Source organism: Vibrio sp. A1-b2 (assembly GCF_021726015.1).
Taxonomy (GTDB): Bacteria; Pseudomonadota; Gammaproteobacteria; order Enterobacterales; family Vibrionaceae; genus Vibrio; species Vibrio diazotrophicus.
In genome coordinates this window covers 1-57671 of sequence record NZ_JAKKCI010000013.1, presented here as the reverse complement: position 1 = coordinate 57671, position 57671 = coordinate 1, and the positions used below count along the sequence as shown (strand labels likewise).

The window sequence follows — 57671 nt, the reverse complement described above, 5'->3', positions numbered from 1 at the left end:
ATGCCCAAAACAATTAAGTAAATGATTTTTATAAATAAGTTACTTTTTAGCCAGAAAATATCAGCATGCAAACGATTTCTTTGCGTTGCTGAATGCCTCCTAGTCGGTAATATTAACCCTGTCGGAAGGATGCTGACACGGAATGGATCGCTAAGGATAGTGAACTTCAGGATGAAGTTACGGTTGTTCAGGATGAATAATCGGCATGGAAAGCAAAATGGACATTGAACGGACTCATTCGTTACTAGGATGGTAGCGACAAGGGAATGGCAATGGACACCTCTGGATGAGGAAAGGACTTAACATCAGGATGATGTCAGGGACACCGCTCAGGGAACAAGTGATGTGAGCTAACGAGGATTGTTAGCAGATCAGGAAGATCATGGACACCGCTAGGATGGCGATGAAAGGATTGCGCTGAAGGAATACAGCACACTTATCAAGGAATAGATGCAGGGAGCACCTATTAGTAGCTGGATTGCTGCAAGTAAGACTATAACCCCGAAGGGCTCGCGCCCTCGGGGTTTTTCTTTTTCTGCTTACAACTGAATCGACGATATAAAAAAACCTAGCACTGAGGCTAGGTTCTTATCTCTATACATCCACAACAATTACATGCGTTCCAGCTTAGCGTATGCAGTGACCAGCCATTTGATACCTTCACCGTTAAACGCAACCTGAACGCGACTTTGCGGACCGCTACCCTCGAAGTTGATGATGGTACCTTCACCAAACTTAGGATGACGAACCCGAGAGCCGAGCGTAAAGCCAGTCTCGTTGAAGTTCTCTTTTACAACCGTCTGGCTGAAACGACCACTGCTTGCTGGACGACTCACCTGCGCTTTCATTCGTACTTCATCCAAACATTTCTCTGGCAGCTCACGAATAAAGCGCGAAGGTTTGTGATACTTGTCTTGTCCGTACAAACGGCGCATTTCCGCATACGTGATGTAAAGCTTCTGCATTGCACGGGTCATGCCCACATAACACAGGCGGCGCTCTTCTTCTAAACGCCCCGCTTCTTCTGCTGACATCTGGCTAGGGAACATGCCCTCTTCAACGCCAACCATAAATACCATAGGGAATTCCAGACCTTTAGCACTGTGCAGAGTCATCAGTTGGACAGCATCATCAAACTCATCCGCCTGACCTTCACCAGATTCCAGTGCCGCATGGGTTAAGAATGCCGTCAGCAACGTCATTTCTTCTGCTTCTTCAGGCTTTTCGAACTGACGGGTGGCCGTTACCAGCTCCTCCAAGTTCTCAATACGCGCCTTGGACTTTTCGCCTTTCTCTTGCTGGTACATTTCAAACAGACCGGAAGTTTTAATCACATGGTCAGTTTGCTCGTGCAAAGACATTTCAGCGCTGTCATCTTCAAGCGCATTAACCAATTCAACAAAACGCCCAAGGGCGGACGCTGCGCGACCTGTTAACACTTTCTCTTCTAACAGCAGAACACTGGCATCCCATAAGGTGCAACCACGGTCACGAGCGGCAAAACGAATGGTATCCAAGGTTTTATCGCCTAAGCCACGAGTGGGAGTATTCACCACACGTTCAAATGCGGAATCATCATTGCGGTTAGCCATTAAGCGCAGGTAACTCAGCGCATCTTTGATTTCCTGACGTTCGAAGAATCGCATACCACCGTAAATTCGGTATGCCAAACCCGCCTGAATTAATGCTTCTTCCAACACACGTGACTGAGCGTTGTTACGATACAAAATCGCGGTATCTTCCAGAGCACCACCATCTTCATGCCACGCTTTAATTTTACCGACCACAAATCGCGCTTCATCCAGCTCGTTATAGGCGGAATAAACTGAAATAGGCTCACCTTCGACACCATCTGTCCAAAGCTCTTTACCCATACGCTCGCTGTTATTGGCAATCAAGGTGTTTGATGCTTCAAGGATAGTTTTCGTCGAACGGTAGTTTTGTTCCAGACGAATGGTATTCACACTCGGAAATTCCTGCGTGAATTTTTCGATGTTCTCAACCTTCGCGCCACGCCAACCATAAATAGACTGGTCATCATCACCGACGATCATTACGTGAGTATCTTTGCCCGTCATCAGACGCAGCCAAGCGTATTGAATATTGTTGGTATCTTGAAATTCGTCGACCAAAATATGTTTAAAGCGAGCTTGATAATGTTCGCGAATATGCTTGTTATCACGCAATAACTCTAACGTTCGCAGCAAGATCTCAGCAAAGTCGACCAATCCAGCGCGATCACACGCATCTTGATAGGCCGTGTAAATCTGTACATAAGTCTGAGTGATAGGATCGCGGTACGAATCAATATGTGCAGGACGTAAGCCTTCGTCTTTTTTGCCGTTAATCCACCACGATACCTGACGCGCTTGCCACTGCTTCTCATCCAAGTTTTGCGCTTTTATCAAACGGCGCAACAAACGCATTTGGTCTTCAGAGTCAATGATTTGAAAATCTTCTTGTAGCTTCGCATCCAGATAGTGCGCCCGCAAAATACGATGGCAAATACCGTGAAATGTACCATTCCACATGCCAGACGAACTGCCCATCATCAGATCTTCAATTCGCCCACGCATCTCCGCAGCAGCTTTATTGGTAAAGGTCACCGACATAATTGAGAACGGTGACGCTTGCTCTACCGATAATAACCAAGCGATACGGTGTACGAGAACCCGCGTTTTACCACTGCCCGCACCTGCCAACACTAGTAGGTTTTCAAGTGGCGCAGCAACTGCTTCGCGTTGTTTGTCGTTTAAACCGTCGAGTAAAAGAGAAGGATCCATCATGGCTAGGCTACTGGTTATTTATACATAATGACGACGATTATAACCCTAAATTCGACCGAGATGCTCGTTAAACAAGCCATTTTCTTTGCAGAGATTTCTGACTCAAGTGAAAATAATTGAAGTTTTTTTGCTCATAGATTGCTAAAAAATTCATTCGCTTAGCGTGTTTTCACCCTTAATTAGTCGATTTTTTATTCCATTAATTGAAAGTTTTTCTTAATCCTGCCTCTCTTTTCTAATAAGCAAGCTCAACGATTAACAAGTTGTTAACTTGCGAAATCAGGTAAGAACAATTCATGAGGAAGTGATGATGAAAAAATCAAATTTGGCAGTAGCAGCGGCAGTAACAAGCTTACTTGCAGTAGGTGGTTCTCTATTAACGTCTACCTCAGCCATCGCAGCTGAAGAAGAAAAATGCTACGGCGTGGCGAAAGCGGGCCAAAACGACTGTGCGACGAAAATGAGTTCATGTGCTGGGACATCGAAAAAAGATGGACAGAAAGATGCCTTCGTTGTGGTACCTAAAGGCTTGTGCGGCAAACTTTCTGGCGGAAGCACTATGTCTTCTTAATCCATTAAAAATACAAATAAGTGGTGCTCTAAGCTCAACAAGCGCACCACTTTTCCTTTCACTGCTATAGCACACTCACAACAAGTCTAACGGAGGTTTCATGCTGCATAACCAAGTAGGTGTAGGCTTGCGGTCTCCCCATATCAACTATTTTGTAGAGCAAACACCACAAGTGAGTTGGTTAGAAATTCACAGCGAAAACTATTTTTCTCCCCACTCAATTGCCCGCAATCAGCTCCGTAGCATTCGTAAAAACCATCAAATTAGCTGTCATGGTATAGGTCTTTCATTAGGTTCAGTACAAGGCATCAACAGTACTCATTTACAGAAACTTAAAGCATTGATCGACGAAATTCAGCCGCTTTTCGTTTCCGATCATTTAAGCTGGAGTGAAAATGGCGGTCACTATTTCAATGACTTACTGCCTTTGCCTTACACCGAAGAAGCCTTAGAGGTGTTTTGTCGTAATGTGCTTACGGTGCAGGACGCCATAAAGCGCCCGATTCTGATTGAAAACCCTTCCAGTTATTTGCAGTTTAACCACTCCACCATTACAGAGTGGGAATTTCTGGTACAAGTACAACAGCGCACCGAATGCCGCTTGTTGCTCGATTTGAATAATGTACATGTTTCTGCTTTCAATCATGGTTTTAGCAGCCAAACCTATATTGATTCTATTCCTGCGTATGCCGTTGACGAAATTCACCTTGCCGGCTTTTCGATTAACACACTTGCCGAAGGGGAAATATGGATAGATACCCACAGCAAACCGGTATCTGCTGAAGTGTGGCAACTCTACCAACTCTGGTGTGAGAAACACGGCAGCCGAAGAACTTTGATTGAATGGGATTTAGACATTCCAGATGTTGAAGTTCTGCTAGCGGAAGCAAACAAAGCTAGCAAGATACTCACAAGGCTCGACTCGATGAAAAGGAAAGCATCATGAGCTTTGGATTAGCAGAGCTACAGGCAACCTTTGCTGAGGGCTTGCGTTATCAAGCACAGGGAGAAGCGTGCGATATCATCGGTGGACGATTTAGCGCTGAAGAGAGACTGCAAATCTACCGCAATAATTTTGTCATGAGTTTAACGGAAGTCATGCAAGCTACCTACCCAATGCTTAAAGAGGTATTAGGAGCGGAATGCTTTAACGCACTATCTCGTGAATACATTCTTCGCTCACCGCCCACAGAAGGTAATGTTAGTCATTATGGAAACCATTTTGATGATGTGATCAGCCAGTTTGAGCAAGTCACCGACGCCGCACCGTATGCAAGAGATTTAGCGCGTTTTGAATGGACGTTAGATAAAGCTCAACAAACGTTTGGGCAGAGTGAAAAGCATTCACTGCAACCACTGGAAGCCATCCATACTCTTTCTGAGCAACAGCACCCCAACGTAATTCTTCATCCTGATTCTTGGGTTTTCCCGTTTACGTCCGATTTCGCCTTATTCGATCTCCAAAGAGCATTTAGCCAACAAAATTTCGACGACCTGATTCTGAATAACGCTCAAGCAGGAGTCATAGCTTGTGATGAATATGGTCGACCTTGGGCGAAAGAGTTAAACAACCAAGAGTACCAATTGCTGTTGAATCTCAGCAGCGAAATACCACTAGGTAGAATCCAACCCGAAGCACTGACCGCATTGCCGTCACTGATCGCACTCAGTATCGTTGCCGGTTTCTCATTGGCAAACCCTCACTAGGAGTTTCTGTATGATATCCGTGATTGCTCGCCTCAACCAATCTATAGAATGGTTTACCGCACAGCTCGCACCTGTCGTATTGCTGATCTGCCGCTTCTGGGTAGGTTGGGTGTTTTTTAACTCAGGACTGACGAAAATAACCACGTGGAATAGCACTCTATTCCTGTTTGAGTTGGAGTACCAAGTTCCTTTAATCCCTTGGGAAATAGCCGCTTATCTCGCAACTGCGGCAGAATTGGTCATTCCGATTTTTCTTGTTTTAGGGCTGTTTGGTAGGTTCAGTGCTCTCGCACTTTTCGCCGTAAATGCCATCGCCGTCATCTCATACCCATTGCTATGGGAGAGAGGATTTTATGATCATCAACTATGGGGAATGATGATGTTAACCGTCATTGTGTGGGGACCCGGAGCTTTATCCATTGATCGATGGATACAACGGAAACACCTTATTGTGACAGCTCGTCATGAATACTGATTACGGCATCTCGTGACGCATGGCCAATCGCTTTGGTGGTATCTCTGGTTGCATGTCCAACCGCGGTTGTTGCATCTCGTGTCGCGTGACCAATTTCTTTACCCGCTTGCTTCATTTCAGCGCATCCCAAAAGGGAAGATGTGGCAATTAAAGAACAAATTAGTAAGTTACGACTCTTCATTATTCTCTCCTTATCAATACCAAAACCACTCTAACAAATAACCCTGCCTAATAAGGCAGGGTTATGTTAATTCTTGAACTGAATGATTTAAATAATATAGAACTTAAGCAGCAATACCTGAGTGGCGTAATAACGCATCGATTTGTGGCTCACGACCACGGAAGCGCTTGAACAACTCCATAGGTTCTTCACTGCCGCCCATTTCAAGGATGTTGTTTAAGAAACTTGAACCCGTTTCCGCATTGAAAATACCTTCCTCTTCAAAGCGAGAGAACGCATCTGCCGATAACACTTCTGCCCATAGGTAGCTGTAGTAACCCGCACTGTAGCCACCAGCAAAAATGTGGCTGAAGCTATGTGAGAAACGGTTCCACTCAAGGCTTGGCAATACTGCTACTTTCTTCTTCACTTCTGCTAATGTTTCCAGCACTTGAGGGCCCACTTCTGGGTCATAAGTGGTATGCAGAGTGAAATCGAACAGTCCGAATTCAAGCTGACGCAGAATAAACATACCTGACTGGAAGTTTTTCGCTGCCAACATGTTGTCGAGCATCTCTTTCGGTAAAGGTTCGCCTGTTTCGTAGTGACCAGAAATAAATGCAAGCGCTTCTTCTTCCCAGCACCAGTTTTCTAGGAACTGACTTGGTAGTTCAACCGCATCCCAAGGCACACCGTTAATACCTGAAACAGAGCTCACATCTACCTGAGTCAGCATATGGTGAATACCGTGACCCGTTTCGTGGAACAGAGTTACCACTTCATCATGGGTAAACAGTGCAGGCTTGTCACCAACTGGACGGTTGAAGTTACAGGTCAAATAGGCCACAGGCGTTTGTAGTTCGCCATTAGCATTGATACGACGAACGCGGCACTCATCCATCCACGCGCCACCGCGTTTATGCTCACGAGCGTAAAGGTCAAGATAGAAACTACCACGCAGCACATCATTGCTATCAAAGATATCGAAGAAACGCACCGACTCATGCCAAGTATCGACGCCTTCGCGCTCTTGTACTTTCATACCAAATACGCGATTCAGTACTTCAAACAAGCCTGAAACCACTTTGTTTTCTGGGAAGTAAGGACGCAGCTCTTCATCAGAAATCTTAAACAGTTTCTGTTTTTGCTTTTCGCTGTAGTAAGCGATATCCCACAGTTCAAACGAAGTCACACCAAACTCTTGCTCAGCAAATTCACGCAGTTCTTGAACTTCGCGTTCACCTTGTGGTTTCACTTTCGTGGCTAGGTTGTTCAAGAAGCTCAGAACCTGATCTGGCGTTTCTGCCATTTTGGTTGCCAGAGACTTTTCGCTGTAGGTGTTGAAACCCAGCATACGAGCCACTTCATAACGCAGTTTCAGCAACTCAGCGATGTTCTCTGTGTTATCCCATTTACCCGCATTCGGACCACGGTCAGACGCGCGCGTTACATAAGCTTCGTAAAGTTCTTTGCGTAGCGCTTGGTTATCACAGTAAGTCATTACCGGTAGGTAAGAAGGGATATCCAAAGTTAACAAGTAGCCTTCAAGACCCTTACCTTCTGCCGCGGCTTGAGCCGCAGCCAGTGCTGATTCCGGCATACCCGCCAGCTCGTTTTTGTCGGTAATGTGCTTAGTCCAACCCATGGTGGCATCAAGCACATTGTTCGAGAACTTAGAACCCAGCTCAGACATACGCTTGCTGATTTCGCCATAACGCTTTTGTTCTGCTTTAGGTAAACCGATACCAGACAATTCAAAGTCACGTAGTGCATCTTTAATGGTTTTCTTCTGCGCCTGACTCAGCGTTGCAAAAGCCTCACTGTTCTTGATTGCTTTATACGCTTCAAACAAACCTTTGTGCTGACCAACCCAAGTCCCGTATTCAGAGAGAATTGGCAGGCAGCTTTCATAAGCTTCACGCAATTCGTCACTGTTCATCACTGAGTTCATATGGCTCACTGGTGACCATAAACGACTCAAGCGGTCATCCACTTCTTCGATAGGTGCAATAACATTTTCCCAAGTTGGTTGTGTATTACCTTCAAGTACCTGTTCAATCTTTGCACGGCAATCTTCTATTGCCTGTTCAACCGCTGGCTTTACGTGCTCCGGCTTAATATCTGAAAACGGAGGTAAATCCGTAAAGCTAAGAAGTGGATTAGACATAAAACGTTCCTTTTTATGAAAAATAGTGAGGATGAAATATCCTCGTCTGTTAGGTTAATAAATATAGGTAGGAAGGTGAATTTTCAAGAGTAGCGTCAATTCAATACAATTCGAAATGTGTCTAGACCCACCTCAACATACAATTTTGGGTGTATAATTAGCCGCATTCGTTTTTCCATATTCAGCCATAAGTTAGAGAGCGACACTTGTTAAGTTATCGACACAGTTTCCACGCAGGAAACCACGCAGATGTAGTGAAACACATCGTACAAAGCTTAATCCTCAATGCACTACAGCAAAAAGATAAACCATTTGTTTATCACGATACTCACTCCGGTGTGGGCCGCTACGACTTAACTCATGAGTGGTCGGAAAAAACGGGTGAATACAAACAAGGTATTGCGCGTATTTGGCAACAAGATAATGTGCCAGAAGATATTCAAAGCTATCTTGATGCAATCAAAGTTCTTAACCAAGGCGATGAACTACGTTACTACCCAGGTTCGCCTCGCGTGGCACGTGCTCACCTGCGCCCGCAAGACCGCATGGTATTAACTGAGTTACACCCGAGTGATTACCCACTGCTGGAACAGGAATTCGATCGTGATCGCCAAGTGTCGATTTACAAAGAAGATGGTTTTCAACGCCTGAAAGCAAGCTTGCCACCGCAGGAGCGTCGTGGTCTGGTACTGATCGACCCACCTTACGAACTGGCTAAAGAGTACCGAGACGTGGTGAATGCCATTGCACAAAGCTACAAGCGCTGGGCAACGGGCATCTATGCGATTTGGTATCCAGTGGTTAACCGCTGTGATATTGAAGATATGATTGAAGGTCTCGAAAATTTAGGTATCACTAAAATTTTGCAAATCGAGCTGGGTGTCTCTCCTGATACCAACGAGCGCGGCATGACAGCATCGGGCATGATTGTTATCAACCCGCCATGGAAGCTTGAAAGCCAAATGAAAGAAATCCTGCCGTTTTTAAAGCAAGCAATTGCGCCAGCGACAGGTCACTGCAAAGTGGAATGGATTGTTCCGGAATAACTTGCTCAAGTTTTTCCAAGGGGTAACTTGTGATCTCACGGTTTACCCCAACTATTTAGCTATGCCCTAATAAATGAAATGGCTCCCTGCTTAATCTTACTGGCGAGCTATCAGAGAAAAATGGAGAAAGTAATGGCAACGCATTTTGATTACATCTGTATCGGTGGCGGTAGCGGCGGTATCGCTTCAGCAAACCGTGCAGCTATGTACGGCGCAAAAGTCGCGCTGATTGAAGCGAAAGATCTTGGCGGTACATGTGTCAACGTAGGTTGTGTGCCGAAGAAAGTCATGTGGCACGGTGCACAGGTTGCTGAAGCAATGAACTTATACGCGCCTGATTACGGCTTTGACGTCGACGTAAAAAGCTTCAACTGGGCGAAAATGGTTGAAAGCCGCCAAGCTTATATTGGCCGTATTCACCAATCTTATGACCGTGTTCTTGGTAACAACAAAGTAGAAGTGATTCGTGGCTTTGCTAAGTTCATCGATGCGAAAACCGTAGAAGTTAATGGTGAGCACTACACAGCAGACAATATTCTGATTGCTGTCGGTGGTCGCCCTACCATTCCTAACATTCCGGGTGCTGAGTACGGTATCGACTCCAATGGTTTCTTTGATCTGGCTGAACAACCAAAACGTGTTGCCGTGATTGGTGCTGGTTACATCGCTGTTGAAATTGCCGGTGTTCTCAACGCACTTGGCACAGAAACTCACCTATTCTGCCGTAAAGAATCTCCGCTACGTAGCTTTGACCCAATGATCATCGAAACATTGGTTGAAGTGATGAACACTGAAGGCCCAACGCTACATACGCACAGTGTGCCAAAAGAAGTGGTAAAAGAAGCCGACGGCAGCCTGACTCTTCACCTAGAAAATGGTGAAACCCAAAACGTTGATACTTTAATTTGGGCTATCGGTCGCCACCCAGCAACAGATGCGATCAACCTAGCAGCAACTGGCGTTGCAACCAACGAGCAAGGCTATATCAAAGTTGATGAGTACCAGAACACTAACGTGGCTGGCATCTACTGTGTCGGTGACATCATGGAAGGTGGTATTGAACTGACTCCAGTTGCGGTTAAAGCGGGTCGCCAACTGTCTGAGCGCTTATTCAACGGTAAAACCAACGCGAAAATGGACTACAACCTAGTCCCAACTGTGGTATTCAGCCATCCACCAATCGGCACTATCGGCCTAACTCAGCCAGAAGCGATTGCTAAATACGGCGAAGAGAACGTGAAAGTGTACACTTCAAGCTTTACCGCTATGTACACAGCCGTCACTGCGCACCGTCAACCATGTAAGATGAAGTTGGTTTGTGCAGGTGAAGAAGAAACGGTTGTTGGTCTACACGGCATTGGTTTCGCAGTCGATGAAATGATCCAAGGCTTCGGCGTCGCTATGAAGATGGGCGCAACCAAAGCAGACTTCGACTCAGTCGTTGCTATCCACCCAACGGGTTCAGAAGAATTCGTGACCATGCGTTAGTAATCACTTGCTAGAACGAAGCCCTGCAAAACTGCGGGGCTTTTTTATGTTGTAACTCAACGGCGATATGCTTCGACAGTTTTAAGGCGATTCATTGCTAGTAAACCTGCGCCGATTCAGAGATATCACTTCGATTTTGAGGCGCTGTTAAAAACAACGGGTACCGAGCCCACAACACTGGTTGCTGCCGTCTTCACCAATACGATCATCTCTTGTCGTATTTATTGTTCAAATACTCATCAAGCGCATAGTTCAACCTTTTTCATAAATTTTAATGATGAAATGCGTGTAAGGTCTTGTCCAACTGTGCAATAAATGACAAAGTCATTCTTAGAATGTGTAACAGACTGATGTCTTAACCGATTATTAACTGTTGGTTATTTACACTATCAATATTTATATAAGTAAATTCGAGTTCCAATTCACGTTCTGCCCATCAATTACCTTTAAAACATAAATAAGGAAGCGTGCAGGATGAGTTCTAGTGGTAAAGGAGAGATCAAAATGGGCCAAGGTAGATCCTTGTCAAAAACGTGGTTGACCACGATTGCCGCTGCAATTGTGCTTGCCGGTTGTCAACCAGACGCCAAACCAGCGGCGGTCAATAGCGGTGCTGCACCTGCTGTCGCGGTAGATGTCATCAAAGTCACAACCCAGCCAGTTGAGGTAACAAGTACTCTGCCTGGCCGTACTAATGCTTTCCGTATCGCAGAAGTACGCCCTCAGGTTCGTGGTATTGTTACAGCACGTAAGTTTGTTGAAGGTAGCTTAGTTGCAAAAGGCGATGTTCTGTTTGAACTTGACGCTTCAACTTACCAAGCTTCATTGGCAAGCATGCAAGCTAATTTAGCGAAAGCGGAAGCAACCCTTAGCCGTACAGAGCTTCAGGCAAAACGCTACAGCGAGCTGGTGAAAAAGAATGCTGTGAGCCAACAAGCTTATGAAGACGCACAAGCCACTTACAAAGAAGCTTTGGCATCTGTGAAAGCGGCGCAAGCGAATGTTAACTCTGCGCAGATTGACCTTGATTACACGCATATTAAAGCGCCGATTTCAGGTCGTATAGGTCGTTCACACGTTACTGAAGGTGCGTTAGTAACCGCTAACCAAACTGATGTAATGGCAACGATTCAACAACTTGACCCACTTTATGTTGACCTTTCTCAGCCAAGTAATGAGCTTTTGAAACTGCGCCAAAGCACTGGTAAAGAAAAAGACGAACTGAAAGGCATTAAGCTGTTCCTCGATGACGGTACGCCAATTGAGCAAAAAGCAACGCTACAGTTTGCTGAAGTTTCTGTGAATGAAAACACAGGCACAGTCAACGTTCGTGCAACACTGCCAAACCCAGATCAGTTCCTACTTCCGGGTCTTTATGTTCGTGCTCAACTGCCGGTTGAAGCTCGTTCTGAAGCTATTCTTGTTCCGCAAACAGCGCTAAGCCGTAATGCACGTGGTGAAGCTTCTGTATTGGTTGTAAATGCAGAAAATGTGGTTGAAAGCCGTCCAGTCGTAGCAAGTCATACTGTGAATTCACAATGGTTGATTGATTCAGGCTTAGAAGCTGGTGAAACCGTTATTGTGGCAGGCCTACAAAAAGTACGCCCTGGCAGCACGGTAAATCCGCAACTGATGGAATCATCTAAGGAACAATAAGATATGGCTCGATTTTTTATAGATCGCCCAATCTTTGCTTGGGTGATTGCAATAATCATCATGCTTGCTGGTGTGTTATCGATCATGACACTGCCGGTATCTCAGTATCCGGATATCGCACCACCAACGGTTATTGTGTCAGGTACCTATCCAGGTGCTTCGGCTGATACCGTTGAAAACAGTGTGACACAGACGATAGAACAGAATATGAACGGGATTGATAACCTGATTTATATGTCGTCTCAAAGTAGTTCATCCGGTGCATTCAGCATTACGCTTACTTTTGAAAGTGGTACTGATGCGGATATTGCTCAGGTACAGGTGCAGAACAAACTTGCACTTGCCGAAGCAACACTACCAAATGAAGTAACACAACAAGGTATCACCGTTTCAAAATCATCTAGTTCATTCTTGATGGTTGTCGGCTTTGTCTCAACAGACGGTAGCATGGACAACACTGACCTTTCTGACTACATGATTTCTAACATTAAAGACCCACTAAGCCGTGTTCAGGGTGTCGGTGAAGTTCAGGTGTTCGGTGCTCAGAACGCAATGCGTATCTGGTTAGATCCAAACAAACTGAATAAATACAGCCTGACTCCTGCTCAAGTGAAATCTGCGGTCAGCGCGCAGAACACTCAGGTTTCTGTTGGTCAGTTAGGTGCAACACCGTCAGTCAAAGGCCAACGTCTGAATGCTACGATTACGGCACAAAGCCGTATGAGAACGGTGTCTGAGTTTGAAAACATCCTTTTGCGAGTAGACACCGATGGTGCGCAAATTCGCTTGAAAGATGTGGCTCGTGTTGAATTAGGTGCCGAGAGTTACCAAGCAGTTGCTCTATATAACGGTAAATACGCTGCGGGTATTGCGATTAAGCTGGCTACTGGTGCCAATGCGCTGGATACCTCTAAGTTAGTGAAAGCTCGTATTAACGAGATGTCACCAACCTTCCCAGACAACATTGAAGTTATTTATCCATACGATACAACGCCATTTGTTCAGATCTCTATCGAAGAAGTAGTGCATACGCTGATTGAAGCGGTCGTACTGGTATTCCTCGTGATGTATCTGTTCTTGCAGAACTTCCGTGCAACGTTAATTCCAACCATCGCGGTTCCTGTCGTTCTGTTAGGTACTTTCGGTGTAATGGCGGCGTTTGGCTTCTCAATCAACACCCTGACTATGTTCGGTCTGGTGCTGGCGATAGGCTTGTTGGTTGACGATGCTATCGTTGTGGTCGAGAACGTTGAGCGGGTAATGGCGGAAGATGGTCTGCCTCCACGTGAAGCAACCCGAAAATCGATGGGGCAGATCACTGGCGCATTAGTCGGTATCGCGATGGTACTGAGTGCGGTATTTATCCCTATGGCGTTCTTTGGTGGTGCTGCGGGTGCGATTTATCGCCAGTTCTCTCTGACTATCGTATCGTCTATGGTGCTGTCGGTATTAGTGGCAATGGTTCTGACACCAGCGCTCTGTGCGACTTTGCTAAAACCAATGCATAAAGGTGAACACCATGTTCGCCGTGGTCCGCTCGCTTGGTTTAACAAAGCGTTTGACCGTGGTACGAACGGCTATAAGAACGTCGTTAGTAAAGGTGTGAACCAGCGTATTCGCTACCTTGCTATGTACGTCATTATCGTTGGTGTACTAGGTACGCTGTGGACTCGTCTACCAACCTCTTTCGTTCCTGAAGAAGACCAAGGCATTTTCCTATCTATCATTCAGTTACCAGCAGGTTCAACGCAAGAGCAAACGCTGAACGTGATGGATAAAGTTGAAAAACACTTTTTGGAAAACGAATCAGACTCCGTTCAGTCGGTGTTCACTGTTTCGGGCTTTAGCTTCGCAGGTCAAGGTCAGAACATGGGTATGGCGTTTGTTCGACTCAAAGATTGGGATGAACGTACAAATCCAGCGATGTCAGTCAACGCGATTATTGGCAGAGCTTGGGGAGCATTCTCTCAAGTAAAAGAAGCAAACATCTACACCTTTAACCTTCCTGCAATTATGGGCTTAGGTAACGCAACGGGGTTTGATGCTTACCTCACCGATAATGCGAACTTAGGTCACGATAAGTTAATTCAGGCTCGTAACCAGCTGTTGGGTATGGCTTCGCAAAACCCTAACCTGACAGGTGTTCGTCCAAACGGTATGGAAGATACGCCCCAGTTCCGTATTAACATCGACTACGAAAAAGCGATGGCAATGGGTCTGTCTGTTTCGGATATCAACAGCACGCTGTCAACGGCACTGGGTTCAAGCTACGTTAACGACTTTATCGATAACGGCCGCGTGAAAAAAGTATACGTACAAGCAGATGCTGAATACCGTATGAACCCTGAAGATCTGCGCCTATGGCATGTAAAAAATAACCTAGGTGAAATGGTTCCGTTTGATACCTTTGCGACAACTGACTGGACTTACGGTTCACCTCGTCTAGAGCGTTATAACGGTGTTCCTGCGGTTAACATTCAAGGTTCGGCAGCAGCGGGTAAGAGTACTGGTGATGCAATGCAGGCGATCACCAACATTGTGGCTCAACTGCCTCAAGGTATTGGCTTGCAGTGGACAGGTGCTTCTTACCAAGAAGTACAAACTGGTTCTCAAGCTCCGCTACTTTATGCGCTGTCTATTTTGATCGTATTCTTGAGCCTTGCAGCTCTATACGAAAGCTGGAGTGTGCCGTTCTCTGTCATCCTGATTGTTCCACTAGGGGTATTTGGTGCTATTGCAGCGGCAACAGTGAAGTCGCTCTCTAATGACATCTACTTCCAAGTGGGTCTGTTAACGACTATCGGTCTGTCAGCGAAGAACGCCATCTTGATTGTAGAATTTGCGAAAGCACTCTACGACGATGGAAAAGACCTTATCAGTGCGACGGTCGAAGCGTGTCGTATGCGTCTACGCCCAATTATGATGACGTCATTTGCCTTCATCTTGGGTGTACTTCCACTAGCACTGAGTACTGGTGCGGGTGCCGCTAGCCGTAACGCAATTGGTTGGGGTGTTGTGGGTGGTATGTTCGCCGCAACGGTACTGGCCATCTTCTTCGTTCCTGTGTTCTTTGTGATTGTGATGAAGCTGTTCCGCACACAACCGCATAAGATCCCAGAAGATGCATAATCTTATCTAGCAATGAAAAAACCCAGTGACATTCACTGGGTTTTTTATTCTCTTAAATAAGTAAACTTTGGATTACTTTACACAAAGCACATTGAGAAGAGAGGTGCCTTTTAAAGTATTGACCTTACCCGTGGTAAAGAAGCCTTTACTGCTCTCACCCCAATAAGGCAAATAAACTGGCCACTTATCTTTTTCCATCACTTTAGAATCAAGCAACTGCTTCCATTCGGCTTCTGTGGCTAAGCGCATTTTTTGTTGCTGGCAACGTTTCTCCGCATCAGCATAATTTAGGCGATTCCACGCCAAATCATGCTCCATATAGAACTGCTCCTTTTCATCCATCACGTAAGGAACTACGTAATGAAGGCCACTCAGCGTTGCTTCACGTCGAATGGTGATACTAGGCATGTCTTTAGTCGCCTTTGGCACGGCTTTAGTTGCGGATAGCGTTACTGCGGGTTTTGCTTTTGGTGCTGGTTTAACAACTGGCTTAGGTTTCGCGGCGACTTCTTTCTTAGCAGTACTTTGGGATTTGGATGCTGGTTTTTTCTCAGTAACAACCGGAGCATCTTGCTCGCCTTTGCGCACTTCGCGAATGAATGCTTCTTTGTAAAGTTTCTCGCTTCTAACCCCTGCGAGCTCTTTTTTGGCTGTCGCATAGTCATCGTAAGGGCCTATCAGGCAGCGTAACGCTTTCCCTTCTGGCTTCATCCATACATCTGTTGAGATGTGCTTATAAAGCACTTTAGCGCGGCTTAACGGCATTGATTCATTCAGCAAGCCACACTGAATCCAAAATAGAGAGTCTTTTCCTTTCGGTGCAGAATTCCCCCACAGTCCCTTACCAATTGGGCAGTTGCTGTTTAACTGAGGAAGCTCGTTGGTTGAAGCTTGAGTTCCACCACACAAAAACTGATCAGGCTCAGCGGCCAAAAGTGTTTGAGAAGCAAAACAAAAAGGCAATCCAATCAAAAGAAGGTGAGAAAGTTTCGGCATTGCGGCCCCTTTAATATCCATACGCTCTCCGTTCAGGTGACTATGGTTACTGTCAATACTCGACCTGAGCTTGTATCTATCTGACTATTTATGGTTGTGAGTAAAAATTTTCAGTTATTGCAAGAAAAGATAAGCAAAAAAAGAGCCGTAATCACTTACGGCTCTAGTTTAGGTAGATTATGTCAACAAAATCAATCGACGAGGATCACCCTTTATAGATTTTCGGGTTAAATACGTCACGCAGCCAGTCACCGAGCAGGTTAATCACCAATACTAATGTTACAAGCAGCACACCCGGGAAGGCTGTGATCCACCAAGAGCCTGAGAAAATATAGTTGAAACCGATACTGATCAGGGCACCCAATGATGGTTGGTCAACAGGCAAACCTAAGCCAAGGAATGAAAGTGCCGCTTCTGACATGATAGCGTTTGCCACCTGTACCGTTGAGATAACCAGAATTGGAGACAAACAGTTAGGCAGAATGTGACGGAACATGATACGAGGCGCTTTAAAGCCCATGACACGAGCCGCTTCCACATACTCTTTCTTCTTCTCAGCTAATACAGATGCACGAATAGTTCGCGCATACTGAGGCCATTCAGCCACACCGATAATCACCACCAGCATTAACACTGCGTATTCGCTATAGAACTCGCTACCGAAACTCGCTTTGAAGATTGCCGATACAATGATCGCCACCATCATGGTCGAGAACGACAACTGAACATCGGCAAAACGCATTAAGTAGCTATCAATACGACCACCAAAGTAACCAGAAGATAGACCAATGATAATGCCCAAGAACAGCTGTAGCGCTACCGCTAGGAAACCGATCGTCAGTGAAAGACGTGAGCCGTAAAGCATGGTCGATAAAATATCGCGCCCTTGCTCATCAGTACCCAGAAGGAAACGCTCATCACCGCCATCCATCCAAGATGGTGGAAGTTCTGCGTCCATAATATCAATCGATGACATATCGTATGGGTCTGTCGGTGCAATAAGCGGCGCAGCCACTGAAAGCACCAAGAAAATCATACAGATGGCAAAGCTGAACATTGCCACTTTGTCACGTAAGAAGTAGTACAGAAAATCTGACTGTTTAAAACGCTCCCAGCGTGAAGGAGCTGCTGCAAATTCGCTCATGATTATGCTCCTTTTCCTGTTAAGTCTACGGTTGGGTTAATCAATCCGTATAACAAATCAACCACTGTGTTGGTAACAACGAAGATTAAGCCAACGAAAATAACGTAAGCAGTAATCAAAGGTGTATCTACACGGTTAATAGCTTCAAGGAATAGGAAGCCTGTACCCGGCCACTGGAATACTGTCTCTGTCAAAATGGTATACGCCACCATAGTACCAATCTGAACACCACCCACCGTGAGCACTGGCAACATTGTGTTTTTCAGCGCATGTTGGTAGTAGATTTTCTTCAGCGGTAAACCTTTTGCCGTGGCAAACTTAATGTATTCAGAGCTCAGAACTTCGAGCATTTCAGAACGAACCAAGCGAATAAACAGTGGCAACATGATGGAAGCCAGTGAGATACAAGGCAGAATCAGGTGCAGTAAACCATCAACCGTAAAGTAGCCTGATTCCCAGCCCAACAGATTGTAGGTTTCACCACGTCCATAAGATGGTAACCAGCCCAATTCAATCGAGAAGATATACATCAGCATAATCGCTGTTAAGAACACCGGAATAGAGATACCGATGCTACTACCGGCCATCACGACTTTCGTAAACAGACTTTTTGGTTTTATTGCCGTATAAACACCAATTGGAATAGAGCAAACAATAATGATTAATGACGCGCCAAAGACGAGCTCAAGAGTCGCCACTAATTTATCAAGAATGACTTCAATAGCTGGGCGTTTAAAGAAATAAGATGTACCTAAGTCACCCTGCACCGCAGCAGTAACAAAGCGAGAATATTTGGTAATGAAGGGATCGTTCAGACCAAGTTCATCGCGCAGCGCTTGGCGCTCAGCTTCTGAAACAGATTGGCCGACAAGCTCACGTAGCGGGTCACCCAAGTTATCTTGGATGGCAAACGCCACTAAACTGATCACAAACATCACTATCAGTGCCTGAAACAGGCGCTTGACCAGAAACGTAAACATTCCTTGCCCCTTAACTTTCCATGCAAAATTCGGAATACACACGAGGTGCGAAAATACTCAGCCTAAAAAACGACACTTTATCCGACTGAAAAAATAAACTGTCTAAGTGTTAAAACACGCCTTCGATGTCAAACACCGAAGGCGTGGTGTTACTTGTTAATGCTCAATCTTACTTCTCGTCAACCACTAGGTCGCCGAAGTAAGGGAAGTCCATTGCGTTCACGATGTCTTTCGCATGTACGTTAGACTTGGCACCCCAAGCAAGGTTTTGCCAGTGTAGAGGAACGAACGCTGCATCGTTGTACAGAGTCGCTTCTATTTTCTGTAGCATTGCTGCACGTTTAGCTGGATCTGTTTCAAGGTTAGCGTCTTCTACTAACTTATCCACTTCTGGGTTAGAGTAGTGACCACAGTTGTATTGGCCTTTACCTGTCTCTTCGTTACGAGTCATAGTCAGAAACTCAGTGAAGTTCGCTGAATCCTCTGTATCTGCGTGCCAACCGATCATCAACATATCCGCTGAACATAGGTCGAACTCTGGCCAGTATTGCGCTTTAGGCATAGTCTTAAGATCAACTTTGATACCGATCTTAGACAGCATTGCTGAAACAGCTTGAGCTACTTTTGCATCGTTCACATAACGGTTGTTTGGAGCGATCATAGTAAGCGTGAAGCCTTTGTCGTAACCGGCTTCTTTCATTAGCTCTTTTGCTTTTTTCAGGTCAAAGCGTGGAACTAGCTCAGGGTTGTAACCTGCGTAGCCTTTAGGGCTTTGTTGACCAGCCGCTGTTGCGAAGCCTTTCATGATCTTATCAACGATACCTTCGTTGTTAATCGCATGAACGATAGCTTGACGAACACGAACATCTTTCAACGCTTCGTTGCTAGATTGGTTCATTTGGAACGTGATGATACGAGTACCAGGAAGAGTGATTAGGTCAACGCCTTTCGCTTCTTCAACACGTTTGTGATCGTTAGGCGCTACAGGAGCAATCATATCTACGTCGCCAGAAAGCAGCGCAGCAACACGAGTCGCATCTTCTTTGATTGGCACTAGAGTTAGTTTGTCTACGTTACCTTTAGACGCTTTGTCCCAGTAACCGTCAAAACGTTCAAACTCAACTTTTACGCCTTGTTCACGAGAAGTAACGATGAAAGGACCAGTACCTGATACGTGAGTAGAAGCAAAAGAGTTTCCGTGTTTCACGATTTCAGCTTTGTCTTTACCGTCTTCACCAGTACCAGAGTAGAACTTGCTGTCCATTGGGAAGATGTAAGTTGCGGTTTGAAGAACAAGCGGGTATGCACCTTTTGACACTAGGTCAAATGTGTAATCATCTACTTTAACGATTTTTTCAAACGGTTCGAAAATCGCTTTGAAATCTGGAGAAGCTTGTAGACGGTCGAATGTCCAAACTACATCGTCAGCCGTTAGTTCGTTACCAGAATGGAACTTCACACCCTTGCGTAGATGGAAACGTACTGTTTTGTCGTCAATACGCTCCCATTTTTCCGCTAGGCGAGCTTCAAAATCCAAATCTTGTGTGTAACGAACTAGTGGATCAAATACCATATGAGACATCTGAAGCGTACCACCTGAAAGTTGCTCATGTGGATCAAGAGACACTGGGTCTGCGTCGTACGCTACTTTGATGTCTGCTGCGCTAGCTGCAAAGCTTAAACCAGCGGCCATTAAAGCTAATGCTAATTTGCTTTTCATGGTTTTCATTGCATAACTCCTTATGCGGGAATCCAAATCCCTAGTTGTTGTATTTGCTTCTGCTTAAAATGCCAAACAAGAACGTTTGGTAATGGTTACGGCTTTAGGCCGTTTCTACTTCTTCTCTTAATCCTGTGAATTCAGGCATCAAAGAAATCAGTTGTTTACTGTACTCGTGCTGAGGAGAGTTGAAAAGCTGCTCCGTTGGCGCAACTTCCAGTAAGGTCCCCATTTTCATCACACCTACGCGATCACACATCTGGCGAATCACAGGTAAATCGTGACTGATAAACAGCATGGTTAGGTTCAGTTCATCTTGAAGATCTTTGAGAAGGTTCAAAATCTGAGCCTGTACAGACACATCCAGAGCGGATGTCGGTTCATCACAAATCAATAAGCGCGGGCGCGTTGCTAACGCACGAGCGATAGAAATACGTTGGCGTTGACCACCTGAAAACTCGTGCGGATATTTCACGCCAGCCATTTTTCCAAGGCCTACGTGCTCTAATAAATCGTTCACGATTTGACGCGTTTCAGCTTCACCGCTGGTTAGCTTATGGAAACGAATAGGCTCCGCAACGATATCGAAAATCTTCATACGTGGGTTCATCGACGTATAAGGGTTCTGGAATACCATCTGCATTTGACGACGCATTGGGCGACGCTCTTTTTCAGATTTCAGAGCCGTTAAATCAATACCTTCAAATGTCACGCGACCATCATTTGGCTGGTAAAGACCAGCGATAACACGCGCAATAGTCGATTTACCTGAACCCGATTCGCCAACCAGACCAAAGGTTTCACCTTCAAACACTTCAAAACTCACATCGTTTGAAGCTTGTACGTATTCACGGCGGCTTTCGAATAAAGAATCTTTAGTCACAAAACGCAAGTTAACGTTTTCTACTTTCAGTAGCGGACCTGTGTACGCTCTGTCGTCCTGACTCTTGCCTAACCAGTGGTTTTTAATATCAATCGATTTTGTCTCTTCCGCTTGTTCGATATAAGTCACTAGAGGGAAACGGTCGAGTTTCTTGTCAGAGCGAGGTACAGCTGAAATCAGGCTGCGCGTATATTTGTGGTCAGGGTCACCCAGCACTTTCGCTGTTGGCCCAAATTCAACCAGATCACCACGATACATAACCGCTACGCGGTCGGTAACGTTAGACACAACACCCATATCGTGCGTTACCAACATACAACCTACGTTGTTCTTGATACATAAATCACGAATAAGACTTAGGATTTGATCCTGAATAGAAACATCCAGCGCCGTTGTTGGTTCATCCGCAATAATCAGATCAGGCTCACCAGCAAGGGCGATAGCAATAACCACACGCTGACGCATACCACCAGAGAACTGGTGAGGATATTGCTTAAGACGGTTTTCAGGCTGAGGAATACCCACTTGTTTCATTAAAGAGAGCGCACGTCGATACGCTTCTTCATCGGAAACCTTCATATTGGCATGAATAGTTTCTGTTAGTTGATGTTCAACAGTAAATAGCGGGTTCAAAGACGTCATTGGGTCTTGGAAAATAAAGCCAATTTTAGAACCACGCACTTTGCGCATTTTCTCAGGTGATAAACCGGAAATTTTTTCACCATCTAGGAAAACTTCACCACCAGCAATCGTGCCTGGAGGGCTAAGCAAATCAATAACAGCATTACCAACGGTAGACTTACCCGCACCAGATTCGCCAACCACACCGACGATCTCACCACGCTCAATGTTGAACGAAAGTGATTTTACTGCCGCATGCACACCGTGACGCGAAGGATATTCAATACGAAGGTTTTTTACTTCTAAAAGTGACATTTACACCAGACCTCTACTGCTCGGCAGTTTTCTGCCCTGTCTGCGCCTCATACACCGATGAAAAATACGAGTAATATGAAGACAAGTGAATCCATTCTTGTCAGTACAAAATTCTGACAATTTACAAGCCCATCAATTTGGCAAATATTTCACAGAAAAGCAACAAAGATAGGATAAAAAGTCGATAAAAAACGAATTCAAAGCACTATTATCGAATTTGTATGCACCACAATTGCACATAACAATGGTTTGACCATTTATCTAGCACGTAAAATCACACTGACCAACTTAGCCTTAAACACTGTAAAGCAACAGAATAACCATACAATCTAAAATCAACACAGTGAATAATAAATCAAATTTAAGCAACGTTATTTTGTTAACAAAATAGAAACAAAATCAGAAATTACAGTGAAAGAAAAAACTAATGACCAAATTAAAATTAAACAGCAGTCATTAAATCGAAACATAGATCACAAGTGCAGATGTTTATTCCGGACGATTTCATTCACATAAATTGCAAATTTAGTCACTTTTAAATTCTAACACCCATTTTCGTACAAAATACACGCACTTATACTTTAGATGATTTTTACCCAGCGCAAAGAATGACCCTTTAGAATTTGAAACCCATCCCAGCGTTTAGCAAATAAAATTACAAAAACATCATTAAAACATCCATCTCGCCGTCATTCCGCTTCAAGACGACAAAAGCCCCAGTCTTTCAACTGAGGCTTCATTATAGTAGCCGGTGAAAAGCCAGATCCTGAACATCAGGCGAACCCCACCTTGTTCGAAAACCTAAACTCTGAATGTAAAAAGCCCCGTCATTTCTGACGAGACTTTATATTGTGGTCGGTGAAGAGCCAGATCCCGAACATCAGACGAACCTCACTCTGTTCGAAAACCTAAACCATGAATGCAAAAAACCCCGTCATTTCTGACGAGACTTTATGTAGTGGTCGGTGAAGAGCCAGATTCCGAACATCAGGCGAACCCCGCTCTGTTCGAAAACCCAAAATCTGGATGTAAAAAAGCCCCAGTCTTTCGACTGAGGCTTCGTTATAGTGGTCGGTGAAGAGGGATTCGAACCCCCGACCCTCTGGTCCCAAACCAGATGCGCTACCAAGCTGCGCTATTCACCGACGAGTGTTTTATCTCAAAATTCATCAAGAAAGGGAACCGAAGTTACCAGAATAATGGGGTGGCCAACGAGGCTTGAACTCGCGACAACCGGAATCACAATCCGGGACTCTACCAACTGAGCTATGGCCACCACTGTATTTGCCAATTCGCTTACAATCCCGTAAGCATCCGGATGGCGCGCCCGAAAGGATTCGAACCTTCGACCTTTGGCTCCGGAGGCCAACGCTCTATCCAGCTGAGCTACGGGCGCATGCCCTATCGGCGGAGTGGAATAATACGTAGTTCACACTATGTCGTCTAGTATTTTTTCAACTTTTTTTGCCGTTTGATGGCTTTTTCGTCACATCCTTGTAGCTATTACCACAATAAGGATGTGACTAAGACCTTGAAGATCGCAACTTGTTGTTTATTGCAACAACTTATCGGGATATAATCACTCACTGTTTACATTGATTTAACAGCAAAGTTAACTTAACACACAAACTATGTTGCTTAAAATCACCCCTACTCTAAATATAAATAGGTAAGCAGCACTTACCTTCGGAATGTAAAGTGAGTTTATAGGATATGTCTCGATCACTCTTTAGCGTATTGTTCGCTGCTCTAACTTTTTCTACTGCAGCCCTAGCAACTAGCCAAGCTGATTATGATGCTATTGCTGAACGTATTAAACCCGTTGGTGATGTTTACCTAGCTGGTAGTGAACCTGTTTCTGCAGAACCTGCAGGCCCTCGTGATGGTGCGAAAGTCTACGGTACTTTCTGTATCGCTTGTCACGCCTCTGGAGTAAGCGGTGCGCCAATTAAAGGTAACGCTGACCAATGGGCACCTCGTATTGCTCAAGGCATCGATGTATTGAAAACCCATGCGATTAACGGTTTAAACATGATGCCACCTAAAGGTACATGTATGGACTGTTCTGACGATGAAATCGTTGCAGCAATCGAGCACATGATTGAAGGTTTGTAATTTCTTTCTATATCAAACGCTTTCTATGTAAAAAGGGCTTGGATTAACCAAGCCCTTTTTATTATTTAACAAATCAGTTTTCCATCCTGCAATTGCCAATATTGACAACGTTGGCTCACCTCTTCAGCCTGATGAGCAATTTCCACCACCAACTTATTTTTCCAGTGGCTTTCAAGCCTGTGCCGTATCTCTTTCTCAGTCTGTTTATCCAGAGCGCTAAATGCCTCGTCCAATAAGTAAACAGAAGCATCTCTCAACCACGCTCTTGCTAGTGCGATGCGCTGAGCTTCACCACCACTGACTCTCGAACCATTTAAACCAAGCTCAGTATCCAGCCCCTGCTCCAATGCGAGGTACAAGGGGTCGAGGCAAACGAGCTGGAGCGCTTTTACCAACAGCTCATCACTGTACTCTTGGCCCAAACACAGGTTGTAGCGCAAACTCGCTGGAAAGATGATTGTCTGCTGAGGTATGTAACAGCAGTTCTGCCACATATCTAATCGATTCGAGTGATCAATTAACTCTCCATTGAAAGACAGAGAACCTTGGTCGGAGGTATAAATTGCAGCTAAGTAGCGCAACAGCGTGGTTTTACCACTGCCACTTTCTCCCTGAATAATGACATATTGATTCGCGTTCAATTCCAAAGATATATCCCTGAATAACCCATCGGAACGTTCTAAATATTGATGCCTAAGTTGGTCAACTTTTAGTAGAGTGTTGCTCGGTTCTGCTTTCTTAACTTTATTACACTCAGGTTTAGCAGAATCAAAGCTCTTTGTAAGCATCGACAAAACACGCACGCATGCGGGGAAAGTTTGTGGCAAATCTTCGAATGTCCGAGTCAAGGCAAGAACAGGCCCAAACGCTCCGGCATACAGACATAAAAGAGGCAGAGATACCTCTCCTTCTAGCCACCAAACTTGCAATACAAACCCCAAAAAACCTAAACCGATGACCAGATCAGTTAACGCATCTTTGAGGCCGTTACGTTTTGCCAATTGATTATGGTATTGCTCTAGCTGCTTCCCCTGATCAGACACTTGTTGTTGAAAGAACTTCATTGCGTGCCAGTTTTGGATTTCACTTACCCCAGCAACGATGTCCGTCAATCGAGAGTTAAGCTGACCAAACTCACGGCGAAGAGTACTTCCTAAAGTGTAACTCCGCATCAGGTGCCAACTAGGAATGAACAAGCCTACAACTAGTAGTAAACCGCATAAAATCAATGCCACGGATCCTGACAGTAGGTAGCCATAGTAGGTAACGAAGGCTGAAACAATCAGCGCCGATAACACAGGAATAATGGTGTGGGCATAAAAGACTTCTATACGCTCAATGTCCGAAACAACTCTAGCGGTCAGATCTCCTGTAGAAAGAAGATGAATATTGTCAGGAGCTTGAGATTCTAATTGCCAATAGACTTGATTTCGTAAATCTTCTTGAATACGAAATGCAGCATTGTGTCCCGATAATTGCTCTATATATCGACAGAAAGCTTTCCCTGCACCAATGACTAACAAAGGCCATATGAGTTGTTGCCAAAGGAACGTTTGTTCTCCATCAAACAATTGCTGTGCGTAGTGTCCTGCCACGACGAGAATCGCAATTGTGCCCAATTGGTTTAGTACTCGACACGCCAAAGATACGCTTAAAGGAAGCCAATGCGGTCTGGCAAAATTTAATAACCTAATAATCACAAAGCCACCTCACGACATTTAGCGTTAGAACTACAAGCACCTAAATCGATTAAACGGTCTGCGCTCTCAATTAGCTTTGGAGAATGACTAATAACGAGAAGCCCCGAGTTCCTTTTCATCTGATGCAAAGCATCAATGACTTTTAACTCTGCCAATTCATCCAGTTGACGCGTCGGCTCATCAATCAACAATAAAGGTTGAGAAGACAACAGCGCACGGCTCAAACCAACTCTTGCAGCTTGACCACCTGATATATACTTCCCGCCTTCCCCTAGTGGGTAGCGCAAACCATCGGAACACTCCCCCCACTCTTCAAGCCCCGAGCGCTTCAATGCGTCCTGAATATCATGTTGTGACGTGTCTACTGCGGCAAAGCGGCAGTTCTCTTCGACTGTACCATCAAAAATATAGGGAACTTGTTGTAGGTAACCCACTGATTGTTTGGCAATAACACCACTATCTGGTTCTAGTTGTCCTCGAATCAACTTGAATAACGTTGATTTACCGCAGCCACTCTGGCCGCAAACAACAACCAATTCGCCTTTCTGAACGGTTAAATTAAACTCACTAAACAATTGAGATGTTGAAGAATAACCAAAGCTAAGCGATTGGATATCAAGCACCACGTTTTCACCACTAGGCACCGGATAGTCTTCATTATTTTCTGGCATCGATAAAACGCTGAGAACATCAGATTGAACTTCACGCCCCAGAGCCCCTGCGAAGAAAAAAGCGCCCATCAACGACAGAGGACGAATCAACTCCACGCTAGCAAGAATAATAAATGCCGCAGTACTCGCTTCTATAATTCCGGCGTGATAACGAGTAATGGCCAATAAAGACGCGGCGATAATCGTGCCGAGAGAAAAAAGCAAATCAACAAGAAGAATAACCAGTTGGTTCGTTTTCAATAGAGACATAGTCGAGCGTCGTAGCTCCGCACCGTGTTGTTCAATTGTTCCTCCCCATGCCTGAGAATGCTGATACAACTTCAGCACAGGTAAGCCATGCAAGCTTTGAGTAAAGAGCTCTGTTAACAACGCAAGATTGTGTTTGTATGTTGCGCTAACACTGGCAAACCTCTTGAAAACCAACATTAAAATAGCGGGGATGACAGGAATCATGAACAGGAGAACGAAACCAGAAAATGGATCAATTAACGCAATAAATACACAAACAAGCAGAGGACCAAGCAGGCCAATGAAAAACTGGGGAACAAACAATCCCCAATATAAATCAAGCACCTCGATACCTTCGCCTAATAAGTAGTTGAGCTTTCCACGTAACTCCGGAGTGAGCTGTGAAGGTTGCAGCCGCGACAATTTATCTAGTAGACGAGTACGTATGCTTTGTTTGACCTCGGCTGAAGTTCCGGCGCCTAGAGAACGATGCCAAATAATGAGGAAAAATCGACTGGCCAATAAAACACTTATCGCCAAAGCAATCCAATGGGCTGTTTGCAAAAACTCATTAGCAAACACCTGACTGACTAACCAATACTGAGCAACCAACGCGAGAATAACGGTAATACCACTACCAACTGTTTTAATTAACCATGGTTTCGCAGATTGAGGAACAGCACCTATCATGATTGCCCCTCACTCGCTTCAAACCGTGTTTTGTACTTCACAATCACATAGGTCTCGATCAAAGCAATTGCGATCAACGTTACTTGTGCCGATGGTCTATCACTTAATAAACCAAATGCCGTAGCCAAAATTGAAACCCATACCAGAACCAAGACTCTGATCTTCTCTTGAATAGTTAATCCAAGGTTCTCTTTGATGTTACGTAGCGTTGGTCCTAATAGTCGATTGGCCAGTAACCAACGCTGAAAGCGAGGCGAACTAACGCTAAAACAGTAAAGTGCCAGTAAAACAAAAGGCACTGTTGGTAATAAAGGAAGAAAAACACCGACCATACCAAACACAGTCGCAATGAGACCAATACTTAAATAGGTATATCTTCTTATCATGTTAATTATCTTTTGAGGTTGCTATCGCAAATAGAAGCGCCGCCTTTCGATGGTGGCTCTATGTCTATCGCTCTATTTATTGGTAGTACGAAAGGAGGAAGTTTCCTTCACAGCTTCTCATTGAACTCAAGCTGGCGTTTCTTCCGTATGCCCTTCCGTTAAATGAATAGCTTGCTGCATATGATGATCGAGTCGGAACGCTTGCCCAAAACCTTTCACATAGTTGCCAGACTTAGGAACAAAGCGGTAGAAACTGAAATCTTTCATTCCACAAAGCTGCTCCACAATATCCCCAAAGGTAGCTTTCATCTGAAGTTTGAGAGGAGCGGCTTCCTGATGAGCCTTATCGATATGAACAACATCACAATCGATCACTAAACGCTCACGCGCAAAGAGATGGCGGGCTTTATCTTCTGGCTCCACCAGCATTAGCGAGGCTTTAGGATGACACTGTAGGTTACGTGCATGTTTTGACACTGTGCTAAGCAGCATGATGAAGTCATTTCCTTGTCGAACAAACGGTCCGTAGCTGGCTAAAGGTATCCCTTTATCATCAACAGTACTCAGTTGTGCGGTCGAGAACTGTTCTATAAACGCCTGTATACGAGCTGGTAGACGCTCTAATTGTTCTTCGCGATAAGACATATTTTTCCTTTCTAGATATAGGTTATTCCACCAGTTGAATCTTGTTCAGAGTGGTGGCAACTTGTTGTAATACTGTTCTAATGGTTCGGTTGTTAGCCTGATAATACTGACCATGGCTGGCACACGATTCCACGGCTGGAGAGCGGTTGTTAAAATCAACAGAGATAATCTCTATGCCTTTGCGTTTCATCTCTCGGCACAGCATTGCTTGTTTTCTGTCTCTGACTTCACGATCAATTAAGTGGTCACCGTCCGTAAATAACACCATGACTTTTTTATTCGTTTCCAAGCCATAATCTCGTGGTAGCTCTTTCTTGCTCTTATCCCATTGCCCGCGCCAGTTGGGCGACAACAAACGCCAGGCCCACATTACGCCTTCAGCATTATTGGTATTCATTTCTGGATACAGGCTATCGAGGCTCTCAACAAATTCCCGATGGTTAGATTTCCATGGCTGGATACGGCTTACACCACAATCAATCGAATCAAACAGAGCAAGAGCGTGTTTCCAATCAGGGTTATAGGATGGGTAATTAATACTTGGATAATGCGCATGCAATGGCATGCCGTTTTTATATTCAGCACTAGGTGGCTTTTTTTCCGTTTCTAAATAGAAGCGCAGATTTTGCTCTTTAGGACCTTTTTCAAGACTGCGGATCCAATCTGAATGAATAAGTCCTGCCTTAGTCATGCCATCCTGTTTTTCCGGCAACGCCATACACATCGCTTGTCGCCGACGTCCAGGCACCCCTAGACTGAGTAAGTTTTTCCATCCCTGCTCTTTTGCTAGTGGTCGTAGCCCTCTCGGTATGGCTATCGCACTTGTCTTCATAAAATGTGGTTGCCAACCAATATTGATTAAACCTGTAGCTGGAACGATGCTGATGGTTTTACTTAAATTACGCCTTTCTTCTTCATATAAAATGTCTGCAAAATCCTTTAGCCCTTTGATGGCTAAAGACATAGGTGCACCTTCCATTGAGCCTGATACATCAAGCATGATGACGATTTCTAACGTGGTTTGATGCAAACGAGCGCCAGCCTGATGGCTCAGTTGTAAATCCCCCGATACCAGTTCTTCATTAAGCGCGAACTGGCCAGCTTTTAATTTCCCAGAAACGGTGACTTGGGTATTTTCATCCTCGACTTTAAGCTGACTATCTGGCGAAGACAGTCCACTATTTTCTTCGCCAACGTTGGCATCCAACAACTGATTGGCATCCTGAATAGCACTGACACTGTCCGATGAAGAATACAGAATTGCATCAGCTAACATGGAAAGTCGGCTACTAGCTGTGCTGTTCACAACGACCAACAGGACGAAGCTGAAAAAGGTCAACATACCCGTAAGAAAAATCGCTGCAGATGCCGAAATAACACCGCTTTGCTTATTGAAGCCAAAAGATACGAGCGAAGCTCTCAACATCAGTTGATCTCCCTAATCATGTGCGAGTGGAAACGCCCAGTTGGCCAAAGTTTCCAAACAGCGTTGTTACTCACCTTTTCATCTGGTGTAAAACAGATAGCTACTTCAACTAAGTTACCCAGCTCAAAATCAGGCCAACCATGAGTCAGAGGACACTGAGGACTCACTATGATAGGCGTCGTTTCATTGGTCGCTGCATTGTGCATAGCAATGGATAAATGCGCCGTACCTTGAGCAATGTAAGAAAGCTCTGTCTCGGCAAACGTTTCAAAATAAGGCAGTTGAGCCACGTTGTTGTCTAAAGTTAACGTACGTCGGTTACCGACCATCTCGAGAATGTTGTAGTTAAGGTTAACCAACCGCTGTTCAACTCGAAAAATAGTGAGAACCTCCGAGGCAGCGACAATAATCGTCAGCAACATCGGTAATATAAGTGTTACTTCGAGGCTCACACTGCCGCGTATGCGTCGAGCCTTGGAGTTCAAATAAAGGTATCGTTTCATAGCTAATCAAACAGTAAGTCTTGGGAGGCAATAACTGTGCTACGAAACACCAGCGGCTCTGAGTACAAGGCGGCTAAAGGGCTGAACTCGAGCTGAGTCGTCAAGGTTGCGGAGACTCGAAATACTGGATCAGCAGGACGAAAAACTCGACTCGACTCTTCCTCTTCTTCATCAACGTTAAGCAGCTCAGACAAAGAGTTGTAACGCGTGATATCAACGTCAACCCTGTCAATAAAGCCATAGCTATTACGCACAATCATGTTTTGTACTATGCCAATATTGAGTGGCTGTTTACGCCAATCTTCAGCAATCAGAACACGCAAAGAATGGCGCATCGCATGCTCAAGCAGACTGTATTGCAAATGAATACGTGTTATATCGAAAAACGCGAGTAACACTGCCAGCACAGCAGGCAATAACAGTGCGGTTTCAATACTGATCACTCCACGTTGCGACTGACAATACGCTCTCATTTCTCATCTCGGATAACAGCAAGACGAGAAATCAAAATCTCGATATCTCTTTCTACTTCGCTCGCTGGAAGATGACGAGAAAGCAAAGCTCTGGCTTCGTTCTCATTTCCTTCGGCCAATAGCAACAACGCAAAATTCAGTTCCACCTGAAGAGGAAGTTGTTGATAAGCCAATAGCGGTGAAAACACTTCACGAGCTTTTTTCACTTGGTTGTTATGAAGATAGCTAACGGCCAGATTAGAGCGGAAATAGGGTTCATCAGGCGACAATAAGATTGCGTGCTCTAACTCTGAACGCGCTTGCTTTGGATGATTAGCCAATAACGCGACACCAAGACCATTATGTAACTGAGCCTTAACATGAGTGTCTTTGGCTTTTGATACTCCAAGCTGATACGCAGCCACCGCCTCTGACTCTCTGCCCTCAGTAAGTAAAAAACGCCCCAAATACACACAAGACTCAGCCGCGATAGCATCATCACTGGCACACACATAACGCAGTTTGGCGATAGCCGTTTGCTTCTTATCTTGATGATACTGGCTTCGACCCAGCATCATTTGATAGTGCAAATTCTCAGGTGATAGCTCAAGTAATGCTAAATATTGGGCCTCTGCTTTGTCATACTGAGCATAATTAAAGGCTGCTTCGGCTAATACCCGGTTATTCGATTCTGTCTGCTTTTTGACTTTGCCTGGTGTCGCACATCCGACAAGCAGCGAGCTTACAAAAATCAATGCCCACATACGTAAAACATGACCATTCATCATTTCAAACTCTCCAGTAATAAGTTCATGGTTGGTGCGACAATCAAGACCATCAAAGGCAACATAATGAGTGCCATTTGAATCAGAGTAATACGCCCCGGCAACTTGCCAGCCTGTTCCTGCAATGACATTTTTCTTGATTGCCGAGCATCATTGCTTATCGTGCGCATTGTCTCCGCCAAAGGTGAACCGTATCGTTCTGCCATCGCCAGAGTATTCGCCAAACGCTCAAGCTCTCTTAAACCCGTTCGCCATGCTAATTTTTTTAAGCACTGTGCTGGTTCGCCTCTAACCTGAATTTCAGCGTAAGTACGAAGCATCTGCCGAGCGAGCATGGGTTCGACATCAAGAAGGTACAACCCCACCTTTTCCAGAGCTCGCTCAAGTGATAGACCTGCTTCAACACTAATCACCATAAGGTCTATCGCATCAGGTACAGCTTGCTGCTGTTTTTGCTGAGCTTGTGTAGCCTGACGCCGCAACCAATACTCAGGTAAGTTGGAGCCGAGCACATAACCAATGAGAACCACCATAACTGTATATGCCCCCATTAACTCACCCTCAACGGCTTGCCAAATAAGACCTAAAACAGCACTGATTAAACCAAGGAATAGCTTGGTGCCTAATACCGTGAGCAAAACCGATGAACCAGATATACCCGCATGTTCCAGCATCTGTTTCAGACGTTCCGTTTCCTTTTCTGATACGGGATATAGGGAGCCAAGAGATGTAAAAAATGACGATCTATCAGACTGAACGACGCTATTCTTGCTTAGATGTGAATACCGCTGACACTGCAATTGCCAAGCGACTTCAGACTGGCGGAACAGCAGCAACCACATCAAAACCGCCATACACACAGCGCCAACAGTCAATAAACAGAGCAGTACGGGGCTAAGAATCATCCATCACCCCTTAAGCTGAGTCATACGTCGAATCAACAGCAGTCCACCAAGAATGCTGCCCACAACATAAGCCATCACTACCTGACCTCCAGATGACGTCATCAAAAAGTCAAAATGCTCTCGGCCTGTGGAAAATAGAACTAAACAGACAAGCACGGGCAAAGCCGCCAGTACCTTTGCTGAGTTTCTTGATTCAGAAGTAATACTTTGAATACTGGCATTTAATTCGGCTCTTGCTCTCAGGGTCTGCCCAAGTCTTTCTAGAACCCCAGTTAAACGCCCCCCTGTTTCCTGTTGCAGACTCAGCACTATGGTCAGGAAACGAAACTCAGCAATTGGCATACGCTGCGCTGCTGCCTTCATCACTTCATCAAGACTCTGACCGACTCTCAGTTCATCGTGCATCTTAGTAAACAAACGAGCCGTCACATCCTGATGCTGCTGAGCGATTTCAAGTAAAACATCTGCCATTGGCGCACCGACACGCAGAGCCCGAATCAATCCATCGATCACATCGGGTAATTCATCGCGAAACTTGTCTTTTGCTCTTTGCTGTAACTGTTGATAGCTAAACCACACCACTACGATGGCAGTAATGAATGACAAGGGTATCGCTGCATACCAGTCCATACCGTTAAAACAAAGCACTGACGGCGCAACGAAAATGGAAACAGATAAAAGCAGTTGGCTTTGCTTAAGTTTCTTCGGGCTAACGAACGTTTGCAGGTTTTGATACCACAGCCAACCATACCAAGGGAGTTGAGTTTCATTTGAACCGCACTCCAGCTCAAGCAAGGCATAACGTTTTAACTGATTACGCCAAACTTCCTGATGTTCAATGTAGCGCCAGACAACGGTACCTATCAGTAACCAACCTGCCGCCATATAAATCAACCAGATCATTCACAACGCTCCATACATTGAAGAAGAGCGTCTTCTTTGGCGAAATGCGCCGCTTTTTCTATAAGAGTTGGTGACACTGAATAAGAGTTAAATCGACCATGAATATTCTGCTGCTCAGCACGTATCAGCTCGAAGCGAAAAACAGGGTTGAGTACAATGTCCTCACCTTTAATTCCAGTCACTTCACTTATCGCTGTTATACGGCGATGACCATCACGCATTCGCTCTAACTGAACGACTAAGTCGATTGCACTGACAATTTGGCTACGAATAATGTGATCCGATAAACGCTCCCCGCCCATCTGGAGCATATTGGTCAGTCGTACAATCGCATCCTGCGGATTGTTCGCATGCAAAGTACATAAAGAACCGTCATGACCAGTGTTCATGGCCTGCAACATATCAAATGCTTCTGCACCACGAACTTCACCTAAAACAATCCTATCCGGACGCATACGCAAAGCGTTTTTCACCAAATCACGAACCGTCACTTCACCATTCCCTTCTGAGCTCGCATTACGAGTTTCAAGCGGAACCCAATGAGGTTGAGCCAGAGAAAGTTCTGCGGCATCTTCAATGGTTAGAATTCGTTCGTCTTCACTGATGTGACGGCTAAGTGCATTCAACAAGGTTGTTTTTCCTGAGCCAGTACCACCAGAAATTAAGATGTTGCAACGGCAATAAGTTGCAAGAGCCAGAAACTCTGCCATCTGGGCGGACAAACTATCGTTGTCCACCAAATGAGAGAGCATCAGCTTACTGGCTGGAAATTTACGAATAGAAATACAGGTGCCATGCAGCGCTAAAGGAGGCGCAATCACATTGACACGACTGCCATCTTTTAAACGGGCATCCACCATAGGATTAGATTCATCTACCCTACGTCCAATCGCATTCACAATACGCTGAGCAACATTAAGAACATGCTTTGAATCGCGAAAACGAATGTCCGTTTTCTCCAACTTGCCGCGTCGTTCGATATAGATGGTTTCAGGCCCGTTAACCAGAATGTCGGAAACTTCAGGATCATCGAGTAAAGGCTGTATAGGACCAATGCCTACCATTTCATCAACAAGCTGTAAGGCCAAAACTGACAACTCTTGACGGTTGTAAGGCAGCATTTTTCTGCCTGAAATAATGCTCAGGGCATCTTTCACTCTTGGCAACAGTTCATCACGCCCCAGAGTGGCAGCGACTGACGGATCGACTAACTCATAAAAAGCTGATTTAGCCTCATCAGACATAGATAGCAGTTGAGAGCTACGAGCCTGTTGGGACAACAGTTCTTGCTTAAACATTGGCTTACCCTTTGCGCTCTGTAGAAGAGCCCCCTAGCAACTGACCCAACTGAGTTATTTTCTTGCTCAATTTTGTACGCACAGTTAATAGAGGTACTCCCTCTCGCTCTGATTTTTCCATCGCTTTGGCATCAAAAGGTAGTTCAACACTAATATCCAAACCGAGTGTTTTTGACATCTCTTGCTTAGGCACTCGACCTTTTGCATTTCGGCATAAGTTACCGACTAAGATTTGGCGCTGAGTTTTCACCGGTGCGTTGACTGTTAGTTTGGTTAAATAGCGAAAGCTGTTCAGGCTGTAGTCTGTAACAAAAATGCAGTTGTCTGCCTGCGCCAAAATCGCCCTCATCGCTGGGTGATTCAAGTCGGGAACATCAACAATAACCGTCGCATAGTGCTCCGCTAACGCTTGTACCACTTGTACTGGTTGGTCAGCGTCATCATGGGGAAGCTGGCTGTCCTGAGCGTAGAATAGATGTAAACGATCCGTCAGTTGATGGCTGCTGTGTGCCAACAAGGTTTCATCAATACGCTCCGCATCCTCAATAATATTCTCTAGATGCGGGTCATAATCCGTACCTAGCAGTATTGGGTGCTGACTGTGGAACAAATCAAAATCAACCAGTGCAACAAACTGATTCTGAGTTTCGGCAAGAAAATACCCAAGGTTGGCCGCAATGGTGCTAGCACCACATCCGCCCGTACTGCCTAAAACACAAATAACCCTTCCCTGTCGCAAAGGTTTGGCAATCTGGTAGCCTTGCAAATGCAGCAAGCTCAACCGTATTGCATCAACATCGAGTGGCGTCGTGTGATAATCATTAACGCCAGCAAACATTAAACTGCGATAAAGAGAAACTTCCTGCTTCTTACCCAGCACAATCAATTTCATCTGCGGTGGACAGTACTCTGCAAGGTTTCTCAACGAACCTTCCAATCCAATACAGTCACCACCATCCACGATAAGTACATGAGGTACACCGTGCTTCACACACCACTGGCGAGCATCTTCAATACTGCCTTTATGTATTTCAATATTCTGGGTTGTTAGGTTTTTATCTAATTGTTCAAATACTTGCTGGCTGTGATCATCGAGAACAAAAGCAACAACATTAAATACACTTTCTGCCACCACTATTCTCCTGTCACTGGCTGTCTTTCTGCAGACTTCAACTGATTACCAAACAGACGCTGCACCGCCCCCGTGGTTAATGCACTGGTACCCTGCTGATATTGTTCTCCTTCATGCCACGCTTTTTTATTCACAACACTCAAATAGCGATTTCTCAACTGCTGACAGGCATAGGTCGAAACAACCAGATCTTGCTGGTTAAAACGGCAGGTATTTGGCTCCAGATCTACTGTTATTTCGGCATGAACCACACTCGCACCATTTGGTTGATGTCTAATGTCTACGGGCATAACAACGAGCTCCGTCAGGTGTGATTTCAAACGTTGTTGAGTTTTTGAATCCAGACGACCACCATCCAACAACACGGTGAGATAGCCTTCTTCTTCACGCAGGTTTAGAGGTGCTACAGCTGCTAGCAAATCTTGCTCTAGCCGACTCACTGTTGTTTCGAGCGTTTGCTGATCCTGAAAGCGGGTATGTGGCTTTGATTCGTACGGATGCTGGCACCCCATAAGTAAAAGAAGGCCCAACGCAGTTAAAACTAATCTCATATCATTTACCTGCTGTTAATAGTTATAGCCGTAGTTGCCAAATAAACGGGTGCGGTCATCATGGGTGTCCCCCATATCTCTCAGAAACAGTCGTTCAAATCGGTTAGCTGGACGGAAGCGATCAAGCGGCGTAGTCAACTCGCTCGGGTCACTGGTAGGTTCAACCAGCCGAGCAGTGGCAATGATGACCAACTCACTCTCTGAATTTTTGAAACTATTACTGCTAAAGAAAGGAGCAAGAATCGGGATTTCGCCCAGAAATGGTAAAGACTCAATCTTGTGATCCTGATAGGTACGCACTAACCCTGCCAGAGCGAAGCTTTGCCCGTCGGCCAGCTCAATCGTTGTGGTCGCTCTGCGGCTTTCAATACCGGGAACTTCAACACCGGCAATAGAAACACTGTGCTCCCGGCTGAGAGTAGACACTTCCGGAGCCACCGTTAAACTAATCTGATTATTACTTAGCACCGTCGGTGTCAGTTCTAGAGAAATACCAAATCGTTTAAATTCGATGCTCACGCCATCGTCACTGTTATCAACAGGGAAAGGGAATTCACCACCAGACATGAAAGTAGCGGCCTCACCAGATTTAGCCGTTAGGTTAGGTTCAGCCAACACATTAACTAAGCTATTTTCCACCAGCGCATCAATAATGACATTCAAGCCGTGTTGCCCATCAGTCGGCAAAGTGTTGGTTGGGAATTTATTTCCGGGAGTAACACCAAGTGCCGTTTGTAACGTGTCCCAAGTTCCCCATCGCATATTGCCAATTGAGCTCCAGCGTAAACCTAACTGCTCACTGGTCGAACGTTCCATTTCTACAATTCTGACGGAAATATTTACCTGAGCACTGCCCAATGTTTTAAGCTGATTAACCACTAGTGGATACATACCGATGCCACCACCAGGTTTAGCTACCCCTTCACTACGGCCACCGGCACTGCTCTGTTGAGGAGCAGCGGTTAAATCTTGCTGTTCTTTATTCTGTAGACCTTTGGCAAAGCCTGAAGCAAGGCTAAGAATATCGTGCGCTTGCAAAGCGTTCGCAACTTCCCCCATCACAATGATCGTCCCTTTGCTATAAGCAAAGTGCACATCCGCTTCTGGAAACGCATGCCTAACACTGCGCTGCAAATCCGATAGATCAGCAGAAACGGCGACTTGGTAATGCGCTAAAGTTTTCGCGCCTCCACCCAGCAACAGAACATCCGTCTCGCCCAGAGCTTTACCTGACAACATGACATGTCTACTTGAAGGCGCATGGACAACCAATACACTCGGGTCTGATACAAAAATGTCCTGAATATCCTCATTGACGGATATGATGCGATTTTGATTAATGTGTAAATCAAGTGAGTTCTGCGCAGAATTTGCCAATGTAGAGAAAGGCACAACCAAGGCGATTAAAAGAATAATATGTCTAAGCATCATGACTTATCTCGTTGTACTTCTTTCTTGAGTGCGAACTTCTGCGCCAGCAAAAATCCGAACAGAATGTTCAGGTTTACCTGAAGGGTGATGGTTGTCAGACAGTTGCTCATCCCATAACGTCTTCGGACTTTCAGACGGAGCAGCATCTTGCTCAAGGTGACCACGCAGTATCAAAGAAAGATTACCAAGCTGTTTTGCCAGTAACAGACGTTGCGCGCCTTCAGGAGTCACTTCAAATGTGACCGGAAGTGTCTCTCTCATCCCAGCAAGTTCTTCAGTTCCTTTCTGCTGCTTTGGTCCACCCAAAAGATGAGTTAGCGTGCCGTTTATCGCCAATAAACGCGTATTTTGTAATATCACGCTGGTTGCATGTTTATTGATCTCACCAAACCCCTGATTTGAAGCATGGGTGTTTTCGCTGGTCAAAATCACGTCGACGAAATTTCCGGGACGAAGCATGTCGTAGTTCATTCCTGCCAGTGTCATTTCAACCGTTACAGCTCGCATTCCGGGGGATAACATTGCAGACATATACTGGCTCTGATCAGGGCGAATAAGATCCGACATTATTAGGGGTTGATTAGCTTTTACGGTACGGGTTAACAAGCTTCCTTCGATATCAGCAGCCTGGATGAAACCTTCTAGAAAAACCTCGTTGAGATCTGCTCCTTTATCTGAAGTCAGAGATTCCCAACGAAGATCTTTCGCACGAATTAACGCTCCCGCTTGAATCGGATATTTGGCTACTAATACTTTAGGAATCACTGCTTCTTCCACAACCTCATCAATGGTTGTCTCTACTTTTTTCTTGGGTTCGGTATTGAACCAAAGCAATGCAAGCATCCCACTCAGAACGATTCCACTGAGTAAAATAAAAACTAATTTCTTCATGAATAAGAGCTACATGTAGTGGATGGTTGTCATGGCTGCCCCACTTATTGCTACTGCATAAGGCAATGTTTGGGATGGTGTTCCGATTATTACGCCATGCCTAACCATTCGATTGAAAACCACATAAATGACACTTAGGACTCCCCCCAACAAAGCGGTTGTAATCAACATCCAATACCACTGCTCTAACGAAGCATAAGCACATATGGCCAGTAACTTGGAATCCCCTGCACCAAGCCAACGATGGTGAAACGCGAAAATACCAAATGCAAAAATGGATAGAAAAACCAACAAAGAGGAGACAGAAAACGGAGTGTTTACACTAATTACAACCATCAATAACAGCAGTAGTACATTAGGTATCTCACGCTTAAACACGTCATTCACAGCAATAACAGCCAGCACACTCGCCGTTATAATTTGCAATGAAAAATAAGAATCACTCTCCACCACTACCCATGTTCATCCCATCAATAATAGTTTGGAATTTATCTTTCAAAGCGGTGATAAAAAGCCCATCTGAACCAAAAATCGCCAAAATACCAGCAGCCAAACCTGCGGCCAGAATTCCATACTCAATCGCTGTAGCCCCACTTTCATCATCAAAATAGCGCTTAATCAGTGTGATAAAGTCATTCACCGTTCAATTCCCCCAACATTTATACTGTTAAAACCAACTTATTTGAGAATTATTATCAATATCGTTGTAAAAATCAATCTCATTTATATAATAACTCCAAAATATATCGAAATATAAGATTTATAACCGAGATTTATCCTTTTATACGATATTTACATCTTTTACAGTACGAAATAATGAATGATTATTTTTGTGGCGAGTCGCATTTTTAGCATCGTCATCTCGTGTTAATTACATAATTGTGCAAAGGAACTAATAATGCTCTTTAAACAACTTATTGCCTTCAGTGCGATAGTTTTTGTGCTAGCAGGTTGTAGTGATCAACCCATGAAAGAGGATGGGAGAAATCCACCATCACGTGGAGATAATACTAATGGAGTAAACAGCTCTACACCTGATAACGGAGACAATGACTCTCCCTACTCAGGCTCTCAACCGCCGTCTTTAACTGACCCGACTTCAGACAATAATAATGGGACAATTCCCTCTCCCGCCTTATCACCGTTAGCTAGAAAGTCATTAACGATTTCCGGTATGGTTTCGGGTAGTCAGGCAGAAGATACCTACGCATTTAAAGTGTGTGTAGGCCAAGTATGCGACTCTTGGCAACAATTGATGTCTGAGGGAATGTATCAATACAAGTTCCAACTATCTCAATGGCCGACCAACATCCCTGTGACCATCGAAGGCAATAAGAGAGCTAACTCAGCGAGCCAACTCTCAGACGCGATTGATGCGCTGTCGTCCTCCTATTTCAAAACAGAGGTCGCCCCATTTGAACAACTGATAAAAAGAGACAGTAATGACGATGGAATGATTGATGAGAAAGAGGTAGCAACACTATCACTCAATACTGTAAACATGGCTTATCATGCTGTAGCGAAACACCTACTGAACACTAAATTAAGTAACTACAATCAGTTACCTTATGAGTCCAAAGCTCAAGCAGTACGTCAACATTTGTCCAATAACAGTAAAGCATCGCAACTCAAGCTTTCACAGAGTCAAATACAGGAAATAACCGCGCACATTAACAGCCAAGACAGGAAAATTTTTGGTGAATACTCTTTACAGTTAACACCAGAGCAATGGGCTGACCTCGATGGTCCATTAAACACCAATAATGATCAAAAAGTTGTAAACATCAATGCAGCACAACTTAAAGAGATCCATCACAATGCTTGGTATTCCAAAACCCAAGGTCCATTAGCCCTCAGTGTAATTCAAACGAATGCTATTCATAATGAGCAAATCTATACCCAACAACTCGTTCTAGAGTTAGCGGCTCTTTATCAAATGCTCCTGAAACCCAACACGACAGATCTTGTCTTCCGTCAGTTTGACGGAAGAGCACTCGTAGAGAAAATAGAATCTAAAACGGTTACACAAAACTATAACGTTCCAGTTAATAGCAAAATGCTACGAGAGATTGGAATGTTTGACATCCCAACCAGTCATGAAGCAAAGGTTGAGATTAGCCTAGATACAATGAACCGTGCTTATGACAAATACCAAAATGCAATAGACAAAAGCCCAAAGGGGGACTTCCCAGTCGCTATTAGGCATGCCTTGTGGCCTAAATCAAATAAAACCTTTGAACAACTTAGCGAACAACTATTAAAAGAGGCAGATTCAAACTCTTCATTAGAGTTATGGCAACACTACCAAAATGAGTTTGCAACTAGTCATCAGTCGACTCCTATTTATCTGGAGCTAAGCAAAGTCCTTACGCCGGATACACAGAAATCGTATCTATATCAAAGCCAAACACAAGATTTGATAAACTCTGGACATACTCACCCATTAAAGCCAGCAATCTTAGCTCTAGCGCCGGAGCGTTACTTAAAGATCAGCGGCCTTTTTCCCCAAGAACTCGAGCAAGCTTCAATGAGTATCGTATTAGGCAGTCGCCCTAAACCAGCATGGGAAGAAATAGGTACATCCCCAGAACGTCATCTACCTATTGACCTCATTGATAGTGAAAACCAACGACATAAAGAATTAAACCTAAGTGGTGAAAATCACTTTGTCACTACGATCGTCCTACGCGACATAGATAACTTATACACGCACTGCCAACCGGGATTATTGGGTAAAAATCAACATACCTTTGATGAAATGCAGGACACTTTAACCATTCATATTCGTGATGAAAAAACGGGGGTGGAACTACGATCTGTTCTCGGATCTTTTTGCGACATTGCTCAGATCGACCAACTTCAGGGCAATAAAAATGGCGTACTCAGCTATGAAGAGTTTGAAAGGCTTAATGTGGGGTATATCAGTACCGCTCAAGCAGCACTACTTTTTAAATCATCACTTTCTTCATGGGGGGGGCCTAGCAGTATTATCCCCTTAACGCACCAAAGCATTATCGATAGATACAACCAACTACCGCGTAAACAAGTGGAGCTATTAGCTGCATTTATAGCTTTACAGGCAAAAGGTTCACTATTTGACTCTACCGTCGACGTTGGTGAACTAGGATCATTATATGAAGATCTATTAACACTGATCGATATTACTTTGGGTGGTTACCGTCTCAGTCGAGACAATTCAATACCTTCAATAGAAGATCTGCAAAGTAAGTTCGCTAATCGTTACGCGATTAACCAAGTTCTAATAGCAAACCCTGACGTAAACATATCGCATATTATTCAAGCTATCACTCAGCGATTAGGTGATTCAGAAGTCGACCAGTATTACTTTCCGACTGGTATTCGGCCAGGAAGTTGGGTGACAGTTTATCCTGTCTCGGCAATAGATGTGACTTGCCAACAAACAATGCAAGACAATCAACTCGTTGGATTAAGAATCGAAGGTAAAGGACAGAACGAAACTGGTCATTGGGTTACCATCGGCTGGGATGAACAGGCAGGCGCCTCTAGCTATACATTAGGCTGGGGAGAAAACCGTTTCGAGCAACTTATTGAAGCGCAAAACGTATTGGCGATTAATGAATATGGAAGAATGCGTGCAACCGTATCTGGCTTAGATTCCACAAAAGAGTATTACATCCGAGTACAGAGCAATACCGGCAGCCCAAGTGCACTACTATCTTACTCCCCGAGTAATATTCACGTCGCAGATTCTAGAGTTCTTCAAGGCTTAGCTGGCGATGATAGTACTCGCGGAAGAGATAGCAACTCAACTTGTGACCCACTGACAGGCAAAGCTGAAAACAGCAATGATGATGGTATACTTGGTGCTCGCTATCTCAAGTTAGACAGTACTGGTAAACCAATACTTCGCCAGGATTTAAGTCATAGTATTTTGCCTTTTGCTTGTGTGTTAGATGCCCATACTGGTCTTGTATGGGAAACCAAACACCAACGCGGGGATGACGAAGATCCTACCATCTATGACAGTGACAATAGGTTTGTCATTCAACCTGCCAATGGTGTAACTCAGTTTGGTGGTACCTGTACTAAACATGAAACCAATGAAATTTCGACCGACCCTAACCAGTGTACTGTCACGAAACAAGTTCAGACATTTAATAGCGTAGAGCGCTGTGGATTAAATAACTGGCGAATGCCGACCTTACATGAGGCGATTGCCTTAGTGGATTTCAACTCTGAGTCTTCTGGTATCGACCATCATTATTTTCCATACATACAAGCGATGTGGCTAGACACGCCGAGTTTAGACGCTACAAGTTACCTTTCGTTGTCATTACAAAACCAAAATACAGTAAGTAACAATATCAACCATTATCGGCCGTTAATGTTAGTTAGCGATGGCTTTCATGTTGAACAACAATAAGGAGTAACACGTGAAATTTTTAACATTAAGCCTAGTAATCACAATCACTTCAGCTCATGCGGCTGAAAGTAACCAAGAATGCAGAACCGGGACAAATTTAAACCCGAACAATCGCTTCAGCCAACATATCATCGCCACTGATGCGGGTGATTACAAAGTCGTGAATGATACAGCCACCGGATTGCAATGGAGCTATTGCTTTGTAGGCCAACAACTTGATGGAAACCAATTAGAATGCACTGGGCAGCCAACTGTACCATACGGTTTTAAAACTAAAGGTTATGTTGATGTACGTCAGTTGACGATGGTACAAGTACAACAGGAGAATCAAAGCTTAGATGCACGAAATCAGTCTTGGCGGCTTCCCAACATCAAAGAACTCCTCAGTATCTATAACGAAAACTGTAATCCCGCTATCTATCCTATATTCAGTTACGCTATTAATGCTTATCCTGAAGAAATCACGAAATTGACAAGCGGAAGGCCCGCTGGTGACGGTAAAGATGTCATTGAAGCAGCTCTTGAACAAGCGCGAGCTATTGAAGATATTGATACAGTCGCTCGTATAGAAACAGCCACAAAATACAAAGGAGAGGCATATAAAAACTATACTGTGCTTTCCGATACTCCTTTAATACATAGAGATTATAAGACTTATTACAGCATTAACTTTAAAGGGTGGGGTAACACTTTCAACAATACTCCGTTCTTGCAGTCAACGGGGCTACTAAGGTTAGTTCGCGAGATCCCAAAGCCTTAAAACTATGCCCAAGCTACTGAAGTTGCAGTTAGGTGGCAAGTGAGTAAGTTCCCATGAGCATAGATAAATTATGTGATTGGGGTGAGGAAACGTAGCCAACACCGCTGTAGCTTCAAGTAGGGAGAGTATATAACGCCCAAAATCACTCTGGGCGTTAAACTATTTCTTAAACATTGCCCTTAAATTAGCAATGTGCGCCTGCCCTTTCGCCATACGCTCTTCTGCCGTTTGTGGTTTTTTCTGACTTTCCCATTCCACATCATCAAACGGAAGTTCATCCAAGAATCGGCTTTGTGTCGGCTTTATCAGTTCACCGAACTGGCGGCGCTCTTTACACATAATAAAAGTCAGTTCCCGCTGCGCACGTGTGATACCTACGTACATTAAGCGACGTTCTTCTTCTACATTGTCTTCATCAATGCTGGTTTGATGCGGCAGAATACCTTCTTCAGAACCGAGCAAGTAAACGTACGGAAATTCAAGACCTTTCGACGCATGCAAAGTCATCAGCTGCACAGCATCACTATCATCATTGTCTTCCCCACGTTCCATCATGTCACGTAGGGTCAATCGTTGAACCACTTCTTTCAGTGTTTTCTCTTCTTTATCTGGATTATCACCTTCTAAGTCGGCAACAATCCAAGAGTAAAGATCAGAGACGTTCTTCATTCGCATCTCTGCCGCTTTAGGGCTTGATGAGGTTTCATACAACCAGTCTTCGTAGTTGATATCGCGAACCAGTGAACGTACTGCTTCAACCGTATTACCACGTTCCGCATTATCAGCGATCGCGACCAACCACTGAGTAAAACGCTGTAAGTTCTCAAGACCTCTTCCCGATAAATGCTGTTCTAAACCCAGTTCAAAGCTCGCTTCAAACAAGCTTTTTCCTCGCATATTGGCATAGCTGCCCAGCTTTTCCAGTGTGACAGGGCCTATCTCTCTGCGAGGTGTATTGACGATGCGTAAGAACGCATTGTCATCATCTGGATTCACCAACACTCGCAGATAAGCCATGATGTCTTTGATTTCAGCACGAGCGAAAAACGACGTGCCACCGGAGATTTTGTACGGAACCCGGTTTTGCGTCAGATACTTTTCAATCAATCGGGACTGGTGGTTACCGCGATACAAAATTGAATAATCTCTGTATTCGGTTCTATTAAGAAACTTATGAGCAATGATTTCTGCGGTTACACGTTCAGCTTCATGTTCATCGTTTTTCGCTAAGATGACTTTGAGCTTTTCCCCATCAGGGATCTCTGAGAACAGCGATTTTTCATACACGTGCGGGTTGTTCGCAATCAGGATGTTAGCTGCACGAAGAATACGGCTGGTAGAGCGGTAATTCTGCTCCAACTTAATCAGTTTTAAATTGGGAAAATCTTGGCCAAGCAACACCAAGTTCTGTGGTTTCGCTCCACGCCATGAATAGATGGACTGATCATCATCGCCAACGACGGTGAGACGTGCTCGTTCACCCACCAGCAGTTTTACCAGTTCATACTGACTGGAGTTGGTATCTTGGTATTCATCGACCAATAGATATCGAATACGATTTTGCCAGCGTTGGCGAACTTCTTCATTGCCACGCAAAAGCATTACAGGCATGAGAATCAAATCATCAAAATCCAATGCGTTATAAGCGCGCATCTGGGTTTGATACATTTCAAAACAGAAAGCAAACAACTGCATTTGTTCACCTTGAGCAATCGCTTTGGCGTGCTCAGGCGTAATCATGTCATTTTTCCAATTGGATATGGTACTCATCAACTGGCGCAGCAAGTCTTTGTCGCCATCTAACTGCTTTTCCGTTAACTCTTTTAGCAACGCCAACTGATCTTGATCGTCAAACAGAGAGAAACCCGCTTTTAAACCAAGGTGCTTAAACTCACGACGAATGATATTCAAACCTAAGGTATGGAAGGTGGAAACCATCAAACCTCTGGATTCTTGGCGTCCTAAAGTCTGTCCAACACGCTCTTTCATTTCACGCGCCGCTTTATTGGTAAACGTTACCGCTGCAATATTGCGCGCTTTATAACCACACTGCTGAACTAAATAGGCTATTTTGTTAGTGATTACACGAGTTTTACCCGAACCAGCACCCGCTAAAACCAAGCATGGGCCAGATACATACTTTACGGCTTCGTCTTGTCTAGGGTTCAGCTTCATAGTGTTCTCGAGTCAATAAATAAAGGCCGCTTATGATAATCCGCATAAGCGATCAATTCCAACTAAGTTAAAAGTGTAACTATTTATCATTTTATTGCACAAGTGTATTGCAAAATAGATGCTTCGTTGCGCATAATACCGCCAACTTATGAAATTATCTTTTCCCGAGCAGAATCCTCTTCTCGGGTTTACTCGTTAGCAAACGTGTTTAATGGCTTGATTTAAAGTAACTAAATATCAATCCAACACGAACTTGGAGCTCTGAGCCAAATGAAAAAGTGGACCTTTTTTATGTTACTGATCGCTGTGCTACTTTTTGGCAGCGTGATTGGTTTCAATTTATTCAAGCAACAGAAAATCGCCGAGTATATGGCAAACCGTCCTGAACCAGAGTTTCCTGTTACTGTCACTGAAGTAACAGCCAATGACTGGACACCAGTGATTGAAGCTATTGGCTTTATTGAACCAAACCAAGGTGTCACGTTAACCTCTGAAACTAGTGGAGTGATTGACAAGATTACGTTTGAATCAGGTACTCAGGTATCTGCAGAGCAACCTTTGGTATTGTTGGATTCAAAAGTAGAAATTGCCAACCTAAAAAGTACTCAGGCTCGCCTACCTGCCGCTGAAGCAAAATACAAACGCTATAAAGGTCTTTACACCAAAGGCTCAATTTCAAAAGAGTCTTACGATGAAGCCGAAGCGAACTATTTGTCTCTGTCTGCGGATATCGAAAGCCTCAAAGCAGCGATTGAACGTCGTGAAATCAAAGCGCCATTTGCTGGCGTAGTGGGTATCCGTAATGTTTACCTAGGTCAATACCTTCAACCGGGCACAGACATTGTACGTTTGGAAGATACCAGCGTAATGCGTCTGCGTTTTACGATTTCACAAACCGATATTTCACGCATCTCGCTAGGTCAAGAGGTTAATATTTTCGTTGATTCTTACCCAGAAACTTCATTTACCGGTTCAATTACAGCCATTGAACCCGCTGTCAGTGTGCAGAGTGGCTTGATTCAAGTTCAAGCAGATATCCCAAACAACGATGGTCTTCTTCGTAGTGGTATGTTTGCTCGAGCGAATATCATCTTACCGAAGTTGGTTGACCAAGTAATTGTTCCGCAAACTGCGATTACCTTTACCCTGTATGGCGATAGTATCTATGTCATGAAAAAGGTGGATGGTGTTGATCGTGTAGAGCAGCGCGTCGTAAAAGTTGGCGAACGTAAAGGAGCGGATGCTCATGTCCTTAATGGTTTAGAGATTGGTGATGTTGTAATCACCTCAGGACAAGTTCGTCTAAGTAACAATTCGAAAGTTCGTGTAGTAGAAAGCAGTGCAACTACTCCACCAGCTCAAACACCGATGCTGTAATTGGAGGACTCATGCGCTTTACTGATGTTTTTATAAAACGTCCAGTTCTCGCGATATCAATCAGCGTTTTGATCGCTTTGCTTGGTTTACAAGCGGTGTTCAAAATGCAGGTGAGTGAATATCCGGAAATGACGAACACAGTAGTAACGGTTTCAACCAGTTACTACGGTGCCAGTGCCGACTTAATCCAAGGTTTTATTACTCAACCTTTGGAGCAAGCCATCGCTCAGGCTGACAACATTGACTATATGACATCATCATCCGTATTAGGTAAATCCACTATTACGGTGATGATGAAGCTTAATACTGACCCAAATGCTGCTCTATCGGACATATTGGCAAAAACCAACTCTGTTCGTTCGCAACTACCGAAGGAAGCAGAAGATCCGTCTGTAACCATGTCGACCGGTTCAACGACAGCTGTTTTATATATCGGTTTTACCAGTGACGAATTGGCATCTAGTCAGATCACTGACTATCTGGAACGTGTAATCAACCCGCAGCTATTTACCGTAAACGGTGTATCCAAAGTCGACTTATATGGTGGTATGAAATACGCGCTACGCGTTTGGCTTGACCCTGCCAAAATGGCGGCACTGAACCTGACTGCTAGCGATATTATGGGTGTATTGAATGCCAATAACTACCAATCAGCAACTGGTCAAGCAACGGGTGAGTTCGTCCTCTATAACGGTAGTGCGGATACACAAGTATCGAACGTGGATGAACTTAAGAACCTGGTTGTTAAAACGGGCGAAGGTTCTGTCATCCGTTTGAGCGATGTAGCTAAAGTCTCTTTGGAAAAAAGTCACGATGTTTATCGTGCAAGTGCTAATGGACGCGAAGCGGTCGTTGCTGCTATTAACGCAGCGCCAAGCGCGAACCCAATTAATATTGCCGCTGATGTGTTAGAACTTTTGCCTCAGCTACAGAGCAACTTACCTAGCACCATTGAAATGAATGTGATGTATGACTCTACCATCGCAATTAATGAGTCGATTCAAGAGGTAATTAAAACCATCTTAGAAGCGGCGTTAATTGTACTGATCGTCATTACATTATTCCTTGGCTCATTCCGTGCAGTACTGATTCCTATTGTAACGATCCCGCTGTCACTGATCGGTGTTGCGATGGTAATGCAATCAATGGGCTTCTCATGGAACCTGATGACCTTGCTGGCAATGGTACTGGCCATCGGTCTGGTTGTAGATGATGCGATTGTTGTGTTGGAAAACGTTGACCGTCACATCAAGCTTGGCGAGACACCATTCCGTGCTGCGATTATTGGAACACGAGAAATCGCAGTGCCTGTTATCGCGATGACGTTAACTCTAGGCGCGGTATACGCTCCTATCGCCATGATGGGTGGAATCACCGGTTCTTTGTTTAAAGAGTTTGCTTTGACGCTTGCGGGGGCGGTATTTGTTTCAGGTGTAGTCGCCTTAACACTGTCGCCAATGATGTGTTCAAAAATGCTGAAAGCAAATGCAGAGCCAAGCAAATTTGAGCAAAAGGTTCACCATATCCTAGACGGGATGACAGAGAGATACGCTCGAATGCTGGACGCTGTGATGCAACGTCGTCCAGTCATCATTGCATTTGCTTTCATCGTGTTTGCAAGCTTACCAATGCTGTTTAAGTTTATCCCAAGTGAACTTGCGCCATCAGAAGATAAAGGTGTTGTGGTACTGATGGGTACTGGCTCGTCAAATGCGAACTTGGACTATCTGCAAAATACAATGAATGACGTGAATAAGATTCTGTCAGAGCAGAAAGAAGTTCAGTTTGCTCAGGTGTTTACCGGTGTTCCAAACTCAAACCAAGCGTTTGGTATCGCATCTATGGTGCCTTGGAGCGAGCGAGAAGCAAGCCAAGCTGAAGTGACTAACCGAGTGGGTACGTTAATCCAAAACATTCCGGGTATGGCTGTGACTGCGTTCCAAATGCCTGAACTGCCGGGTGCAGGTTCTGGTCTGCCAATCCAGTTTGTTTTGACGACACCAAACAGTTTCGAAAGTCTGTTTACCATCGCCACTGAAATATTGACCGACGTTAAATTGAGCCCGTTGTTTGTTTATTCAGATTTGGATCTGAATTACGACTCCGCAACAATGAAAATCAATATTGATAAAGACAAAGCAGGTGCTTATGGCGTAACCATGCAAGACATTGGTACCACACTGGGTACCATGATGGCGGACGGCTATGTGAACCGAATTGACCTAGATGGACGCTCTTATGAAGTTATCCCACAAGTGGAGCGCAAATATCGTCTAAACCCTGAGTCGATGAAGAACTACTTCGTTCGCGCGACTGATGGTAAAGCGGTGCCGCTAGGTAGCTTGATCAGTATTGATGTTGTCGCAGAACCTCGTTCACTGCCACACTTCAACCAGTTAAACTCCGCCACCATTGGCGCAGTGCCATCGCCAGGTACCGCAATGGGTGATGCAATCAGCTGGTTTGAGAATGTTGCAAAAACGAAGCTTCCTAGCGGATATAACCATGACTACATGGGTGAAGCTCGTCAGTACGTTACCGAAGGTAATGCGCTTTACGCTACATTCGCTTTAGCTCTAGCTATCATCTTCTTGGTTCTCGCTATTCAGTTTGAATCATTGAAAGATCCACTGGTCATCATGGTATCGGTACCTCTGGCGATTTGTGGTGCGCTGATTACGCTGGCTTGGGGTGCATCAACCATGAACATCTACTCTCAGGTAGGTTTGATTACTCTGGTTGGCCTGATCACCAAACACGGTATTCTGATTTGTGAAGTTGCAAAAGAAGAACAGCTTCATAATAAGAAATCCCGTATTGAAGCTGTTACTGAAGCAGCGAAAGTTCGTCTTCGCCCGATTCTGATGACAACCGCAGCGATGATTGCAGGTTTGATCCCGCTGATGTACGCAACCGGTGCAGGTGCGGCTCAACGCTTCAGTATCGGTATTGTTATCGTCGCTGGTCTTTCTATTGGTACGCTGTTCACACTGTTCGTATTGCCCGTGATCTACAGCTACCTAGCAGAAAAACACAAACCACTACCAGTGTTTGTCGAAGCAAAAGAACTCGAAGCTCTGGCGCGTTTTGACAAAGAGCAACAAGCGAGTCATGAATAACTTCATGTTCTCATAATCACAAAAGGTCACATCTGTGGCCTTTTTTATTGCAGCAATTAACGACTTTCTGGTGCGAATTGAATAGAATGTTCACCAGAAAGATAGGAGAGAAACCCGATGTTTGACCCAAAGAAACTCGAGCAAATTGCTAAGCAAATTCACGAATCAATGCCTCAACCGGTCAAAGAGCTGGGTGCGGATGTGGAACAGAAAGTTCGCCAAGTAATTCAAGGCCAGCTTAACAAACTGGATGTAGTGAGCCGTGAAGAGTTTGATGTACAAACTCAAGTGCTGCTTCGCACTCGTCAGAAGCTGACTGAGATGGAACAAAAGCTAGCAGAGCTGGAAAGCAAACTGGCTGATAAATAATTCTATTCATCGATAATTTCAATGTTCGATAATTCGATAAATAGTAAAAGGGCTGAATCTCACGACTCAGCCCTTTTTGTTCTTGTTGTGTTTGCTTTTATATTTATTGCGGTAACGCTATGCCAGCCTTTGAAATTTTAGTGTTTGGCTGGCATTTATTTTCTATTAGTCACCAACCGCGATGCGCTTCATGTCTTTCATGTAGCCACGTAGCTCTTCACCGATGTATTCCACTGGGTGGTTACGGATGATGCTGTTCACTTCGATAAGTTTCGCGTTATCTACTTGGTTAGACGTTTCGCCTAAGCCTTTACCGATTACGTCAGTACCTACGTTTGGCATGAACTTCTCACGTAGTAGAGGCGTTGCAACGTTAGCGAATAGGTAGTTACCGTATTCCGCAGTATCAGAAATAACCACGTTCATTTCATACAGACGCTTACGAGCAACCGTGTTCGCAATCAGTGGAAGCTCATGTAGTGATTCGTAGTAAGCTGACTCGTCGATAATGCCTGATGCAGTCATTGCTTCGAATGCCAGTTCAACCCCAGCACGAACCATTGCAATCATTAGAATGCCGTTATCAAAGAACTCTTGCTCACTGATCTTAGCGTCTGATGTTGGGTAGTTTTCGAATGCAGTCTCTGCTGTCTCTGCACGCCAGCCTAGAAGGTTCGCATCGTCATTTGCCCAGTCAGCCATCATAGTGCTAGAGAAGTGACCAGAGATGATGTCATCCATGTGCTTGTTGTACAGTGGACGCATTAGCTCTTTTAGCTCTTCAGAAAGCTCGAATGCTTTGATTTTCGCTGGGTTAGACAGACGGTCCATCATGTGAGTGATGCCACCGAACTTCAATGCTTCTGTAATGGTTTCCCAACCGTATTGAAGTAGACGACCTGCGTAGCCTGCATCGATACCTTCAGCAACCATTTTCTCGTAACAAACGATAGAACCCGCTTGCAACATACCACATAGGATAGTTTGCTCACCCATTAGGTCAGATTTTACTTCTGCTACGAATGAAGACTCTAGACAGCCTGCACGGTGACCACCAGTTGCTGCAGCCCAAGCTTTAGCGATATCCCAACCTTCACCTTTAGGGTCATTTTCTGGGTGAACAGCGATAAGAGTAGGAACACCGAAACCACGTTTGTATTCTTCACGTACTTCAGTACCCGGACACTTAGGCGCAACCATTACAACAGTAATGTCTTTACGAATTTGCATACCTTCTTCAACGATGTTGAAGCCGTGTGAGTAACCTAGTGCAGCGCCTTCTTTCATTAGAGGCATTACTGTTTCAACAACGTTTGTGTGTTGTTTATCAGGAGTTAGGTTTACTACTAGGTCTGCTTGAGGAATAAGATCTTCGTAGCTGCCTACGTTGAAACCGTTGTCTTTTGCATTTTTGTAAGACTGACGTTTTTCGTCAATTGCTGCCTGGCGAAGTGCGTAAGAAACATCTAGACCTGAATCACGCATGTTCAGACCTTGGTTAAGACCTTGAGCACCACAACCTACGATGACAACTTTCTTACCTTTCAGGTAATCCGCTTCTGTCGCAAACTCTTCACGATCCATGAAACGACAGCGGCCTAGTTGGTCCAATTGTTCACGTAGATTTAGGGTATTGAAATAGTTAGCCATTGTGGTGCTCCTGTAATTATCTTTCCGTAGGGTCGGTGGCTCTGCACCGAATGAGTTCATACTAAAGCAGACATTTAATTGCTGAAAGTGATATATTCACAATTAGTTATTGCAATAAATGCAACGTGGAAAAGTTCATGAATATCAAAACCATCAAATTGTTTCTCAATATCTGCGACAGCAAGAATTTCAGCAAGTCGGCCACATCCATGCATGTCAGCCCTTCCGCTTTGAGCCGTCAAATACAGAAGTTGGAAGATGAGATTGGTCACCCGCTGTTTATTCGCGATAACCGTAGTGTAGAGCTGACTCCAGCGGGGGAAAAGTTATTACCAGTTGCTATAAAAATGGTTCACGACTGGACGCAATTTCAGTCTCAAATCAACGCACAAGATCATGAACTCAAAGGTGAAATTCGCCTCTTTTGTTCAGTAACCGCAAGCTACAGCCATCTTCCGCAGCTACTGAGTGCATTCAGACTTAAGCATCCATTCATCGAATTTAAGTTGCTTACCGGTGATCCTGCTCAGGCAATCGATAAGATTTTAAATGATGAGGCAGATATCGCAATTTCCGCCATGCCTGAGAGCTTACCGTCTAAAGTTGAGTTCACCACCATCAGTGAAATACCACTTTCAGTAATTGCGCCGATAGGAATTAGCAGTTGGGTTGAAGAGCTGCATAAAGAAAAACCTGACTGGAACCAGATTCCTTTTATTGTTCCCGAATCAGGAACCGCCCGCGATCGTGCCAATACTTGGTTCAAGAAAATGAAAATCAAACCGAGCATCTATGCACAGATTGCTGGTCATGAAGCGATCGTCAGTATGGTAGCACTCGGTTGTGGTGTCGGAATCGCACCCGATGTCGTAATTAACAACAGCCCTGTGCGAGACAGTATACAACGCCTGTCCTACTCCCCGATTAAACCCTTTCAACTCGGGGTTTGTTGCCGACGCTCACAGCTGGATAACCCATTGGTTAGAGCATTATGGGAACTGGCTGAAGGAACATTTATTTCTCAATAAAGACATGCACTAAACGTAGAGCTGCCAGTATTAAAACGGGTAAATTCGCACACCGAAGTTAACACGGTTTCATTAACTATCTTTAATCTTTCCAAAAGGCCTGCTCAATATAGGTTCACATACAATCTGCACGACAACCTATATACAAAGCTGCAATGTTTAACGATTTACCCCCTAAATCGTATTGGCTCGCATTAGTCACGCGAGCCTACTTTTTTCATTCCCTTCCTACTTGCTTTCACCAGTAAAGTACCAATCAAAAAGGACATCCTATGAAAATACTCATCATTGAAGATGACAGCACAACCCGAGAGTTTGTCAGTAAAGGGCTAACGGAACACGGCTATGTTGTTGACCAAGCAGAAGATGGTAAGAAAGGGCTGATGATGGCGCTAAGTTCTGAATACCAACTGATCATCCTAGACAGAATGTTGCCCTACCTTGATGGAATGAAAGTGCTGGCCGCGATTAAAGCCGCTGAAGAGCAGCTTCCTATACTGATATTAAGTGCAATGGATAGCGTCAATGACCGCGTCGATGGTTTGCAAGCGGGTAGCGACGACTACTTGATTAAACCGTTTGCATTGGCAGAGCTTATTGCAAGAGTCGACATCATTATCAACCGCACACATAGACCCCAAACTACTCAACACGTCCTTAATTACCACTGTTTACAAGTCGATCTCAAAGCACACAAAGTGACCTGCAATCAGCAGGAAATCATTCTTCAGCCGAAAGAGTTCCAACTTATTCAATACTTTGTAGAACATAGTGAGCAAGTGGTATCGCGCATGCGTCTGTTCGAAAATATCTGGAGCTATCATTTTGATCCTAGAACCAACGTCATTGATGTGCATGTAGCGAACCTACGCCGCAAGCTGGAAGATGCCGGATGTTCAGGGCTGTTACATACGGTGAGAGGTGTCGGGTATGTCCTTCGTCGATGACTATGCATTAACTCGTTCATCCGTATTTAAAACATTGGTAAGTCTGTTTTTACTCGTGACTCTCATCAACATCATAGTGATACACCAAGTCTACAGAGATTCAGATAATTTCCACCGCCAACAACTCGCCAGACAACTCAATGAAGAGATTTTGGAGTTCAACTTTGCAGCACAGCAGAGCACGGAAGATGTAAGACAACTTTTAGAAACCAAGCGATCCGCCACAACTCCTTTCTACTACAACCTGATTGAAACTGACGAAACCGACTTGCCACACTCTTACTACCCAATCGATTTGCAAAGAAACATGCATAACATTCTGGTCGGTAACAACCTCAAGCTGGAGATCGGTGTAAATAAAACCGCAGTTGAAGAATATCGAAAATCCCTCATTCCGATTGTCTTCTCTGGGATCATTCTTCCTGTTGCCGTCATGATTATATCTGCACTGTTTTTCACTGTACTTATTCTCAAGCGGTTGGAAAAAGTAAATCACGCTATGAATCGCGTTCTGTGCGGAGAGCATAACGTCAAAATAGCGGTTTCTCGGCAGGATGATGAATTTGATATTTTAGCCATTCATCTCAACTTCATGATTGAACAAATGGCCAAGAACGAATCTAGCCTTAAATCTCTGACCACAGGTTTAGCTCACGATATGAGAACACCGATGGCGAGGCTTAAACTGCGTCTCGAAGACATTCTAGATCAAGACAAGCTATCGCTCTCTCAAAGAGCGAGTATTTCCGCTTGCTATGATGAGTTGGAACTCATCCTGTCACTGTTCAATAGCATGCTTGAAATTGCCAAACTGAACAGCGGCCAAATCAATATCAGTAAAGAATCCATCGATTTAGGCAAAGTAACTCAAGACGCCATAGAGTTCATAGCCCCAGTAGCTGAAGCGAAACAACAACGCTTAACCTTCAGGAAAGACACCCTTTGCGAGGTTACCGGAGATCGCTCGCTGCTGTTTAGAGCCGTATTTAACCTGCTGGAAAATGCAGTGAAATACACTCCAAGCGGTGGATCGATTGATATCGTTGCTGACTGCTATGGTGTTGTCATCGCCGATACTGGAATTGGTATTTCCGACTACGACAAAATGTATGTTTGCCGCCCTATGTATCGGGCTGACCAAAGCCGTTCTGAAGCAGGCAATGGTCTAGGGTTATCTCTGGTTGATGCGGTCGTTAATCTGCATAACGCACACCTGTTCTTGCGTGACAACAATCCGGGTCTACGTGCACGGCTATATTTTGATAATTAATCCACATAAAAAAGGCTAAGTCACCGCTTAGCCTTTGTCTTAATTTGATATCCAGTTAAGCAGAGAAGTTAGGAACCACTACATCCGATAGATCTTGTGTCTCTGGAATAAGCTTCATCGAGTGAGCCACTTCTTCGGCTTCTGTTCCAATAATTACCTGCAAGTTATTCGCACCTATCTTCACTACGCCCATCGCCCCTATGGCTTTAAGCGTACGCTCATCAACAATGGAAATGTCTTTCAACGTTAAGCGAAGGCGCGTAATACATGAATCGATAGAAGTAAGATTACTATGACCTCCCAACGCTTTCAGATACTGAGCAGCTTTCTCATTGGTTGTCGTTTCGTTATCTTCAGCAACCTCTGCATCTTCGCGTCCCGGTGTTTTCAAATCAAACTTAACGATAGCGAATCGGAACACGCTGTAGTAGATAACCGCGAAGGCAAACCCTTGTAGGATCAACATGTATGGTTTGATTGCGAGAGGCAAATTGAAAGACAGAATGAAGTCGATTAAACCACCGCTGAAAGTGAAACCCGCAAACCACTGCATACTCGCGGCGATATAAAGGGATAGCGCGGCAAGCAAAGCATGAACAACATATAAAGCTGGCGCCACAAACATAAATGCAAACTCAATAGGTTCAGTAACGCCGGTTAATATTGCGGTCAGTGCTGACGCCCCAAGAATGCCGCCAACTCTTTTCTTGTTCTCAGGCTTAGCACAGTGATACATAGCCAAACATGCAGCAGGTAAACCATATCCCATAAATGGGAAGAAGCCCGCTTGGTACATACCTGTGACGCCTAATTCGCCAGTCCCAGACCAGAACTTAGAAATGTCGTTAATACCGACAAGGTCAAAGATGAACACCTGATTCAGTGCATGATGTAAACCAACGGGAATAAGAAGACGGTTGAAGAAACCGTATATGCCAGCACCAGCTGCGCCCATTTCAGAAATAGAAACGCCAAAGTTAACTAAGGAGCCATAAACTGCAGGCCATACGTAAACCATTACAACACTGATCAGAATAGAAGCCAGTGAAGTCACTATGGGCACGAAACGTTTACCACCAAAGAAACCTAATGCAGCAGGCAGTTTGATAGTGTGGAAACGGTTATAAAGAGTGGCAGCCACTATCCCCATCATGATACCGGTAAATGCACTAACAGCAGCCGCGGACGCAATCAGTTCCGAAGAACTCATATCAGCGACAGGCACTCCGGTGATCTGAGAAATCACGGCAGGATTTCCGACAATCATCTCGACAATTAGCAGACCAAGTAATCCAGATAGCGCGGCGGCACCGTTATTATCTTTCGCTAATCCATAAGCGACGCCAACCGCAAACAACCAAGCTTGGTTATCCATAATCCCTTTACCACCGTAAACCAGTACAGCAGCCAATGGGTTATTCGCCCCCCATCCTGATGGGTCTAAAGCGTAGCCAAGGCCAAGCATCAAACCACCGGCAGGCAGCACGGCAATAGGCACCATCAGTGCTTTACCGATTTTTTGTAAGTATCCTAAAATGTTCACGTTTTATCCTCTTGCGTTTAATTGTTAAGAGAGGATACGAGCAGGATGATTAAGCGGTGGTTGTGTGCAGATTAAGTTTTATTAATCTTTTCACGATGGTTTTAGAAAAGGTACAGACAGCAAAAAGCCCGCTATTTCTAGCGGGCTTTGCAATGTGGCGGAGAGATAGGGATTTGAACCCTAGGTACGCTATTAACGTACGCCGGTTTTCAAGACCGGTGCTTTCAACCACTCAGCCATCTCTCCACAAATTGTCATCGTCAGATTAGTACACTGATGATGTTTGTTACTCGTTACTACAAGTAACCTTACCTTTTTATCTTCACTTTTAAAAAAAGTGAAAGAAAATAAAAGCCTGGCGATGTCCTACTCTCACATGGGGAGACCCCACACTACCATCGGCGCTAATTCGTTTCACTTCTGAGTTCGGCATGGAATCAGGTGGGTCCAAATCGCTATGGTCGCCAAGCAA

The 57671-nt window shown here is 44.6% G+C and carries 45 protein-coding genes, 4 tRNA genes and 1 rRNA gene; 17 read left to right on the top strand and 33 right to left on the bottom strand.

Annotated elements, in window-relative coordinates; translation table 11 throughout:
• Window positions 1-611: 611 nt before the first annotated feature.
• Window positions 612-2786: a DNA helicase II gene (uvrD, locus tag L3V23_RS19325; RefSeq protein ID WP_102964147.1), complete on the bottom strand. Its 2175-nt coding sequence runs from the start codon at window positions 2784-2786 to the stop codon at window positions 612-614.
• A gap of 310 nt (window positions 2787-3096) precedes the next feature.
• On the opposite strand from uvrD, the gene L3V23_RS19320 reads away from it, so the two are divergent.
• The 4 genes from L3V23_RS19320 (at window position 3097) to L3V23_RS19305 (ending at window position 5539) form a co-directional block, all read left to right on the top strand.
• Window positions 3097-3357 (top strand): DUF2282 domain-containing protein, encoded by a 261-nt coding sequence (locus tag L3V23_RS19320; protein ID WP_102964146.1) that lies wholly within the window; start codon window positions 3097-3099, stop codon window positions 3355-3357.
• A gap of 100 nt (window positions 3358-3457) precedes the next feature.
• Complete coding sequence (locus L3V23_RS19315) at window positions 3458-4303, top strand: DUF692 domain-containing protein (RefSeq protein ID WP_102966933.1); 846 nt, start codon at window positions 3458-3460, stop codon at window positions 4301-4303.
• The gene (locus L3V23_RS19310; protein WP_102966932.1) at window positions 4300-5064 is read left to right on the top strand and encodes a DNA-binding domain-containing protein; all 765 of its coding nucleotides are present in this window, start codon (window positions 4300-4302) and stop codon (window positions 5062-5064) included. Before L3V23_RS19315 ends, L3V23_RS19310 begins: the two co-directional genes overlap by 4 nt.
• A gap of 10 nt (window positions 5065-5074) precedes the next feature.
• The gene (locus L3V23_RS19305) at window positions 5075-5539 is read left to right on the top strand and encodes a DoxX family protein (RefSeq protein ID WP_102966931.1); all 465 of its coding nucleotides are present in this window, start codon (window positions 5075-5077) and stop codon (window positions 5537-5539) included.
• Here L3V23_RS19305 and L3V23_RS19300 read toward each other — a convergent pair.
• Window positions 5511-5720, bottom strand: a complete 210-nt coding sequence (locus tag L3V23_RS19300; protein ID WP_102966930.1) for a hypothetical protein — start codon at window positions 5718-5720, stop codon at window positions 5511-5513. The genes L3V23_RS19305 and L3V23_RS19300 overlap by 29 nt on opposite strands.
• A 103-nt stretch (window positions 5721-5823) precedes the next feature.
• Complete coding sequence (gene prlC, locus L3V23_RS19295; RefSeq protein ID WP_102966929.1) at window positions 5824-7866, bottom strand: oligopeptidase A; 2043 nt, start codon at window positions 7864-7866, stop codon at window positions 5824-5826.
• A 206-nt stretch (window positions 7867-8072) separates the two neighbouring features.
• Between prlC and L3V23_RS19290 the strand changes: the two genes are divergently transcribed.
• The 4 genes from L3V23_RS19290 (at window position 8073) to L3V23_RS19275 (ending at window position 15185) form a co-directional block, all read left to right on the top strand.
• Complete coding sequence (locus L3V23_RS19290; protein ID WP_102966928.1) at window positions 8073-8912, top strand: 23S rRNA (adenine(2030)-N(6))-methyltransferase RlmJ; 840 nt, start codon at window positions 8073-8075, stop codon at window positions 8910-8912.
• Window positions 8913-9044: 132 nt separating this feature from the next.
• Complete coding sequence (gene gorA, locus L3V23_RS19285; protein WP_180980353.1) at window positions 9045-10400, top strand: glutathione-disulfide reductase; 1356 nt, start codon at window positions 9045-9047, stop codon at window positions 10398-10400.
• A 504-nt stretch (window positions 10401-10904) separates the two neighbouring features.
• Entirely contained in the window at window positions 10905-12056 is a 1152-nt protein-coding gene (locus L3V23_RS19280; protein WP_042489803.1) for an efflux RND transporter periplasmic adaptor subunit, read from the top strand.
• 3 nt (window positions 12057-12059) lie between these two features.
• Window positions 12060-15185 (top strand): efflux RND transporter permease subunit, encoded by a 3126-nt coding sequence (locus L3V23_RS19275; RefSeq protein ID WP_102966926.1) that lies wholly within the window; start codon window positions 12060-12062, stop codon window positions 15183-15185.
• 72 nt (window positions 15186-15257) lie between these two features.
• Here L3V23_RS19275 and L3V23_RS19270 read toward each other — a convergent pair whose 3' ends face one another.
• The 8 genes from L3V23_RS19270 to L3V23_RS19235 all read right to left on the bottom strand — a co-directional run bounded on the left by L3V23_RS19270 (window position 15258) and on the right by L3V23_RS19235 (window position 23240).
• Entirely contained in the window at window positions 15258-16202 is a 945-nt protein-coding gene (locus L3V23_RS19270) for an SPOR domain-containing protein (RefSeq protein WP_102966925.1), read from the bottom strand.
• A gap of 184 nt (window positions 16203-16386) precedes the next feature.
• Window positions 16387-17325 (bottom strand): ABC transporter permease, encoded by a 939-nt coding sequence (locus L3V23_RS19265; protein WP_042489789.1) that lies wholly within the window; start codon window positions 17323-17325, stop codon window positions 16387-16389.
• Between the two features lie 2 nt (window positions 17326-17327).
• Window positions 17328-18305 (bottom strand): ABC transporter permease, encoded by a 978-nt coding sequence (locus tag L3V23_RS19260; protein ID WP_042489791.1) that lies wholly within the window; start codon window positions 18303-18305, stop codon window positions 17328-17330.
• Window positions 18306-18474: 169 nt separating this feature from the next.
• A complete protein-coding gene (locus L3V23_RS19255) occupies window positions 18475-20034 on the bottom strand; it encodes an ABC transporter substrate-binding protein (protein WP_102964136.1) in 1560 nt (519 codons plus the stop codon).
• A gap of 94 nt (window positions 20035-20128) precedes the next feature.
• Window positions 20129-21844 carry an ABC transporter ATP-binding protein gene (locus L3V23_RS19250; RefSeq protein WP_042489794.1) on the bottom strand — a complete coding sequence of 572 codons (1716 nt, stop codon included), beginning with the start codon at window positions 21842-21844 and terminating at the stop codon, window positions 20129-20131.
• Between the two features lie 1068 nt (window positions 21845-22912).
• A tRNA-Pro gene (locus L3V23_RS19245) sits at window positions 22913-22989 on the bottom strand.
• A gap of 55 nt (window positions 22990-23044) precedes the next feature.
• Window positions 23045-23120, bottom strand: a tRNA-His gene (locus L3V23_RS19240).
• Between the two features lie 43 nt (window positions 23121-23163).
• Window positions 23164-23240: transfer RNA gene (locus tag L3V23_RS19235), tRNA-Arg, on the bottom strand.
• A 317-nt stretch (window positions 23241-23557) separates the two neighbouring features.
• On the opposite strand from L3V23_RS19235, the gene L3V23_RS19230 reads away from it, so the two are divergent.
• On the top strand, window positions 23558-23959 hold the full coding sequence (locus L3V23_RS19230; protein WP_042489810.1) for a cytochrome c5 family protein: 402 nt from the start codon (window positions 23558-23560) through the stop codon (window positions 23957-23959).
• 65 nt (window positions 23960-24024) lie between these two features.
• On the opposite strand, the gene L3V23_RS19225 is transcribed toward L3V23_RS19230, so the two are convergent.
• The 17 genes from L3V23_RS19225 to L3V23_RS19145 all read right to left on the bottom strand — a co-directional run bounded on the left by L3V23_RS19225 (window position 24025) and on the right by L3V23_RS19145 (window position 39196).
• Window positions 24025-25659 carry an ATP-binding cassette domain-containing protein gene (locus L3V23_RS19225; RefSeq protein ID WP_102966924.1) on the bottom strand — a complete coding sequence of 545 codons (1635 nt, stop codon included), beginning with the start codon at window positions 25657-25659 and terminating at the stop codon, window positions 24025-24027.
• Window positions 25656-27248, bottom strand: a complete 1593-nt coding sequence (locus L3V23_RS19220) for an ATP-binding cassette domain-containing protein (RefSeq protein WP_102966923.1) — start codon at window positions 27246-27248, stop codon at window positions 25656-25658. The genes L3V23_RS19225 and L3V23_RS19220 overlap by 4 nt, the downstream gene beginning before the upstream one ends.
• Window positions 27245-27634, bottom strand: coding sequence for a YbaN family protein (locus tag L3V23_RS19215; RefSeq protein ID WP_102964133.1), 390 nt, complete (start codon window positions 27632-27634; stop codon window positions 27245-27247). The genes L3V23_RS19220 and L3V23_RS19215 overlap by 4 nt, the downstream gene beginning before the upstream one ends.
• A gap of 126 nt (window positions 27635-27760) precedes the next feature.
• Complete coding sequence (locus L3V23_RS19210; protein ID WP_102966922.1) at window positions 27761-28279, bottom strand: pyridoxamine 5'-phosphate oxidase family protein; 519 nt, start codon at window positions 28277-28279, stop codon at window positions 27761-27763.
• A gap of 22 nt (window positions 28280-28301) precedes the next feature.
• Window positions 28302-29705, bottom strand: a complete 1404-nt coding sequence (locus L3V23_RS19205; RefSeq protein WP_102966921.1) for a VWA domain-containing protein — start codon at window positions 29703-29705, stop codon at window positions 28302-28304.
• Window positions 29705-30208 carry a hypothetical protein gene (locus L3V23_RS19200; protein WP_102954962.1) on the bottom strand — a complete coding sequence of 168 codons (504 nt, stop codon included), beginning with the start codon at window positions 30206-30208 and terminating at the stop codon, window positions 29705-29707. The genes L3V23_RS19205 and L3V23_RS19200 overlap by 1 nt, the downstream gene beginning before the upstream one ends.
• 2 nt (window positions 30209-30210) lie before the next feature.
• Window positions 30211-30681 (bottom strand): TadE/TadG family type IV pilus assembly protein, encoded by a 471-nt coding sequence (locus tag L3V23_RS19195; protein ID WP_102964129.1) that lies wholly within the window; start codon window positions 30679-30681, stop codon window positions 30211-30213.
• Window positions 30678-31448 carry a tetratricopeptide repeat protein gene (locus L3V23_RS19190; RefSeq protein ID WP_102954960.1) on the bottom strand — a complete coding sequence of 257 codons (771 nt, stop codon included), beginning with the start codon at window positions 31446-31448 and terminating at the stop codon, window positions 30678-30680. Before L3V23_RS19190 ends, L3V23_RS19195 begins: the two co-directional genes overlap by 4 nt.
• Complete coding sequence (locus tag L3V23_RS19185) at window positions 31445-32350, bottom strand: type II secretion system F family protein (RefSeq protein WP_102966920.1); 906 nt, start codon at window positions 32348-32350, stop codon at window positions 31445-31447. The genes L3V23_RS19190 and L3V23_RS19185 overlap by 4 nt, the downstream gene beginning before the upstream one ends.
• A gap of 3 nt (window positions 32351-32353) precedes the next feature.
• The gene (locus L3V23_RS19180; RefSeq protein WP_102966919.1) at window positions 32354-33253 is read right to left on the bottom strand and encodes a type II secretion system F family protein; all 900 of its coding nucleotides are present in this window, start codon (window positions 33251-33253) and stop codon (window positions 32354-32356) included.
• Window positions 33250-34551, bottom strand: a complete 1302-nt coding sequence (locus L3V23_RS19175) for a CpaF family protein (RefSeq protein ID WP_237292793.1) — start codon at window positions 34549-34551, stop codon at window positions 33250-33252. The genes L3V23_RS19180 and L3V23_RS19175 overlap by 4 nt, the downstream gene beginning before the upstream one ends.
• 4 nt (window positions 34552-34555) lie before the next feature.
• Window positions 34556-35683, bottom strand: a complete 1128-nt coding sequence (locus L3V23_RS19170) for an AAA family ATPase (RefSeq protein ID WP_102966917.1) — start codon at window positions 35681-35683, stop codon at window positions 34556-34558.
• Window positions 35684-35685: 2 nt separating this feature from the next.
• The gene (locus L3V23_RS19165; RefSeq protein WP_102966916.1) at window positions 35686-36234 is read right to left on the bottom strand and encodes a pilus assembly protein FlpD; all 549 of its coding nucleotides are present in this window, start codon (window positions 36232-36234) and stop codon (window positions 35686-35688) included.
• Window positions 36235-36249: 15 nt separating this feature from the next.
• On the bottom strand, window positions 36250-37665 hold the full coding sequence (locus L3V23_RS19160; protein WP_276573994.1) for a type II and III secretion system protein family protein: 1416 nt from the start codon (window positions 37663-37665) through the stop codon (window positions 36250-36252).
• A 3-nt stretch (window positions 37666-37668) separates the two neighbouring features.
• Window positions 37669-38556, bottom strand: a complete 888-nt coding sequence (gene cpaB / locus L3V23_RS19155) for a Flp pilus assembly protein CpaB (RefSeq protein WP_237292791.1) — start codon at window positions 38554-38556, stop codon at window positions 37669-37671.
• A gap of 9 nt (window positions 38557-38565) precedes the next feature.
• On the bottom strand, window positions 38566-38982 hold the full coding sequence (locus L3V23_RS19150; RefSeq protein ID WP_237292789.1) for a prepilin peptidase: 417 nt from the start codon (window positions 38980-38982) through the stop codon (window positions 38566-38568).
• Window positions 38983-38995: 13 nt separating this feature from the next.
• Window positions 38996-39196 carry a Flp family type IVb pilin gene (locus tag L3V23_RS19145; protein WP_237292787.1) on the bottom strand — a complete coding sequence of 67 codons (201 nt, stop codon included), beginning with the start codon at window positions 39194-39196 and terminating at the stop codon, window positions 38996-38998.
• Window positions 39197-39454: 258 nt separating this feature from the next.
• Between L3V23_RS19145 and L3V23_RS19140 the strand changes: the two genes are divergently transcribed.
• Together L3V23_RS19140 and L3V23_RS21445 are read left to right on the top strand one after the other, a co-directional pair.
• A complete protein-coding gene (locus tag L3V23_RS19140) occupies window positions 39455-42961 on the top strand; it encodes a DUF1566 domain-containing protein (protein WP_237292785.1) in 3507 nt (1168 codons plus the stop codon).
• 10 nt (window positions 42962-42971) lie between these two features.
• Complete coding sequence (locus tag L3V23_RS21445) at window positions 42972-43721, top strand: DUF1566 domain-containing protein (protein ID WP_237292784.1); 750 nt, start codon at window positions 42972-42974, stop codon at window positions 43719-43721.
• Window positions 43722-43880: 159 nt separating this feature from the next.
• Here the strand turns inward: L3V23_RS21445 and rep are convergent, their stop codons facing one another.
• Window positions 43881-45896, bottom strand: coding sequence for a DNA helicase Rep (gene rep, locus L3V23_RS19130; protein WP_102954951.1), 2016 nt, complete (start codon window positions 45894-45896; stop codon window positions 43881-43883).
• A 270-nt stretch (window positions 45897-46166) separates the two neighbouring features.
• Between rep and L3V23_RS19125 the strand changes: the two genes are divergently transcribed.
• The 3 genes from L3V23_RS19125 to L3V23_RS19115 all read left to right on the top strand — a co-directional run bounded on the left by L3V23_RS19125 (window position 46167) and on the right by L3V23_RS19115 (window position 50761).
• Window positions 46167-47273: an efflux RND transporter periplasmic adaptor subunit gene (locus L3V23_RS19125; RefSeq protein ID WP_102964119.1), complete on the top strand. Its 1107-nt coding sequence runs from the start codon at window positions 46167-46169 to the stop codon at window positions 47271-47273.
• Between the two features lie 11 nt (window positions 47274-47284).
• A complete protein-coding gene (locus L3V23_RS19120; protein WP_237292783.1) occupies window positions 47285-50392 on the top strand; it encodes a multidrug efflux RND transporter permease subunit in 3108 nt (1035 codons plus the stop codon).
• 117 nt (window positions 50393-50509) lie between these two features.
• Window positions 50510-50761, top strand: coding sequence for an accessory factor UbiK family protein (locus L3V23_RS19115; protein ID WP_042489818.1), 252 nt, complete (start codon window positions 50510-50512; stop codon window positions 50759-50761).
• 165 nt (window positions 50762-50926) lie between these two features.
• Here the strand turns inward: L3V23_RS19115 and ilvC are convergent, their stop codons facing one another.
• The gene (gene ilvC, locus L3V23_RS19110; RefSeq protein WP_102954948.1) at window positions 50927-52411 is read right to left on the bottom strand and encodes a ketol-acid reductoisomerase; all 1485 of its coding nucleotides are present in this window, start codon (window positions 52409-52411) and stop codon (window positions 50927-50929) included.
• 137 nt (window positions 52412-52548) lie between these two features.
• Here ilvC and ilvY point away from each other — a divergent pair, with 137 nt between their 5' ends.
• The 3 genes from ilvY to L3V23_RS19095 all read left to right on the top strand — a co-directional run bounded on the left by ilvY (window position 52549) and on the right by L3V23_RS19095 (window position 55656).
• The gene (gene ilvY, locus L3V23_RS19105) at window positions 52549-53439 is read left to right on the top strand and encodes an HTH-type transcriptional activator IlvY (RefSeq protein ID WP_102954947.1); all 891 of its coding nucleotides are present in this window, start codon (window positions 52549-52551) and stop codon (window positions 53437-53439) included.
• Window positions 53440-53711: 272 nt separating this feature from the next.
• The gene (locus tag L3V23_RS19100) at window positions 53712-54386 is read left to right on the top strand and encodes a response regulator transcription factor (protein WP_042489826.1); all 675 of its coding nucleotides are present in this window, start codon (window positions 53712-53714) and stop codon (window positions 54384-54386) included.
• Window positions 54370-55656 carry a HAMP domain-containing sensor histidine kinase gene (locus L3V23_RS19095; RefSeq protein ID WP_102966912.1) on the top strand — a complete coding sequence of 429 codons (1287 nt, stop codon included), beginning with the start codon at window positions 54370-54372 and terminating at the stop codon, window positions 55654-55656. Before L3V23_RS19100 ends, L3V23_RS19095 begins: the two co-directional genes overlap by 17 nt.
• A 55-nt stretch (window positions 55657-55711) precedes the next feature.
• On the opposite strand, the gene nagE is transcribed toward L3V23_RS19095, so the two are convergent.
• From nagE to rrf, 3 genes are all read right to left on the bottom strand, one after another.
• Window positions 55712-57199, bottom strand: coding sequence for an N-acetylglucosamine-specific PTS transporter subunit IIBC (nagE, locus tag L3V23_RS19090; protein ID WP_237292782.1), 1488 nt, complete (start codon window positions 57197-57199; stop codon window positions 55712-55714).
• A gap of 155 nt (window positions 57200-57354) precedes the next feature.
• Window positions 57355-57445, bottom strand: a tRNA-Ser gene (locus L3V23_RS19085).
• Between the two features lie 107 nt (window positions 57446-57552).
• A 5S ribosomal RNA gene (rrf, locus tag L3V23_RS19080) occupies window positions 57553-57668 on the bottom strand.
• Window positions 57669-57671: the final 3 nt, after the last annotated feature.

What these genes read in the sequence shown, in the direction of transcription:
- L3V23_RS19125 (WP_102964119.1), top strand. Translation starts at nt 46,167, where the DNA reads ATGAAAAAGTGGACCTTTTTTATGTTACTGATCGCTGTGCTACTTTTT.
- L3V23_RS19310 (WP_102966932.1), top strand. Translation starts at nt 4,300, where the DNA reads ATGAGCTTTGGATTAGCAGAGCTACAGGCAACCTTTGCTGAGGGCTTG.
- L3V23_RS19100 (WP_042489826.1), top strand. Translation starts at nt 53,712, where the DNA reads ATGAAAATACTCATCATTGAAGATGACAGCACAACCCGAGAGTTTGTC.
- L3V23_RS19220 (WP_102966923.1), bottom strand. Translation starts at nt 27,248, where the DNA reads ATGATAGGTGCTGTTCCTCAATCTGCGAAACCATGGTTAATTAAAACA.
- L3V23_RS19120 (WP_237292783.1), top strand. Translation starts at nt 47,285, where the DNA reads ATGCGCTTTACTGATGTTTTTATAAAACGTCCAGTTCTCGCGATATCA.
- L3V23_RS19265 (WP_042489789.1), bottom strand. Translation starts at nt 17,325, where the DNA reads ATGAGCGAATTTGCAGCAGCTCCTTCACGCTGGGAGCGTTTTAAACAG.
- L3V23_RS19215 (WP_102964133.1), bottom strand. Translation starts at nt 27,634, where the DNA reads ATGATAAGAAGATATACCTATTTAAGTATTGGTCTCATTGCGACTGTG.
- rep (WP_102954951.1), bottom strand. Translation starts at nt 45,896, where the DNA reads ATGAAGCTGAACCCTAGACAAGACGAAGCCGTAAAGTATGTATCTGGC.
- L3V23_RS19175 (WP_237292793.1), bottom strand. Translation starts at nt 34,551, where the DNA reads ATGTTTAAGCAAGAACTGTTGTCCCAACAGGCTCGTAGCTCTCAACTG.
- L3V23_RS19200 (WP_102954962.1), bottom strand. Translation starts at nt 30,208, where the DNA reads ATGAAACGATACCTTTATTTGAACTCCAAGGCTCGACGCATACGCGGC.
- L3V23_RS19185 (WP_102966920.1), bottom strand. Translation starts at nt 32,350, where the DNA reads ATGATTCTTAGCCCCGTACTGCTCTGTTTATTGACTGTTGGCGCTGTG.
- L3V23_RS19190 (WP_102954960.1), bottom strand. Translation starts at nt 31,448, where the DNA reads ATGATGAATGGTCATGTTTTACGTATGTGGGCATTGATTTTTGTAAGC.
- L3V23_RS19230 (WP_042489810.1), top strand. Translation starts at nt 23,558, where the DNA reads ATGTCTCGATCACTCTTTAGCGTATTGTTCGCTGCTCTAACTTTTTCT.
- prlC (WP_102966929.1), bottom strand. Translation starts at nt 7,866, where the DNA reads ATGTCTAATCCACTTCTTAGCTTTACGGATTTACCTCCGTTTTCAGAT.
- L3V23_RS19115 (WP_042489818.1), top strand. Translation starts at nt 50,510, where the DNA reads ATGTTTGACCCAAAGAAACTCGAGCAAATTGCTAAGCAAATTCACGAA.
- L3V23_RS19315 (WP_102966933.1), top strand. Translation starts at nt 3,458, where the DNA reads ATGCTGCATAACCAAGTAGGTGTAGGCTTGCGGTCTCCCCATATCAAC.
- L3V23_RS19280 (WP_042489803.1), top strand. Translation starts at nt 10,905, where the DNA reads ATGGGCCAAGGTAGATCCTTGTCAAAAACGTGGTTGACCACGATTGCC.
- L3V23_RS19320 (WP_102964146.1), top strand. Translation starts at nt 3,097, where the DNA reads ATGAAAAAATCAAATTTGGCAGTAGCAGCGGCAGTAACAAGCTTACTT.
- L3V23_RS19160 (WP_276573994.1), bottom strand. Translation starts at nt 37,665, where the DNA reads ATGATGCTTAGACATATTATTCTTTTAATCGCCTTGGTTGTGCCTTTC.
- cpaB (WP_237292791.1), bottom strand. Translation starts at nt 38,556, where the DNA reads ATGAAGAAATTAGTTTTTATTTTACTCAGTGGAATCGTTCTGAGTGGG.
- L3V23_RS19140 (WP_237292785.1), top strand. Translation starts at nt 39,455, where the DNA reads ATGCTCTTTAAACAACTTATTGCCTTCAGTGCGATAGTTTTTGTGCTA.
- L3V23_RS19300 (WP_102966930.1), bottom strand. Translation starts at nt 5,720, where the DNA reads ATGAAGAGTCGTAACTTACTAATTTGTTCTTTAATTGCCACATCTTCC.
- L3V23_RS19095 (WP_102966912.1), top strand. Translation starts at nt 54,370, where the DNA reads ATGTCCTTCGTCGATGACTATGCATTAACTCGTTCATCCGTATTTAAA.
- L3V23_RS19210 (WP_102966922.1), bottom strand. Translation starts at nt 28,279, where the DNA reads ATGTCTTATCGCGAAGAACAATTAGAGCGTCTACCAGCTCGTATACAG.
- ilvC (WP_102954948.1), bottom strand. Translation starts at nt 52,411, where the DNA reads ATGGCTAACTATTTCAATACCCTAAATCTACGTGAACAATTGGACCAA.
- L3V23_RS19305 (WP_102966931.1), top strand. Translation starts at nt 5,075, where the DNA reads ATGATATCCGTGATTGCTCGCCTCAACCAATCTATAGAATGGTTTACC.
- L3V23_RS19180 (WP_102966919.1), bottom strand. Translation starts at nt 33,253, where the DNA reads ATGATCTGGTTGATTTATATGGCGGCAGGTTGGTTACTGATAGGTACC.
- L3V23_RS19165 (WP_102966916.1), bottom strand. Translation starts at nt 36,234, where the DNA reads ATGAGATTAGTTTTAACTGCGTTGGGCCTTCTTTTACTTATGGGGTGC.
- L3V23_RS19250 (WP_042489794.1), bottom strand. Translation starts at nt 21,844, where the DNA reads ATGTCACTTTTAGAAGTAAAAAACCTTCGTATTGAATATCCTTCGCGT.
- L3V23_RS19205 (WP_102966921.1), bottom strand. Translation starts at nt 29,705, where the DNA reads ATGTTGAGAGCTTCGCTCGTATCTTTTGGCTTCAATAAGCAAAGCGGT.
- L3V23_RS19260 (WP_042489791.1), bottom strand. Translation starts at nt 18,305, where the DNA reads ATGTTTACGTTTCTGGTCAAGCGCCTGTTTCAGGCACTGATAGTGATG.
- L3V23_RS19275 (WP_102966926.1), top strand. Translation starts at nt 12,060, where the DNA reads ATGGCTCGATTTTTTATAGATCGCCCAATCTTTGCTTGGGTGATTGCA.
- L3V23_RS19255 (WP_102964136.1), bottom strand. Translation starts at nt 20,034, where the DNA reads ATGAAAACCATGAAAAGCAAATTAGCATTAGCTTTAATGGCCGCTGGT.
- uvrD (WP_102964147.1), bottom strand. Translation starts at nt 2,786, where the DNA reads ATGATGGATCCTTCTCTTTTACTCGACGGTTTAAACGACAAACAACGC.
- ilvY (WP_102954947.1), top strand. Translation starts at nt 52,549, where the DNA reads ATGAATATCAAAACCATCAAATTGTTTCTCAATATCTGCGACAGCAAG.
- L3V23_RS19195 (WP_102964129.1), bottom strand. Translation starts at nt 30,681, where the DNA reads ATGAGAGCGTATTGTCAGTCGCAACGTGGAGTGATCAGTATTGAAACC.
- gorA (WP_180980353.1), top strand. Translation starts at nt 9,045, where the DNA reads ATGGCAACGCATTTTGATTACATCTGTATCGGTGGCGGTAGCGGCGGT.
- L3V23_RS19270 (WP_102966925.1), bottom strand. Translation starts at nt 16,202, where the DNA reads ATGGATATTAAAGGGGCCGCAATGCCGAAACTTTCTCACCTTCTTTTG.